Annotated in this window: 56 protein-coding genes and 2 pseudogenes (1 of these 58 cut by a window edge); 25 read left to right on the top strand and 33 right to left on the bottom strand. The window is 61.0% G+C overall.

Going from position 1 to position 56344, the window contains the following annotated elements; all coding sequences use genetic code 11:
- From QZ648_RS09950 to xrtB, 8 genes are all read right to left on the bottom strand, one after another.
- Positions 1-272 carry the beginning of an O-antigen ligase family protein gene (locus QZ648_RS09950; protein ID WP_291996892.1) on the bottom strand. It extends 1303 nt beyond the left edge of the window, so 272 of the gene's 1575 nt are visible here — the first part of the coding sequence; the start codon lies at positions 270-272; its stop codon lies off the left edge, out of view.
- A 12-nt stretch (positions 273-284) separates the two neighbouring features.
- Positions 285-2573 carry a hypothetical protein gene (locus QZ648_RS09945; RefSeq protein WP_291996891.1) on the bottom strand — a complete coding sequence of 763 codons (2289 nt, stop codon included), beginning with the start codon at positions 2571-2573 and terminating at the stop codon, positions 285-287.
- Between the two features lie 248 nt (positions 2574-2821).
- Positions 2822-4096, bottom strand: coding sequence for a glycosyltransferase family 4 protein (locus tag QZ648_RS09940; protein ID WP_291996890.1), 1275 nt, complete (start codon positions 4094-4096; stop codon positions 2822-2824).
- Positions 4093-5472: a hypothetical protein gene (locus QZ648_RS09935; RefSeq protein WP_291996889.1), complete on the bottom strand. Its 1380-nt coding sequence runs from the start codon at positions 5470-5472 to the stop codon at positions 4093-4095. Before QZ648_RS09935 ends, QZ648_RS09940 begins: the two co-directional genes overlap by 4 nt.
- A gap of 14 nt (positions 5473-5486) precedes the next feature.
- Positions 5487-6467, bottom strand: a complete 981-nt coding sequence (locus tag QZ648_RS09930; RefSeq protein WP_169065825.1) for a GDP-L-fucose synthase — start codon at positions 6465-6467, stop codon at positions 5487-5489.
- 12 nt (positions 6468-6479) lie between these two features.
- On the bottom strand, positions 6480-7565 hold the full coding sequence (gmd, locus tag QZ648_RS09925; protein WP_291996888.1) for a GDP-mannose 4,6-dehydratase: 1086 nt from the start codon (positions 7563-7565) through the stop codon (positions 6480-6482).
- A 20-nt stretch (positions 7566-7585) separates the two neighbouring features.
- On the bottom strand, positions 7586-8272 hold the full coding sequence (gene epsI, locus QZ648_RS09920; protein WP_291996887.1) for an exosortase-associated protein EpsI, B-type: 687 nt from the start codon (positions 8270-8272) through the stop codon (positions 7586-7588).
- Positions 8269-9168: an exosortase B gene (gene xrtB / locus QZ648_RS09915; protein ID WP_291996886.1), complete on the bottom strand. Its 900-nt coding sequence runs from the start codon at positions 9166-9168 to the stop codon at positions 8269-8271. Before xrtB ends, epsI begins: the two co-directional genes overlap by 4 nt.
- Positions 9169-9172: 4 nt before the next feature.
- Here xrtB and QZ648_RS09910 point away from each other — a divergent pair, with 4 nt between their 5' ends.
- Entirely contained in the window at positions 9173-9568 is a 396-nt protein-coding gene (locus tag QZ648_RS09910; protein WP_291996885.1) for a VanZ family protein, read from the top strand.
- Between the two features lie 116 nt (positions 9569-9684).
- Here QZ648_RS09910 and epsG read toward each other — a convergent pair whose 3' ends face one another.
- From epsG to clpS, 9 genes and pseudogenes are all read right to left on the bottom strand, one after another.
- On the bottom strand, positions 9685-10557 hold the full coding sequence (gene epsG, locus QZ648_RS09905; protein WP_291996884.1) for a chain length determinant protein tyrosine kinase EpsG: 873 nt from the start codon (positions 10555-10557) through the stop codon (positions 9685-9687).
- Between the two features lie 6 nt (positions 10558-10563).
- Positions 10564-11994 (bottom strand): chain length determinant protein EpsF, encoded by a 1431-nt coding sequence (gene epsF, locus QZ648_RS09900; protein ID WP_291996883.1) that lies wholly within the window; start codon positions 11992-11994, stop codon positions 10564-10566.
- 25 nt (positions 11995-12019) lie between these two features.
- Positions 12020-12826 carry a polysaccharide export protein EpsE gene (gene epsE / locus QZ648_RS09895; RefSeq protein ID WP_169065821.1) on the bottom strand — a complete coding sequence of 269 codons (807 nt, stop codon included), beginning with the start codon at positions 12824-12826 and terminating at the stop codon, positions 12020-12022.
- An 18-nt stretch (positions 12827-12844) separates the two neighbouring features.
- Entirely contained in the window at positions 12845-13783 is a 939-nt protein-coding gene (locus tag QZ648_RS09890; RefSeq protein WP_291996882.1) for an EpsD family peptidyl-prolyl cis-trans isomerase, read from the bottom strand.
- 18 nt (positions 13784-13801) lie between these two features.
- On the bottom strand, positions 13802-15034 hold the full coding sequence (epsL, locus tag QZ648_RS09885) for an XrtB/PEP-CTERM-associated polysaccharide biosynthesis outer membrane protein EpsL (RefSeq protein ID WP_291996881.1): 1233 nt from the start codon (positions 15032-15034) through the stop codon (positions 13802-13804).
- A gap of 832 nt (positions 15035-15866) precedes the next feature.
- Complete coding sequence (locus tag QZ648_RS09880) at positions 15867-16373, bottom strand: ankyrin repeat domain-containing protein (RefSeq protein WP_291996880.1); 507 nt, start codon at positions 16371-16373, stop codon at positions 15867-15869.
- Positions 16374-16613: 240 nt separating this feature from the next.
- A complete protein-coding gene (gene rraA / locus QZ648_RS09875) occupies positions 16614-17108 on the bottom strand; it encodes a ribonuclease E activity regulator RraA (protein ID WP_169065817.1) in 495 nt (164 codons plus the stop codon).
- A 79-nt stretch (positions 17109-17187) separates the two neighbouring features.
- The gene (gene clpA / locus QZ648_RS09870) at positions 17188-19446 is read right to left on the bottom strand and encodes an ATP-dependent Clp protease ATP-binding subunit ClpA (RefSeq protein ID WP_291996879.1); all 2259 of its coding nucleotides are present in this window, start codon (positions 19444-19446) and stop codon (positions 17188-17190) included.
- Positions 19447-19756, bottom strand: a pseudogene (gene clpS, locus QZ648_RS09865) (ATP-dependent Clp protease adapter ClpS). It abuts the gene before it with no gap.
- 260 nt (positions 19757-20016) lie between these two features.
- On the opposite strand from clpS, the gene QZ648_RS09860 reads away from it, so the two are divergent.
- Complete coding sequence (locus tag QZ648_RS09860) at positions 20017-20220, top strand: cold-shock protein (RefSeq protein WP_042335273.1); 204 nt, start codon at positions 20017-20019, stop codon at positions 20218-20220.
- An 83-nt stretch (positions 20221-20303) separates the two neighbouring features.
- Here QZ648_RS09860 and moaC read toward each other — a convergent pair whose 3' ends face one another.
- Positions 20304-20786, bottom strand: coding sequence for a cyclic pyranopterin monophosphate synthase MoaC (gene moaC, locus QZ648_RS09855; protein WP_169065816.1), 483 nt, complete (start codon positions 20784-20786; stop codon positions 20304-20306).
- A 177-nt stretch (positions 20787-20963) separates the two neighbouring features.
- On the opposite strand from moaC, the gene QZ648_RS09850 reads away from it, so the two are divergent.
- The 3 genes from QZ648_RS09850 to pabB all read left to right on the top strand — a co-directional run bounded on the left by QZ648_RS09850 (position 20964) and on the right by pabB (position 24560).
- Positions 20964-22418: a M48 family metalloprotease gene (locus QZ648_RS09850; protein WP_169065882.1), complete on the top strand. Its 1455-nt coding sequence runs from the start codon at positions 20964-20966 to the stop codon at positions 22416-22418.
- A gap of 50 nt (positions 22419-22468) precedes the next feature.
- The gene (locus QZ648_RS09845) at positions 22469-22696 is read left to right on the top strand and encodes a sulfurtransferase TusA family protein (RefSeq protein ID WP_169065815.1); all 228 of its coding nucleotides are present in this window, start codon (positions 22469-22471) and stop codon (positions 22694-22696) included.
- A 76-nt stretch (positions 22697-22772) separates the two neighbouring features.
- The gene (pabB, locus tag QZ648_RS09840) at positions 22773-24560 is read left to right on the top strand and encodes an aminodeoxychorismate synthase component I (RefSeq protein ID WP_291996878.1); all 1788 of its coding nucleotides are present in this window, start codon (positions 22773-22775) and stop codon (positions 24558-24560) included.
- Here the strand turns inward: pabB and QZ648_RS09835 are convergent.
- The 4 genes from QZ648_RS09835 to QZ648_RS09820 form a co-directional block, all read right to left on the bottom strand.
- Positions 24557-27379 carry a valine--tRNA ligase gene (locus QZ648_RS09835; protein ID WP_291996877.1) on the bottom strand — a complete coding sequence of 941 codons (2823 nt, stop codon included), beginning with the start codon at positions 27377-27379 and terminating at the stop codon, positions 24557-24559. The genes pabB and QZ648_RS09835 overlap by 4 nt on opposite strands.
- Before the next feature lie 85 nt (positions 27380-27464).
- Positions 27465-27959, bottom strand: a complete 495-nt coding sequence (locus QZ648_RS09830; protein WP_169065812.1) for a hypothetical protein — start codon at positions 27957-27959, stop codon at positions 27465-27467.
- Positions 27959-28384 (bottom strand): DNA polymerase III subunit chi, encoded by a 426-nt coding sequence (locus QZ648_RS09825; RefSeq protein WP_169065811.1) that lies wholly within the window; start codon positions 28382-28384, stop codon positions 27959-27961. The genes QZ648_RS09830 and QZ648_RS09825 overlap by 1 nt, the downstream gene beginning before the upstream one ends.
- Positions 28381-29877, bottom strand: coding sequence for a leucyl aminopeptidase (locus tag QZ648_RS09820; RefSeq protein ID WP_291996876.1), 1497 nt, complete (start codon positions 29875-29877; stop codon positions 28381-28383). The genes QZ648_RS09825 and QZ648_RS09820 overlap by 4 nt, the downstream gene beginning before the upstream one ends.
- A gap of 73 nt (positions 29878-29950) precedes the next feature.
- Between QZ648_RS09820 and lptF the strand changes: the two genes are divergently transcribed.
- Entirely contained in the window at positions 29951-31030 is a 1080-nt protein-coding gene (lptF, locus tag QZ648_RS09815; protein ID WP_169065809.1) for an LPS export ABC transporter permease LptF, read from the top strand.
- Positions 31027-32100 carry an LPS export ABC transporter permease LptG gene (lptG, locus tag QZ648_RS09810; RefSeq protein ID WP_291996875.1) on the top strand — a complete coding sequence of 358 codons (1074 nt, stop codon included), beginning with the start codon at positions 31027-31029 and terminating at the stop codon, positions 32098-32100. Before lptF ends, lptG begins: the two co-directional genes overlap by 4 nt.
- 117 nt (positions 32101-32217) lie before the next feature.
- Here the strand turns inward: lptG and QZ648_RS09805 are convergent, their stop codons facing one another.
- The 4 genes from QZ648_RS09805 to QZ648_RS09790 are packed head-to-tail and all read right to left on the bottom strand — an operon-like array spanning position 32218 to position 34182.
- Entirely contained in the window at positions 32218-32679 is a 462-nt protein-coding gene (locus QZ648_RS09805) for an RDD family protein (protein ID WP_291996874.1), read from the bottom strand.
- Complete coding sequence (locus QZ648_RS09800) at positions 32676-33272, bottom strand: DUF3106 domain-containing protein (RefSeq protein ID WP_169065807.1); 597 nt, start codon at positions 33270-33272, stop codon at positions 32676-32678. Before QZ648_RS09800 ends, QZ648_RS09805 begins: the two co-directional genes overlap by 4 nt.
- The gene (locus QZ648_RS09795; protein WP_169065806.1) at positions 33245-33622 is read right to left on the bottom strand and encodes a DUF3619 family protein; all 378 of its coding nucleotides are present in this window, start codon (positions 33620-33622) and stop codon (positions 33245-33247) included. The genes QZ648_RS09800 and QZ648_RS09795 overlap by 28 nt, the downstream gene beginning before the upstream one ends.
- Entirely contained in the window at positions 33619-34182 is a 564-nt protein-coding gene (locus QZ648_RS09790) for an RNA polymerase sigma factor (RefSeq protein ID WP_169065880.1), read from the bottom strand. Before QZ648_RS09790 ends, QZ648_RS09795 begins: the two co-directional genes overlap by 4 nt.
- 335 nt (positions 34183-34517) lie before the next feature.
- On the opposite strand from QZ648_RS09790, the gene QZ648_RS09785 reads away from it, so the two are divergent.
- The 5 genes from QZ648_RS09785 to QZ648_RS09765 all read left to right on the top strand — a co-directional run bounded on the left by QZ648_RS09785 (position 34518) and on the right by QZ648_RS09765 (position 40377).
- Entirely contained in the window at positions 34518-36230 is a 1713-nt protein-coding gene (locus QZ648_RS09785) for an acetolactate synthase 3 catalytic subunit (RefSeq protein WP_291996873.1), read from the top strand.
- A gap of 12 nt (positions 36231-36242) precedes the next feature.
- Positions 36243-36734, top strand: a complete 492-nt coding sequence (gene ilvN, locus QZ648_RS09780; RefSeq protein ID WP_291996872.1) for an acetolactate synthase small subunit — start codon at positions 36243-36245, stop codon at positions 36732-36734.
- A gap of 29 nt (positions 36735-36763) precedes the next feature.
- Positions 36764-37780 carry a ketol-acid reductoisomerase gene (gene ilvC / locus QZ648_RS09775; protein WP_169065804.1) on the top strand — a complete coding sequence of 339 codons (1017 nt, stop codon included), beginning with the start codon at positions 36764-36766 and terminating at the stop codon, positions 37778-37780.
- Between the two features lie 199 nt (positions 37781-37979).
- Positions 37980-38756: a CDP-diacylglycerol--serine O-phosphatidyltransferase gene (gene pssA / locus QZ648_RS09770; protein WP_291996871.1), complete on the top strand. Its 777-nt coding sequence runs from the start codon at positions 37980-37982 to the stop codon at positions 38754-38756.
- Positions 38757-38838: 82 nt separating this feature from the next.
- A complete protein-coding gene (locus QZ648_RS09765) occupies positions 38839-40377 on the top strand; it encodes a 2-isopropylmalate synthase (protein ID WP_291996870.1) in 1539 nt (512 codons plus the stop codon).
- A gap of 32 nt (positions 40378-40409) precedes the next feature.
- Here QZ648_RS09765 and QZ648_RS09760 read toward each other — a convergent pair whose 3' ends face one another.
- The 3 genes from QZ648_RS09760 to QZ648_RS09750 all read right to left on the bottom strand — a co-directional run bounded on the left by QZ648_RS09760 (position 40410) and on the right by QZ648_RS09750 (position 43001).
- Entirely contained in the window at positions 40410-40778 is a 369-nt protein-coding gene (locus tag QZ648_RS09760; RefSeq protein ID WP_169065803.1) for a DUF2069 domain-containing protein, read from the bottom strand.
- Positions 40778-41371, bottom strand: coding sequence for an NAD(P)H:quinone oxidoreductase (wrbA, locus tag QZ648_RS09755; RefSeq protein ID WP_169065802.1), 594 nt, complete (start codon positions 41369-41371; stop codon positions 40778-40780). Before wrbA ends, QZ648_RS09760 begins: the two co-directional genes overlap by 1 nt.
- A 103-nt stretch (positions 41372-41474) precedes the next feature.
- The gene (locus QZ648_RS09750) at positions 41475-43001 is read right to left on the bottom strand and encodes a hypothetical protein (RefSeq protein WP_291996869.1); all 1527 of its coding nucleotides are present in this window, start codon (positions 42999-43001) and stop codon (positions 41475-41477) included.
- Between the two features lie 303 nt (positions 43002-43304).
- Here QZ648_RS09750 and rpsP point away from each other — a divergent pair, with 303 nt between their 5' ends.
- The 4 genes from rpsP to rplS are packed head-to-tail and all read left to right on the top strand — an operon-like array spanning position 43305 to position 45371.
- Entirely contained in the window at positions 43305-43559 is a 255-nt protein-coding gene (gene rpsP, locus QZ648_RS09745; RefSeq protein WP_169065800.1) for a 30S ribosomal protein S16, read from the top strand.
- A gap of 3 nt (positions 43560-43562) precedes the next feature.
- The gene (gene rimM, locus QZ648_RS09740; protein ID WP_291996868.1) at positions 43563-44171 is read left to right on the top strand and encodes a ribosome maturation factor RimM; all 609 of its coding nucleotides are present in this window, start codon (positions 43563-43565) and stop codon (positions 44169-44171) included.
- Positions 44172-44175: 4 nt separating this feature from the next.
- Positions 44176-44982 (top strand): tRNA (guanosine(37)-N1)-methyltransferase TrmD, encoded by an 807-nt coding sequence (gene trmD / locus QZ648_RS09735; RefSeq protein WP_291996867.1) that lies wholly within the window; start codon positions 44176-44178, stop codon positions 44980-44982.
- Between the two features lie 23 nt (positions 44983-45005).
- On the top strand, positions 45006-45371 hold the full coding sequence (rplS, locus tag QZ648_RS09730) for a 50S ribosomal protein L19 (RefSeq protein WP_043563996.1): 366 nt from the start codon (positions 45006-45008) through the stop codon (positions 45369-45371).
- 92 nt (positions 45372-45463) lie between these two features.
- Here rplS and folE2 read toward each other — a convergent pair whose 3' ends face one another.
- From folE2 to QZ648_RS09710, 4 genes are read right to left on the bottom strand one after another with little or no spacing between them, the layout of a single operon-like run.
- Complete coding sequence (gene folE2 / locus QZ648_RS09725; protein ID WP_211203657.1) at positions 45464-46282, bottom strand: GTP cyclohydrolase FolE2; 819 nt, start codon at positions 46280-46282, stop codon at positions 45464-45466.
- Between the two features lie 20 nt (positions 46283-46302).
- Complete coding sequence (dxs, locus tag QZ648_RS09720; protein WP_169065798.1) at positions 46303-48195, bottom strand: 1-deoxy-D-xylulose-5-phosphate synthase; 1893 nt, start codon at positions 48193-48195, stop codon at positions 46303-46305.
- A 56-nt stretch (positions 48196-48251) separates the two neighbouring features.
- Entirely contained in the window at positions 48252-49181 is a 930-nt protein-coding gene (locus tag QZ648_RS09715; protein WP_291996866.1) for a polyprenyl synthetase family protein, read from the bottom strand.
- Entirely contained in the window at positions 49178-49465 is a 288-nt protein-coding gene (locus tag QZ648_RS09710) for an exodeoxyribonuclease VII small subunit (protein ID WP_291996598.1), read from the bottom strand. The genes QZ648_RS09715 and QZ648_RS09710 overlap by 4 nt, the downstream gene beginning before the upstream one ends.
- 159 nt (positions 49466-49624) lie before the next feature.
- On the opposite strand from QZ648_RS09710, the gene QZ648_RS09705 reads away from it, so the two are divergent.
- The 9 genes and pseudogenes from QZ648_RS09705 to QZ648_RS09670 all read left to right on the top strand — a co-directional run.
- Complete coding sequence (locus QZ648_RS09705; RefSeq protein ID WP_169065797.1) at positions 49625-49990, top strand: STAS/SEC14 domain-containing protein; 366 nt, start codon at positions 49625-49627, stop codon at positions 49988-49990.
- The gene (locus QZ648_RS09700; protein ID WP_291996597.1) at positions 49987-50835 is read left to right on the top strand and encodes a sulfurtransferase; all 849 of its coding nucleotides are present in this window, start codon (positions 49987-49989) and stop codon (positions 50833-50835) included. Before QZ648_RS09705 ends, QZ648_RS09700 begins: the two co-directional genes overlap by 4 nt.
- Before the next feature lie 155 nt (positions 50836-50990).
- The gene (locus QZ648_RS09695) at positions 50991-51623 is read left to right on the top strand and encodes a hypothetical protein (protein WP_291996596.1); all 633 of its coding nucleotides are present in this window, start codon (positions 50991-50993) and stop codon (positions 51621-51623) included.
- Between the two features lie 135 nt (positions 51624-51758).
- Positions 51759-52367, top strand: a complete 609-nt coding sequence (locus tag QZ648_RS09690) for a lytic transglycosylase domain-containing protein (protein ID WP_291996595.1) — start codon at positions 51759-51761, stop codon at positions 52365-52367.
- Entirely contained in the window at positions 52364-52801 is a 438-nt protein-coding gene (gspG, locus tag QZ648_RS09685; protein ID WP_291996594.1) for a type II secretion system major pseudopilin GspG, read from the top strand. Before QZ648_RS09690 ends, gspG begins: the two co-directional genes overlap by 4 nt.
- Before the next feature lie 18 nt (positions 52802-52819).
- A complete protein-coding gene (locus QZ648_RS09680) occupies positions 52820-54022 on the top strand; it encodes a type II secretion system F family protein (RefSeq protein ID WP_169065792.1) in 1203 nt (400 codons plus the stop codon).
- Positions 54019-55530 (top strand): GspE/PulE family protein, encoded by a 1512-nt coding sequence (locus QZ648_RS09675; RefSeq protein WP_366144113.1) that lies wholly within the window; start codon positions 54019-54021, stop codon positions 55528-55530. The genes QZ648_RS09680 and QZ648_RS09675 overlap by 4 nt, the downstream gene beginning before the upstream one ends.
- Positions 55531-55591: 61 nt before the next feature.
- Positions 55592-55738 (top strand): hypothetical protein, encoded by a 147-nt coding sequence (locus tag QZ648_RS24930; RefSeq protein ID WP_366144112.1) that lies wholly within the window; start codon positions 55592-55594, stop codon positions 55736-55738.
- Positions 55719-56344 (top strand): annotated as a pseudogene (locus QZ648_RS09670) (hypothetical protein); the annotation flags it as partial. The gene QZ648_RS24930 and the pseudogene QZ648_RS09670, both read left to right, overlap by 20 nt.

Genomic DNA, 56344 nt, shown 5'->3' with positions numbered 1-56344 from the left:
CTGAAGCCGTAATTGAGGACGAAATTACCCAGGACCACCAGGAACAGAACGCGTATCCAGAGCGGCGCTTGCGGCGACGCCAGGCGAAAAACTAGAACGACCACTAGTGCGAGCAGCACGTACAAAAAAATATAAAGCCCCAGTTCAGGCGCCAGCACAATAAAAAACACGGTCACAGCCTGAATGAACAGAAACGCCAGGACGCTGAGAATCCAGGCCGAGGGCGTCATCCTGAAAAGGGATCGACCAACTTCAAGAGCAGTGTTTTTCATGGCGTGTGGAGTTCAAGCCATCGAAAGTTCGAGTACTTCGCAACGCGCAACTTGATCCCGCGAAGTGGGCGAGCATCCATCAGCCGCACCTACAACCAGCATTCTTAGAAAATAGATCATGATGAAACGGTTTTGCAGAACTTTCGTTCCAACGGCATTCGCGGCGTACTCCGTTGTGACTGGCAAGACAAATAATTGTCGGAGTGCTCTAAGCACTGCCGCTGGTTTTTTTCGGCGTACCAGTGTCTCCATCTGGTAAACGAAGTGCAAGGCATCCAGCCACGGGAGCCCCCTGGCGCGCGAGTGTTCCCAGTCCAGCACAAACAGATCTCCCGATGTGCTTGCGCGGATGTTCCATGGCGTAAAATCTCCGTGCTCAATACAAACCTTCAGGTCAGGCCCCGTCGTTTTTCGCAGGACAGTCAGTGACTTCGCGATCAGCGTGGCCAAACCAGGTTCGCGTAGCAGGTGCGAAACCTCTTTTTCCAACTGGTCGATAGCCGAGGACCAGGAAATGGTCTCACTTCCCAGCAAGAGAGTAAGGAATGCAAAATGCCGTTCGGCAAGCGTGGGTTCGGCCGACTGCTCGGGCCCGGCAGACTCGACAATGAAGAAAGCTTTCCGGTGGCTGTATTCTCCCTGCACAATTACGCGCGGAAAGCACGATTCCCGCTTGGCTGCTTCCGTCAGAACTCGCGCTTCGCGCTGCAAAACCGTTATCGCCCCCGGCGAATCCGCAATTCGCGCGTAGGCGAGGCTATTGCCAGCACCATCCATTATCTTGAGCGTCAGCTTTGCGCGCGGGCCGGGCGCGCCCTTGAGCAGGCCGATGCATGCAGGGTTTGATTCCGGTACGGCATTTAATATGGGCGTGAGATCAGGGCATAGATCTGCCAATGTTTCCACGGTTTCGACCCAGCCCAACCATATCCGCAGCGGCAAGGTAGCCGCCAGAGCCCGTCGATACAGGCGTCCTGTCCAACGGGAGGGGTAGTACATGCGCAAGGCCGACTTCAAGACCTGCTTATTGAAAAAAGGCAGCACCAGATGGACACTCCCATCGCGCCGCCGATGTACCACATAAGCGGGTTTGCCCGCGCTGTCCGCGCGAGCGGCCGACGCAGCGAATCTGTCGCGCCAGGACCATGCCAGGTAGACCAGCGCTGCCACCTCTCCGCAAACCAGTGCAAGCATGATGCCGCGTTCACCGAACTCGCGCACAGTCAGCAGAGCCAGTGCAACGGAAAGTACCGCCCAGCAGGTGCTCGCATGTGCCAGAATCCGGGTTTCCCCCATGGCGCGGTGATAATAAGCCGCCATGCGATAGCCGTAGCCAAAGAAATAGTAGAGCGCCTGAAAGACCACCAGAATTGCGAACGGACGATATTCCTCGCCGTACAATAATGTCATCAGCCACTCATCTATGGGCAGCAGGAGCAGGACGAATACGCCGAGGGCGACGCCGCCTACGAGCCCCAGTCGTCCCAGATAGGCGATCAGCGAATGTCGTCCAGTATCCCGGAGATGCAGTGCTGCACGCACCGGCACGATGTTGTCCATCCACTGGAAGGCGACGTTGACCGGGCCCAGCAGATTCTGGGCGGCTCGGATGGCTCCTGCGGCTTGCTGGCCAATCATGCCCGCTCCGAGAAGGATGACGCCTTGCGAAGCCAACCATTGCAACTGCCATGTCAGGAGGAAATCCCTGCTCGCTGACCAGTGCTGCTTAATCACGATGACCGCCTCGGCATAAGCCGGACGTAAGCCATGGCTTACGGCGGTCACTAGGGCTGAACCCGAAAAAGCAAGGGCAAGGGCGAGCAGAGCGGCGTTGGGAGTCAAGTCATCCGAGTAGATCAACCAGGCCAAGATGGCCAACTGGCCACCATATGCGAGCAAATCACTGAAAAAGACGGCGCGATTCGCTACTTTCACGTACAGTGCGCGCCGCAGCCAGTCCTGCAACTGGTATCCGGCCATGGCAAAGGCCAACGGCCAGATCATCGGCCCGAGACTAAGGTGCTCGGACCACAGCCCCATCAACCATGCGATGCATTGCACTCCGACGAGGGTCACACACAACACTAGCAAGGTGTATCCAAAAAAACCACGTAGCTGCTTGCGCTGAATCACCTCGTCGGATTCCGCAGGGACTGCCGTCATCATGGGTGCGACGACGAGCGAAGCCTGGAAGGTGTTGGCGTAGAGAAGGTAGGCTTGCGCCACAACGTACGCACCAAACGCTTCAAGTCCCATCACGCGGGCGAGCAACACCCCGGTGATGAAATTGCTGCCGCTCACCAGAGCCTGGTCGCCTAGAGACCATAGGTGGGAGTGCGAGGGGGGAAAGAGTTTGGTCATGCTGCCACTACACTTGCCGATCGATTCGACTTTGTTCTGGATGGCACTCATAATTCCGTCAATTCATAACATTTGTGGCGAAGAACCACCTTCATTACGCAGGGCGGCTGAAATGCCAGCGACGGGTGGACATGGTACTGCTCATCAGCGTTGAGAAAGCATGAATGGGAAAATAGCTGAGCCTCGCGTCATCCCTTTTCAGGAACGTTGATGGCCGGACTATGAATTAATTCTAGCGGTACATAGATATTTTCCACCGCGGCATCCCAAGTATGTTCAAGTGCCCTAGCGCGGGCCCCTAAAGACAACTGCTCTAATTTCGAACGGGATCCAACTAACTCGACTAGCTTGTCAGCCATCGATTCAACAAGGCGTTGAACCGAAAGGCCAGTCGTCTCTAGGGCGATGCCGGACGTGTCATCTACCAAAACGCCCGGTCCACCCAAATTCAGGCAGAGCACGGGCAGTCCCTGCGAAAACGCCTCCAGAATGACGTTGCCGCTCGAGTCGTGGAGGCTTGGAAAAACTAGCAAGTCGTGATTTCTGTATTGCTCATGCAACTCGGCTTGAGTGAGCCAGTCGATACAGGTCACGTGTTCCGAGATACCCAGCGCGTTAGCTGACACTTGCAGGGATGACTTCATTGGACCACGTCCAACCAGCGTTATGGCTACATCCGCATCTCGCTGTCGTGCTTTGGCGACGGCACGTACTGCTAAATGAATACCTTTCCAGCCAATCAGACGACCTGCATATAGGCATTTAAGGGGCCTTTGGCCAGTGCGATGAGCCGCAGGCGGCGGGGTATTGATGCCAATTTCCAGCGATGTGGTGCTTGTATAGCCTGCACGTGTAATCCACGCAGCGGTCTCGGGAGTCTTGGCCACGATATATTGTGATCTTTTCATACAACGGTGCAAGGCGGGATTTGCCAACGAAATCCAATTGACTGTGTACCGTACGATCTCGGCGATTTGCGCCTTCAATGGCAAAGCCCGTATCAGATACCCAGGAGCGCCTTCACCCCCCCCTACCGGGCCGAAGATTAGCGGTATGCCCAATTTGTACAGAAAACTTGGCTGGCGCCACACACCAAAAGTAATGTGATGCGCCGCGTCGAATGCGTGCTGCTGATGGGCAGCCCTAGCTAGCGGAACAATGCTGCGTTGCCACAATGCGTAATACAAGTGCACCCCTCGTCCACCTTTTTTCCACCAACTCGTCCAGCGTGGCAAATCATAATAAATGAAGTGCAAGCGTTTACGAATAGCAGGCTCTAGCTGTTCATATTCGGGCTCGATGGCCTCCTGGTTGTTGCGCCGGGTGAGCACCCATACATCATGCCCACGCCGCGCCAATGCCAGCGCCCAGTTCCAGCCAACGCCGGGCTCGGAGCCTTTGCCGGGCTCGCAGGCATAGGCAGAGAGCAGGATACGCAACGATTTGCGGGGAGAGTCGCTCATCGTGCGGCTCCGATGCGGGCCGAGGTACGCGTAGCGAGGTACTCGAGCGGTGCGGCAACTGCTGCCGCGAGGGTCTCTTTCAGTCCACAGCCGGTATCAATCGAGATGGCGTGTAGTTGAACGGCAAGATGGGCGTAATCTTTGGAAAGAACTTGGGCGGCCGCCAGGGTGATTTCGCCTTTCCTTGCCACCAGCAGATCGGGAGGTGCGTGCAGAATCAGCCAGATATCCGGCTTGGGCACCAGGTCGACGAGCAGACGCTGGAGAAAGCTGCCGCGCGGCAAGCGGTATCTGGCCGGGTCAACCAGCATGTCATGGTAGTAGCGATCAAACACCACCAGTGTCGAGCGCAGTTTGGCCGGATACACCCAGCGCAGCCATCCCATCCAGTAGTCGATGATGAACAGGCCAACTTTCGCGGCACTGGCCAGGTGGCCACGCGGTTCTTTGCCATGCGGATCCGTGACAACAGTACCGTCAAGAGCGGCGCCGAAATGCGGGCGGAGATGGAAGCGGCGCAGCCGTCGAAAGGCCGGTGCGAGTTCACGTTCGAGATGCTCGATGACGGTGGTTTTACCGCTGCCATCCGGCCCGAGCACGGCGATGACGAGGCCAGTTGGCTTAAGGATACGGCGCGCGCGGCGCAGCCACTCGCTGGCTCTGCTGAGCAGCCGCCCGACGAAGGGTTCGCGGGACATGCTGTCGCTCAAGGCGAGCTGTAATTGCTCGCGGTGTTGCTCGAACCACGCCACGTCGCCCCGTCTAATTGCGGACTCCAGCTCGTCTGGCAGGGTTAGCGGCGCAAGCCGCGCCAGCACGGCGCGACAGCCCGCCGGGTCTTCCGTCAGGAGGGCGGCAAGGGTGTCGATGTGACGTGCTTCGACCAAACCTTTGTCGCATCGCTTGACGAAGTAATACTCGAATTCGGCCGCCGCCGCAGGAATCCAGAAGCCGGTGGGCACCTTGCGGCGGTTGGCGAGGACCGCTTGGCTGCAAAGCCAGAGCCGCCCATTGCGACGATAGCTGGCTGAGGAATCGGGATGCAGGTAGGCAATACGATGACCTACCTGGCGAGCGAGGACATAGTAACAAGCGGAAGTTTCGTGCTGAAGTAGCTGTACCAGCCGCGCGCCAGGCACGCTGCTGGCGTCATTGAAAAGCGCCGGCAGGCGCAGGAAATCGGCTTCGGAGACCATGAAATCAATGTCCGAATCGATTCTGTCCGGATAGCCGCTGTAGCCAGATAAAATCACATAAGGCATGGCATGCGCATCGAGCGCGGCGCAGAAGTCGAGAAACATCTGTTTGCGCACCGCTTCCACAGCAACCGTAGACGCATCGTCTGGGGAGGGCTGTGCCGACGCCGCGACGTTCATTTGGTCTGCTTGATTCACGGCAAACCCGCTTGAAAATCGTGACAGGCCTTGGCCAGACCCGCTTGCAGGCTCGTTTTCGCTTGCCATCCCAGAGAACGCAACCTGGAAACATCCATCAGCTTGCGCGGCGTGCCATCCGGCTTGCTATCATCAAACTCGGTATTCCCTTCGTAGCCGACCACGCTCTTGACCGTTTCGGCCAGTTCCTTGATGGTCAGGTCGTCACCGACGCCGATATTTACGACCGGTGGCATGAAGATTCCCGTCGCTGCTTCCTCACTGCCGAGCAGCGTGTTGAAGGTGTCATCGGGGAGGGTCATGAGGTAAATGCAGGCATCGGCCATGTCTTCGCTGTACATGAATTCGCGGCGTGGTGTGCCGGTGCCCCAGACGCTTACCGTGGGTGCCTTGGCTTGCTTGGCTTCATGAAACTTGCGAATTAGTGCTGGGATGACATGGGAGTCATCTGGGTGGTAGTTGTCGCCGGGGCCGTAGAGATTGGTGGGCATCGCGGCGACAAAGCGGGTGCCATATTGCCGGTTGTAGCTCCAGCACATTTCGATGCCGGCGATCTTGGCCAGCGCATAGGGCCGGTTGGTGGCTTCGAGCGGGCCGGTGAGCAGTGATTCTTCCTTGAGCGGCTGCGGGGCGAGCTTGGGGTAGATGCAGCTGGAACCGAGAAACAGCAGGCGCTTGACCCTGTTGCGGTAGGCAGCGTTGATGACGTTGCTCTGGATGGCCAGGTTGGACGCAATGAAGTCGGCCGGGTAGGCATTGTTGGCGTGGATGCCGCCCACTTTTGCAGCGGCGAGGAAAACGTAATCGGGCTTTTCCTTGGCGAACAGGGCTTCAGTCGCTTCCTGCCGGGTGAGGTCGAGCTCGGCATGGGTGCGGGTGATGAGCTGGTTGTAGCCATGCGCCTGGAGGTTGCGCACGATGGCGGAACCAACCAGGCCGCGGTGGCCGGCGATGTAGATTTTTGCGTTCTTGTCCATACCCGGCCTGCTTTACTCGTGGTGATCGAAGGCGGCGTAGCCGTGTTTCTTGACCAGTTCGTCACGTTCGGCACTCTTCAGGTCTTCACGAACCATTTCGGCAACCAGTTCGGCGAAGGTGGTTTTCGGTGTCCAGCCAAGCTTTTCCCGGGCCTTGGTCGGGTCGCCAAGCAGGGTTTCGACTTCGGTGGGGCGGAAGTAACGCGGATCGACCCTGACGATGATGTTGCCGTTCTGGTCGGTCCCTGTTTCTTCAACGCCTCGCCCTTGCCAGGTGATCTCGATGCCGAGTTCGCGCGCGGCGGTATCGACGAACTGGCGCACGCTGTATTGGACGCCGGTGGCAATGACGAAGTCGTCGGGCTGGTCCTGCTGCAGCATCAGCCATTGCATTTCGACGTAGTCCTTGGCATGGCCCCAGTCGCGGAGGGAGTCCATGTTGCCAAGGTAGAGGCAGTCCTGCAGCTTGAGCTTGATTCGTGCCAGCGCACGGGTGATTTTGCGGGTGACAAAGGTTTCGCCGCGCAGCGGTGATTCGTGATTGAACAGAATGCCGTTACAGGCATAGAGGCCGTAGGCTTCCCGGTAATTGACCGTGATCCAGTAGGCGTACATTTTGGCGACGGCGTAAGGGCTGCGCGGGTAGAAGGGGGTGGTTTCCTTCTGCGGGGTTTCCTGGACGCGGCCATAGAGTTCGGAAGTGCTGGCCTGGTAGAAGCGGGCCTTCTTTTCGAGACCGAGAATGCGGATGGCTTCGAGGATGCGCAGGGTGCCGATACCGTCGGCGTTGGCCGTGTATTCGGGGGTTTCGAAGCTGACGGCCACGTGGCTCATCGCGGCGAGGTTGTAGATTTCGTCGGGCTGGACGTGCTGGATGATGCGAATCAGGTTGGTCGAGTCGGTAAGGTCACCGTGATGCAGGATGAAGTTGCGGTTGTTGACATGTGGGTCCTGGTACAGGTGGTCGATGCGGTCGGTGTTGAAGAGCGAGGCGCGGCGCTTGATGCCGTGCACGATGTAGCCCTTGTTGAGCAGGAATTCGGCGAGGTAGGCGCCGTCCTGGCCGGTGACGCCGGTAATCAGTGCTGTTTTTGTCATGACTTTGCCTGTTCAGGGAGTTACGGAATCAAACGACCGGCGACGCGAATGCGATCTTGCGCATTGATGGCGGCAAGCATGTCGCGAACGAAGTGGTCTTGCAGTTGGTAGGCCTTGCTAACGTCCTGATCGATCGACGACACGCGCACCAGCATGCCGTCGGGTACTTTTCCGGTGAGTCCGTAGCGCAGCTGGATCAACTTGCGGCCCAGACCGGGCAGCGTCACCTCGTCACCGATGGTGATCCAGTAGGTGATCGGTTCATTCCGGCTGCCTTGAACCGCTTCAAGGCGTCGCACCGGCAGGACGCCGCTCTCGGTCGTGATCTGGCTTTCGCGGTTATTGCTCAACTGAAAGCCCTGCGCCGCATAACAGAACTCCGGCCGATGTACCTGTGTCTTGTCGCCACTCTGGTCGCCGCCGTAGGCGATGGAGAGCATGATGCGTTGCCCGTCGTCGTTGACGTAGGTGCGGGAAAGCGTTTGGTCATAGAGGGCGTCGAGCTTTTCCTTGACGTCGGGGCTGACCAGGGCCGGCACGATGCCGGGAGCGACTCGCCAGTCGGCAAACTGCTCAGGAAATATTCGCGCGATATCCATACGCGCACCCTGGTCGGCAATCTTTTCAGTTGGCCGCAAGGCCATCGCCAGGCCAGATGCGGCGAGCATGAGTGCAAGCAGGAGGACGTTTCTCAGCCAGAGCTTCACGGTCTTGCCCCCCGCGCAGCGCGACGATGCCGCCACCTGACGGCATATTGCAGCAGCGAATCGACGGCAATGATCAGCAGCAGCGCACTCAGGAACAGGACCATGCCGGCAAAGGCATGCAGGAAGCCTTGCCCCGCTTCGTCCCCGAAGTGGTAGGTAATCAGCGTCAGCACCATCACGCGGATGACGTTGGCGGTGAAGGAGATCGGCACGATCAGGATGGCCAGCGTGACGTTGCGCAGCAGTGAGTCGCTGCGGATGATGTTGAGGTAAAGCAGACCCAGCGCTTCCAGGGTGAACAGGGTGTGCAGACCGGCGCAGGCATCGGCCACCAGCAGCTTGTACTGGCCGATCTGCAGGACTACGCCGCTGCGGGCGATGGGGTAGCCCGCCGAGAAGAGAATGTGTTCGGCGACGAAGGAGACGGCCGTCTTCATCGGCATGGTCAGCGCATCGACAAGCGCACCGGGTAACGGGATCATGAACAGCATGAAGAACAGTGCAAACCACTGCGCCTTCAGTGCCGCCGTTCCGCGTGTGAGCAACAGAATGGCGACCAGCAGCCAGATGATGGAACCGACTTCGAAGAGGAGGATGTCCTGCGAGCGCCCGATGATGTAGAGCAGCAGCCCGACGATGAAGATCGGCCAGCCCCAGGTACTGGTCTGCTGGCCGTGACTGGTCAGCCACATGTTTGGCCAATTTCGCCAGGCCAGCCAGCAGGCGACGGACAGAACGATCGGGCCGTGCTTTTGCTCGTCGGTTGCCCAAATGGTTCGAAACAGGTCAAGAAAGCTTGGCAGGTAAAGGACCATCAGTCCTGCGATAATCGGCAGCCATGCCAACCACTGCGCAAGCGCCTGCCGCGACGCGCGCGGAATTGCTGGAGCGCCCATTCCCATGCCGTGTCTACTCCCCGCCCGATTGCAGCAGCTGCGTATTGCTTCGCTGGTGCTGTTGCTGGTTCTGGTGCCGGGTGTGTTTGTGCTTGGCGCGCAGCCAATTGCTGTCGGCCTTGTTCCAGTGCCGTGGGACAAGCTGGCACACCTTGCGTTGTGCATGCTGCTGGCGATTCTGATCGGGCTGTCTGCCGGACTGCTGCGTCTGCATGGCGTTGCCCTGCTGCTGCTGGCCTTTGTCCTCACGACCTTGGTGGGCATGCTGGACGAAGCGCATCAAGCCTTCCTGCCCGGTCGTTCCGCCGGATGGGACGATTTTCTTGCTGACGCGTTCGGTGCGCTGCTTGGCGTTTTCGCCCTCGCCCGGCTGGGTCTTGCCGGGCGTGCCGGCAGTTGAGCGGCGGGAAGTCAGCTGGCTGTCGTCGATTGCCTGCTCGCTGCCGGAATGCGCGTTGTGTGTTGCCGACGCGATGGCGGCTGGGTCGACAGGGAATGCGCAGACCGGCATCAGTTCTACCCCTGGTTGAGCACGGAACCAACGACAGTGGCGCCGCAATCGTGCACGGAATGGACAAGCGCTTGCAGGCGTGGCGCGAAGCTGACGTTTCGGCGTGCGACAATGAGGCTCCCACGGGCGCGAACGGCGATTGTCTGATGGTCGGCAGTCTCGGTCGCGGCAGGCGTATCGACGATGATCACGTCGTATCGACCCGGCAGGGTCTCCATCAGATTTGCAAAAGCTTCTCGGCTGAGCAGCTCCTGCGGATTGGGGGGCACGGCACCCGCGGGCAGGATGCAAAGGCCATTGAGGCCAGGAATGCAGCCGATGGCTTCGGTCAGCACTGCCCGGCCGGCGAGAATGCTGGACAGGCCCAGCTTGTTTGGCCGCCTGAAAAGTTCGTGCTGGCGGGGCTTGCGCAGATCGGCGTCGATCAGCAGGGTGCGCTGACCCAACTGGGAAAAAACGACGGCCAGGTTCGCAGCGATGAAGCTGCGGCCTTCGCCGGAATCCGGGCTGAGCACGGCCAGAGCCTTGCCGCCGCCCGTATCGGCATCGAACCAGCGCAGCATCAGTTGGCTGCGCAGGGCGCGCAGTTGTTCGACAAACGGAGTGAAGGGCTTGAATGCGGCGACGACTTCCTCGCTGACGCACTCGTCGCCCGCCATGAGGTACGGGTAGTCGTACTGATGCGAAAGGGCCTGTTGAACGTCCTCGTTGCTGAGCAGCCCGAGCTGGACGGCGGCGGCGCCGAAACGCATTCCCTGAGCACTCTGCAGCCTGAGGATGGTTTCGGCGTCCGCGGGTGCCAGGCGACCGCTGTCGATCAGCATGGCGCCAATTGACGGACCTGGGCCGAGATGGAGTTTTTCAGTCATTACGTTCATTACGGGTCAGGCCTCCGAAATCTTTAGCTGTGTTCCTGGATTGTTGCGATCGACGCGGGAGGTGGGCGAGAAACGCCTGCCTTTGCCCCGACCCGGTGTGAGCGCCGAGCCAAGCGCGGCGAGTACCGGCAAGTCCAGCATCTGCGCGAGATCATCGGCCGAGCGCACGCGTCGTTGCGCGAGTTCGAGCAACAGCGCCGCACCGATCCCGAGCAGTGTGCCGAGGAAGACCGAGACGAGCAGGTTGAGAAGGAGCTTCGGCTTCGAGGGCTCAAGTGGCTGCGAGGCTGGCGTGAGAATCGCGATGTTGGTCTGCAGCGATTGCGACTCGAACTTGCTCTGTGTCATGCGCTGCCCGATTGCGTCGAAGCCCCGTTGTGCAGTTTCCACTTCACGCGCCAGCACATCGATCTCGTCACGCTGGATCTTGAGATCAAGCACTTTTTTCCGTTGCGCTTCGATCGCAGCCTGGATCTCGATTTCCTTGGCCTCGCTGACCAGTCCGGCCGTGCCAATGGCTCTGGTCACCTTGGCCGTCTCGCTGCGCATGCGTGTCCTGAGTTCGTTAATTTCCGCCAGCATGCGCTGGTACTGCGGGTGGTTTTCGCCGAGGTTGCCCGAGAGTTCCTTGAGTCTGGATTCCAGGCGTGCGAGATCGGCTTTGAGCTGGTTGATCAGCGGGTTCTGCATGACTTCCTGCAAGGTGTCCGAGCGGTCGATCTTCTGCTTGCTGGTGGAATCAGCACCCTGCGACTCGGCCTGGGTGAGCAGCGCTGACAGCTCGTTGTATTTCTGCATCTCGTAGTCAAGGCTCTTGTCAGCGGCGATGATGCCGGTCTTCTGCTGGAAATCCGACAGTGCCTTTTGCGCCACCTCGAGGCGTTCGCGCTGGGCCTTGACCTGCTGATCAAACCAGTCGGCGTACTGGCGAGCCGGCTCGACGCGCAACTCGATGTTGGTAGCGATGTAGGCCTGGGCGAAGGCATTGGCGATCGCTGCTGCGAAGACCGGGTCGTGTCCTGTGAAGCCGATATGGATGACGTTGCTTTCGCGCGAGGGCTGGACGTCAAGCTTCTTTTGCAGCAACTGCGCCAGCCAGGCAGTGAGCTGGCCCTTGCCGTCGGTCGCTTCCTGCCATTGTTCCTTGATCTGCGGGTTTTCGTCCATGCGCAACAACTTGACGACGAGCTGCGCCGTGCGGTCGCTGTTGATGATGTCGATCTGGGTGGCCATGTAGCCGGGTGCCATCATGCCAGGCAACACCATGCCGACGATCGGGTCGGGCGATTTGACGTCGACGACTACCGAGGTTGCTGCCGTATATTGCTTCGGCAGCAGCAGACTGACCGTCAGCGTGGTCAGAACGGTCAACCCGAGCACGGCCAGCGCCACCGTTCGGCGTGCCCAGAGGATCAGGAGAAACTGGTTGAGAGTCATGGGGATCTTTCGGTTGGCGCGGCGATCAGAAGAAGCTTTCCTCGACGTGAAGTACGTCGTCGGGCTGGATAACATCGAACTTCTCGGGGGCAATCACGGCCAGGTTGCCATCTGCTGTGCGGCGATGAATGCGCAGGCTCCGCTCGGTGCCGCGCATCGTGAGGCCGCCGCCCCGGACCAGCGCCTGCAGCACGGTCATCCCCCTTTCGATCCGGTAGGGGCCGGGGCGCTGGACTTCACCATAGACATAGAAGACGGGCGCCCGGTGCACGTAGATGACGTCACCACCCGCGACGACGATGTCCTCATCGCTGTTTCCCGACACGAACAAGGCAGGCACGTCGACCTCCTTGCGGAAAGGCTTCCCGTCCCGGATGCCGGTGACGATGACGACGTCTGAACCATCGGGAATCGCTCCACCAGCCGTCGCCAGCATGTCGGTCAGCCGGGTGTTGCCGGTTTCGATCGGGTAGCGGCCAGGGCGATTGACCAGCCCGAGCACGGATACCTGGTTTCCCCTGACCTGCGTCAGCAGAATATTGACCTGCGGTTTCTGGACGAAACCTCCTTCTCGAAGCTTGTCGGCGATGGCTTTTTCGGCATCGCGGAGGGTGAGATCTCCCAACTGTACGGCGCCGATCAAGGGATAGGTGATGATCCCGCTGTCAGCGACACGTGATTCCACGGTCAGGTCGGGGTTCTGGAAGACGCTTATCCTGATCGCATCGCCAGCCCCGAGGCGGTAATCTGCCGATTTGTCCTCAGCCTGCGCAAGGGACGCGAAGCTCAGTGGGAGCAGGATGAAGAGAAGGAGTGTCTTGAAATAGCTCATGGTTAGCGCTCGCTTTGCTTACTTGAGTCCGGCAACGCCTTTGTTGATCGCTGCGTCGCCGGGGGTCGTCGCGATTTTTTCGGCGGGTGCTGCGGACGCACTGCCCGAGAAGTCACCGAGATACTCGATCTTGGCCTTGCCACGCAGTTGCTTGACCGCGTCGCTCACGCGCTCGGCCTTTTGCTTGTTGGTCAGGTAGCTTTCGATGAGCGGTAATGCTTTCGCCTCGTCGAGTGGCTCGGGCTTGGTGCCCAGAACGGTGACGATGGCGGCGCGGCCGGCGTCTTCATAGACCTGCGGCTGCCCTTCCTTGGCCCGGGCAATCCTGGGTAGCAGATCGAGCGAAATCTGTTCGGCGGATTTGATCGCGGGACCGCCACTCACGGCAACGCCGCTGGCCTTGAGGCTGTCGGCGATCGCTGCCACCGGCTGGCCTTTGGCGAGCTGGTCCTTGACCTTGGCGAGAGTTTCCGGGGTGCTCATAAAGGCAAGCTCCTCCAGACGATAAACCTTGCGATTGGCGAAGTTGTCGGGATGGTCGGCGTAGTACGTTCTCAGCTCCGTGGTTGTCGGTTTGGCAACACCGCTGCCCGCCTGCTCCAGGTAGGCTCGCGCCAGCACTTCGCGACGCGTGGCTTCGAGCAACTGCATGACATTCGGCGTTCGATCCAGCTTCGCCTCCAGCGCCTGCTGTACAGCCAGTTCCTGGTCAATCAGCCCTTCCAGAACCTGTCGTCTGGCGGCGTCGGCTTGCTCCGCCTGGATGGACGGCCCTCGCTGAAGAACGAAATTGATCTGATGTACGGAGATCTCGCCATCATTGACCTTCGCCGCCGCTTGTGTCGCGACTTTCTTTTCCGAGGCAGATTCGCCGCAGGCACTGACTGCGAGTGCTGAAACGAGTGCGGCGATAATTGTCGTCGAGGTTTTCATGTGTTTCCTTCCTGAGCTGAGCATGGCAGTTTGCAGAGGCTTTCAATATTTTGCGGTGGCGGAGATGAACACGATGCGGTCGCGGTAATCGAACGCATCGTAGTTGGAGTTGCGATCAGTCAGTGTGACGCCGGCATTTAGTTGCAGCCAGCGCGCTGGCGTGTAGGCCACATCGAGGCCTAGGCTGGAAGTGTCGTCCTGGCGCTGTTCAAGACCTGCCGGGAGCGGAATGATGGCCCCTCGATACGCTTGGAGCCCATAAGCGACCCGCCCATTTACGGTGATCTGGCTGGTCGCTGCCCACTGCGCGGCCAGCGTGATTTGGTCGAGGACGTAGTAGCTGGAGGTGAGTTGCTGGTATGCTTCCAGCTTTCGGTTGTAGCCAACGCTGAAAACACTCTTGCCGCTGTAGGCATAAAGGTACTGCAGGTTGCCGACCCAGCCGGCATAGTCGCGCTGCGAAAAGTGCTGATGCTGACGGTCCAGGTAGTCGAGCCGGCCTCGTAACTGACTGTGCCCGGTGAGGCGCCAATCAAGCTCGACGCCGTAGTTGTCCTGTGTGAATCCGTTGTCGTACTGGAATACGCTGTTCAGCAGGCGATTCGAGTAGTTTCCATCGAGGTGAACAGCGCGGGCCGTCGCGGTATTTCCGGACGCGGGGCGAAAACGCAAACCGAGCTCGTATCCGTTTGCGTCATAGTCGCCATCCGTGCGCGTGGGAACTTGGTTGGTGAGGCTGGTGGACACGAGGCCGGCTACGGCAGCCCAGCTGGAATGAAACCAGTAGTTGGCCTCGAAACGCTCGACTTCCGTCGTCTGCACGTTTCGTCGACCGGCGCTGCGGTTGTCGGCGTAGTCGTTGGGCAATTCGCTACGCAGAAAGGACAGCGTTCCGGTCAGGCGCTTGCCCGCAGACCACAACCATTTGGCATCGTAGTTGACAGCGACAAAGTCGAGGTAGTCGTTGGTTTGATAGCGGTAGTCGACCATATTCACGTTGGCAATCAGACGCTGAACGCCAATGGTCTTGTCAAGATTGGCGCCGATGGTGGTGGTCGTGATGGTGTCCGCTTGCGGATCGGCGTCAGGCGGCCGGCGGAAAAGGTTGTCATCCCACTGCGCAGACACCGTCGCGGTCAAGTTGAACACATCGGCCTCATCCGCCGACAGCGGTGACGAGGATAGAAGGGCGCAACAGGAAATCATGGTCAGAGGCTTCGCACAGAAATTCATGAGTGGAAAACACCACCTGGTTTTGGCGCGCTTTTCGCGCACACCTTCGCGATCCAAAGCAAGAGGGTAGCTACGCCTATGCAAGGCGTCGGAAGTCTGTCTTGCCAAGGCATTGTCAAAACGATGCTGCCGGTGAAACAACTGAGGTTCATTTTGCATTACTGCTCTCCGTAAGGCGCGTGTGGTTTCTCACACATTGATGCAGATGGCTCCAGCACACCCGGCCAGCATCTCCGTCCTGAGTTCCGTTACATCATTGACTGCTGCTGCAAAGCGATGGCTTGTCGTACCAGGCAGCCATCTCCCTTGCACTACACCACCAGAACAGTTTCGCGTGACCCAATGACGGGCAGCTGACTCTGGCGGCGTATGACCGGGAGTGCCTTGCAAAAGTATCCCGGGCAAGCTGACGACGATTGGCGCTTGCGCTCTGTTGCTGTCGACGCTGCATTGCTCGCTATTGTGGCGCGCCGTGCTGGTCGTTGGCGGATCACTTGTCAGGGGGGAGGCCGATCAAGTGATACAGCTCGCTGTGCTGGTTGACGCAAACGAACCCCCCGGTACGAAGATCAGGGGGGCGCGTTGGCCGCTTGCAGCGAGTGACTCTGGTATTTCGTCCAGGGATCGGCCGGAGGGAGCGTCACGTGATCCGCGGCGAGCAGTCCTTGCAGGCCGCAGAGCGATGCGCGCGAAATATTCCGCCCGGTCTTGCGATAGGAAAAGGGAAAAAGCAAGGGAAAGGGAAAGGGAAAGGGCTACCGGTTGACCGAAGGGAGAGCCAATGCACGCGCCACCACACGGCGACAGGCAGCAGACAGGACAGTGTTCACGACCGACCTCGCTGGGCACCGCTTGATCAGTCAGCGGTGAGCGGCTATTTCTTGTCCATGTCGCGCGCAGCACGGATCAGGTCGGCATCGAGGACGGAGGTGTCCGTTCCGTAGCAGCGGACCATCTCGATCTCCTCGAACACCGGGTGCTCGTCGTCAGTCGGTTCAGGTTTTCCCGTGCTGGCTTCGTAGTGCCGCCCTCGCCAGCGTGCGATCAGCATTTCTTGGTTGGTCAGCCCCGTCGCCATGCCCTTCGGGACTTCGGCGCCCATTTCGATCAGCGCCTTGATGACCTCAGTCCGGCGGCCGCGAACGGCCATCGACAAAGGCGAGGTGATCTGTGCGTTGTCGGCAGTATTGACTTTGGCGCCACGGCCGACCAGTTCGCGGACGATATCGACATGGCCCATGAAACAGGCAACACCAAGCGGCAAGCCCGGATCTCCCCGGCCATCTTCTATTTCTACTGGGGTCCCGGCGTCCAGGAGGGTCTTGACCTCTTGAAGGCGGCCTGTCCGGATGGCTTTGAGCAGGTCAATGGCAGCGGTCACAACTCATCTCCGATTTCTTGGCAACTCCACGGTAGCTAACCGGCGCAGTATCTTCTCTGTCAGTACTCTGGTCAACGCTTGCCGGGTTGGTTTTGAGGTGGTTTGAGAGCATCTTGTGAAGCCATCGTGCGCGATCTCACGATGCAAAGCAGTCACCGCCGCGCCGGAAAAAACGCCAGCGGCGATATCCACCGCAAGTGACCACCAGAGCTCCTCTTGAGTCGCCGGCGTCGGCGTCTGTCAAGCCAGCGGCTCGTCGCTGACGACCAGCCCGTCGCCATCGACATAGATCCATTCACCGGGTCGAAAAGTGACTCCGCCGAAGCTTACAGGCAGATCGCGTTCGCCGATACCTTTCTTGATACTCTTCAGCGGGTGCGTGTCGAGCGCGCGAACGCCAAGTTCAATTTCCTCAATGTCATCCGCGTCGCGGATACAGCCGTAAACGACGATTCCCTGCCAGCGGTTCCGCTGCCCCAGGATGGCCAGCTGATCGCCCACCAGTGCGCAGCGCATCGAGCCGCCACCATCGATGACCAGCACCCTGCCTTCGCCGCCTTCACCGAGTGCTTCACGAACCAGGGAGTTGTCCTCGAATACCTTCAGCGTGGCAATCTGGCCACTGAACGCGGGTCGTCCTCCGTAGCGCTTGAACATGGGCGCGACGACGCGGACGCTACCGTCGTGCGCCTTGCTTTCATTGTCGTCGAGGAGGTCGGCGGTTTTGAAACTCATGTGGTGTACCTCGTATGCTCGGTTCGTGTGCGGCCAAGCAGCGGCCGTATTTGCCCGTGACCAGTGCGGCTTGCCATCGTCAGGCGATGACCGCTGACGCTTCTTCGAAGACCAGTTTGACTTTCTTCTCTTCATCCAGGTCGACCGTGACGTGGCCGCCGTGTGCCAGGCGGCCGAACAGCAACTCGTCAGCCAGCGAGGCGCGGATGGTGTCCTGAATCAGCCGCGCCATCGGCCGTGCGCCCATCATCGGGTCAAAGCCGTGCGTCGCCAGGTGGTCTTTGATGGCCGTGGTGAACACGGCTTCGACTTTCTTCTCGTGCAGTTGCGCTTCGAGCTGCATCAGGAACTTGTCCACCACCCTCAGGATGACTTCGTGATCAAGAGACTTGAACGAGATCGTGGCGTCGAGCCGGTTACGAAACTCGGGTGTAAAGATGCGCTTGATCTCGACCATTTCATCGCCAGCCTGGCGTGTGGGGGTGAAGCCCATTGTTGCTTTCTGGATCGCTTCTTGCCCGGCGTTGGTGGTCATGATAATGATCACGTTGCGAAAGTCCGCCTTGCGGCCGTTGTTGTCAGTCAATGTCCCGTGATCCATCACCTGTAGCAGGATGTTGTAGATATCGGGATGCGCCTTTTCGATCTCGTCGAGCAGCAGAACGCTATACGGCTTCTTGGTAACGGCTTCGGTCAGCAGGCCGCCCTGATCGAAGCCGACGTAGCCGGGTGGTGCGCCGATCAGCCGCGACACCGCGTGCCGCTCCATGTACTCGGACATGTCGAAGCGTAACAGCTCGTTACCGAGGCAGTACGCCAGTTGCTTGGCGACTTCCGTCTTGCCGACGCCGGTGGGGCCCGAAAAGAGGAAGCTGCCGATGGGCTTGGCAGGGTTGCCAAGACCCGAACGAGCCATCTTGATTGCCCGGGCGAGGGCGTCGATGGCCGCATTCTGGCCAAAAACGATTGCTTTCAGATCGCGGTCGAGGTTGCGCAGGTTGTTGCGGTCGTCTGAGGAGACGTGCGTCGAAGGAATGCGCGCGATTTTGGCCACGATTTCCTCGATGTCTATCTTGCCAATCACTTTTTTCTGCCGGGACTTGGGCAGGATCCGCTGTGCCGCTCCCGCTTCGTCGATGACGTCGATCGCCTTGTCCGGCAGGTGGCGGTCGGTAATGAAGCGCACCGACAGCTCGACCGCCGAACTCAGTGCGGCGGCGGAGTATTTGATGCCGTGGTGGGCTTCGAAGCGCGATTTCAAGCCCTTGAGAATGTCTACTGCTTCGGCACTCGAAGGCTCGTTGACGTCGATCTTCTGGAAGCGCCGCGACAGCGCATGGTCTTTCTCGAAAATGCCACGGTATTCGTTGTAGGTGGTTGCGCCGATGCACTTCAGCTGCCCTGACGAGAGCGCGGGCTTGAGAAGGTTGGACGCGTCGAGCGTGCCGCCCGAGGCCGAGCCGGCACCAATCAAGGTGTGGATCTCGTCAATGAACAGGATCGCCTCCGGGTTCTCGCTGAGCTGCTTGAGAACCGCCTTCAGGCGTTGTTCGAAGTCGCCACGATACTTGGTGCCGGCGAGCAGGGACCCCATGTCGAGGCAGTAGACGTTCGCCTTGCCGAGAATTTCGGGGATGTCGCACTCGACGATTCGCCGCGCCAGCCCTTCGGCAATCGCCGTCTTGCCGACCCCGGCTTCGCCGACCAGCAAGGGGTTGTTCTTGCGCCTTCGGCACAGGGTCTGGATGACTCGTTCGAGTTCCCGGTCGCGACCGATCAGCGGGTCGATCTTACCCTGGAGAGCAAGGGCATTGAGGTTGATGGTGTAGCTTTCGAGCGGTCCGGCGGCACTCTGTTGTTCGCCTTCGGGTTCGACTTCCGGCTCGCCGCGTGGTGTGCTCTGCGGAATTCTGCTGATGCCGTGCGAGATAAAGTTGACCACATCGAGACGCGTCACGCCCTGCTTCTGCAGGTAATAGACCGCGTGTGAGTCTTTTTCGCCAAAGATCGCCACAAGAACATTGGCACCGTTGACCTCCTTGCGGCCTGATGACTGGACGTGCAGGATCGCACGCTGAATGACCCGCTGGAAGCCGAGCGTCGGCTGCGTATCGATGTCGTCTTCGCCCGCGACGGTTGGCGTGTGTTCGCTGATGAAGCGCGTCAGGTCCTTGCGCAGTTGCTCGATGCTGGCGCCGCAGGCGCGCATTGCTTCGGCTGCCGACGGGTTGTCGAGCAGTGCGAGCAAGAGGTGCTCGACAGTGATGAATTCATGACGTTTCTGTCGTGCCTCGACGAAGGCCATGTGCAAACTTACTTCAAGTTCCTGCGCAATCATTCAGTTTTCCTCCATGACGCACGCCAGGGGGTGCTGGTTGCTTCGTGCGAAGGCTGTGACCTGTTCAACTTTCGTGGCCGCGACATCGCGCGGATAGATTCCACACACGCCTCGTCCATCGGTGTGAACTTTGAGCATGATTCGCGTCGCGTGTTCTCGATCCATCTGAAAAAAACCGTTGCAGAACGACAATCACGAAATCCATCGGTGTGAAATCGTCGTTCAGCAACAGGACCTTGTAAAGACGTGGTGGCTTGAGCTGTGTGCGCTGCGCTTGGAGTAGGGAGTTGTCCTGATGCTGTGTCGCCATGGGTGAATTCTAACCAGTCTTTCCGGATGCGCAATACCGCCCTTCGCCAATTCTCGGTCGCGCTGGACGGCTTGGCAGGCGCCTGACGATAAAAACGCTTGACGCACCCGCCTGACTTCGCGTAAAAAGGTGCCATGTTTTTGTTCAAGACCCTGTTTGAGCGGTCTCGGTTTCTGAATATCCGTCAGAACAGTGCTTGAGTCAGAAGCATGCAAGTCGGGCTCCGCCCGGATTTAGTCTTTTTTCAAGGAAGTGGCAATATGGCAACTGGTACAGTTAAGTGGTTCAATGACGCCAAGGGTTTCGGCTTCATTACTCCGGATGATGGTAGTGAAGATCTCTTCGCCCATTTCTCCGCGATCACCATGGGTGGTTTCAAGACCCTCAAAGAGGGCGAGAAAGTTTCCTTCGACGTGACGCAGGGCCCGAAGGGCAAGCAAGCATCGAATATCGCGCGCGCCTGATTTTTTTGGGTGTGCAATAAGGGACCCGCCTCCGGCGGGTTTTTTTTCGCGGTCTTTTCGGGTTCGTGGTCTGATGGCCGGCGTCAGCTCGCAGTCCAGTGCCCTGATTTGCCGCCGACTTTTTCAAGAAGCCTGATGTTTTCGATACGCATGCCGCGATCGACCGCCTTGCACATGTCGTAGATGGTCAGCAAGCCGATGCTGGCGGCGCAAAGGGCTTCCATCTCGACGCCGGTGCGACCTACACACTCCGCCCGCGTCAGGCAATGCACCGCGTTGGCCTTGCCGTCGATCTCGAAGTCGACGGAAACCTTGCTCAGCGCGAGTGGATGACACAGGGGAATCAACTCGGAGGTGCGCTTGGCGCCTTGAATGGCGGCAATTCGTGCGACACCGAGAACATCGCCCTTCTGCGCCGATCCGGCAACGATCAGCGCCAGCGTTTCGGGGCGCATCAGGATACTGCCGGCGGCTCTTGCCTGCCGGGCCGTCTCGGCCTTGTCGCCGACGTCGACCATTTGCGCCTGGCCTTCGGAATTGAAATGGGTGAGTGGACTGACTGACATAGGGGTATGGGAGACCTGGGAGTCGCTGCTGCTGGTGATGCCTGCCAAGGGAATCAATTGGCAAGCAGCAGAGGGCGGGTGGTAACGCTTGGTAACAATCTACCAGAGCACTATTGGGTATGATAGCAAATCTTGCTCGGCGGACGCCGAGGCCGGCCGGGAGCTCTCGTGATCAGAATGATTTGTGCCGCAGTGTCCTTGACCGTTGCGGTTTTTTTGGGCAGTTCTTCGCCGCTCCGGGCGGAGGGACTTCCAGAGCTTGGCGACGCGTCGCGAGTCGACTTTTCGCCGCAACTTGAACGCAAGATCGGTGAGCAGATCTTCAATCAGATACGTGCGCATGAACCGAGTTATGTTGATGACCCCGAAGTCAGTGACTACCTGAATTCCCTTGGCGGCCGGCTGGTTGCGGCGAGTTCTAACGCGGCAGGCAATTACTATTTCTTTGCGATTCGCGACAACACGGTGAACGCTTTCGCGATGTTTGGCGGGTTCATCGGGGTCAACACCGGCACGCTCCTTACCGCACAATCGGAGTCCGAGCTGGCCGGCGTGATCGCTCACGAGATCTCGCACGTCAGCCAGGGTCACCTTGCCCGGCAGATCGCCAGGGAGAAGCAGAGCTCTATCGCCACCATGGTCGCCATGGCCGTTGGTGTTCTCGCTGCGCGCTCTAACTCGCAGGTGGCGACGGCGGCGATCGCTTCGGCGCAGGCGGCGTCGATACAGTCGCAATTGGCCTACAGTCGCGACTTCGAGCGTGAGGCCGATCGGCTGGGCTATCAGACGCTGGCCAAGGCCGGCTACGACGTGCGCGGCATGGGCGACTTCTTTGGCCGCATGCAGTTGGCCGGGCGGGTGTACGAGAACAACGCGCCGGTTTATCTGCGCTCGCATCCGCTGACTGTAGAACGTATCTCCGACATGCAGAACCGGTCGCAGAATGCCTCCTATCGACAGGTTGCCGACGGCGCTGATTTCTACCTGGTGCGCGCCAAGCTGCGGGCGCAAGCGGTGCCGCCTGGCGAGGCTGTCAGCGAATTCAGCAAGCAGTTGCGCGAAAAGAAATATGCTTCGGAGATGGCCACCCGCTACGGTCTCACGTATTCGCTGCTGCAGGCCAAGAACGTCGCCGCGGCGCAGAAAGAGCTTGGCGCGCTGCTGGCGCTCAAAGTGTCGTCGCCGCTGATCGCCGGGCTGGCGGCACGAACGGAAATTGCCGCTGGAAATCAGGCCGGCGCCGCGAAGATCTATCGCGACGCCCTGCAACGTTATCCACAGTCCAAGGCTTTGGTTTACGGGTACGCTGAAGCTCTGCTGGCGGGGCGGCAATACGAAAAGAGCTTGCAGTTCCTGGAATCGCAGCTGCAGCTCTACAGCTCGGACTACAAACTCTACGGCTTGCAGGCGAAAACTTACGCGGCGCTAGGCAAGCGCCTGCAGCAACACCGTGCACAGGCAGAGTTCTACCTGCTGCAGGGGCAGTTGGGTGCGGCGGTTGAACAGTTGCAGTTCGCGCAACAGGCGGGCGACGGCGACTTCTACGAGAAGTCCGCGGTCGACGCGCGTCTGCGCGACCTGCGCGTGCTGCTGGCCGAAGAGGCGAAAGAGAAGAAGCTTAATGGCGGATAGAGTGCTTCGAACGCTTAGAATACGCCCTCAATTCTGTTCTGGACCTGACCATGCATTGCGATCGAGAGCTCGACGTCAAGGGGTTGAAGTGCCCACTGCCGATTCTGCGGACGAAGAAGGCGCTATCCGAGATGGCGCCGGGTGAAGTGCTGCACGTACTGGCGACTGATCCGGGTTCGGTCAAGGACTTCCAGGCTTTCGCCAAGCAGACCGGCAATGAGCTGCTGTCGAACGGCGAAAGCAATCAGATCTTCGAGTTCTACCTCAAACGCAAATAGAGCCAGGTGTCTGCGGAGTAGCGCTTCAGTCGGCTCAGCGGCGCGCGCATTGCACGCACGGTCGATGCGCTGACTGATGCTTGCCGGCCCTCCGTTCGCGCTGTTTGACGGCGACGCCGGCAGCGCCGTTCTGCTGACGGGTTTGCAGCGCTCCTTCGCTGTTGATGCTGGCGCCGATCCTCGGGCCGCGTTCGGCGCGATTGAAGCGGCGCTCGCGCTTGGTCAGTGGGTCGCTCTGGCGGCCGACTACGCGCTGGGCGCATGCTTCGAGGCGACGGTTCCGCCAGCGCCCTGCGGCCGGCCGGTGTTGCGGGTCTGGCTGTTCGCCGACGCTCGCCTGCTCGATGCGCAGGGGGTCGCCGTTTTTCTTGCCGAGCAGTTGGCGGCCTTGCCCGAGTACCAACAGACGGCCGGGGTGGCCGACGTGTCTGCGGCGGTCGATGCCGAAAAGTACGCTGCGCAGGTCAGCCAGATTCGTCGCTGGATTGGCGACGGCGATTGCTACCAGATCAACCTCACTTTTCCGCTGACTTTCGCGCTTTACGGACACCCGCTGGCGCTCTATGCGCGCCTGCGCGAACGTCAGCCGGTTCGCTACGGTGGCTTTCTCGGCTGCGGCGAGGAAACCCTCCTTTCCTTTTCGCCGGAGTTGTTTTTCGAGCGTGTCGGCGAGCGGGTCGTGACCCGGCCGATGAAAGGAACGGCACCGCGCGGCCGGACAGCGCTCGACGATCAGGCGAATCGGGCGGCTCTGCTGGCGTCGGCCAAGGAGCGGGCAGAAAACGTCATGATCGTCGATCTGCTGCGTAACGACCTGGGACGCCTGGCGCAGCCCGGCAAGGTGCAAGTCGAAGCCTTGTGTGAAGCTGAGGCCTACCCGACCCTGTGGCAGATGGTGTCTACGGTCGCCGCGGACCTGCCAGGCGTCGGCATCGCCGACCTTTTTGCGGCCCTGTTTCCCTGCGGTTCGATCACCGGCGCACCGAAAATCAGGGCCATGCAGCGCATCGCAGAGCTCGAAGCGTCAGCGCGCGGGCTGTACACCGGCAGCCTGGGTTGGCTGGCGCCAAATGGCGACGCTCGCTTCAATGTCGCCATTCGTACCGTCGCAGTCGCTGCCGACAGCCAGGCCCGACTCGGTGTCGGCAGTGGTATCGTGATCGATGCCGATGCGGCGCGCGAGTACGCGGAATGCCTGTTGAAAGCGAGCTTTCTGACGGCTTTCGATCCGGGTTTCGAGCTCGTCGAAACGCTGCGCCTGGAAGGCGGCGTGTATCCACTGCTGGACCTGCATCTCGAGCGCCTGCAGGCGTCCGCCCGTAGCCTCGGTTTTGTCTGCCGGTTGGTGGAGGTTTCCGCGGCGCTGGCCGCCGCCGCGGCGGCGCGACCGCAAGCCTTGTTTCGCGTTCGTCTGAGCCTGGCACACGATGGCGGCTGCCGTGTCCTGGTCGCCGCATTGCACGAAGATAGCGCGAAGCGGTGGCGCGTCTGTCTGGCTGCCGAAGCCCTGCCTGTCGACGACTACCTGCTGCGTCACAAGACCACGGCGCGCGCCCGCTACGACCGTACGCTGGCGGCACTGGCGGCACGGCCAGTGTTCTTCGACGCCATTTTTCTGAATACTCGCGGCGAGGTGTGTGAAGGTGCGCGCAGCAATGTTTTTGTCGAGCGCGACGGCGTGCTGCTGACGCCGCCGCTGGCCTGCGGACTACTGCCCGGCGTCATGCGGCGCACGCTGCTCGAGTCTGGACGCGCGGTCGAGCAGGTGTTGCGCCGCGAGGATCTGCTGACAGCGCCGGCCTTGTACGTCGGCAACGCCTTGCGTGGGCTGTTGCCGGTGGTGCTTGACGATGAACCGGGTTAGCGGCGCAAGCGTTCGCGTTGTGGCGTGAGTTTCTCCAGCGTTGCCAGGTAGTCGTCGAGGCGCTTCTTTTCCTGTTCAACCACGGCCGCCGGTGCGCGCGCGACGAAGCTTTCGTTGGCGAGTTTGGCTCTGGCCTTGCTGATCTCGCCGCCGAGGCGGGCGATTTCCTTGTCGAGTCGCTCGCCTTCGACGGCGGCGTCGATTTCGACCTGCAGCATGAGCCTGGTCTGGCCGACAATGGCGGTCGGTGCGCTGGCGTCGGTGGGCAGGTCGTCGACGATCTGCATATCGGAAAGCTTGCAGAGCGGCTTCAGGTAAGGCGCAAAAGCGGCCAGTGCAGCGCTGTCGCCACTGGCGAGCAGCGGCACTTTTTGCGCTGGCGAGAGATTCATCTCGCCGCGCAGGTTGCGGCAGGCGTAGGCCAGATCCTTCAACTGCTGGACGCTCGCTTCGCTGGCCAGATCGATCTTCTCCGGTTGTGCCTGCGGATAGGCGGCGAGCATCACCGAGTCGTGCGTCTTGCGGCCGGCAATCGGCGCCAGGGCCTGCCAGAGTTCTTCGGTAATGAAGGGCAGCAGCGGATGCGCCAGGCGCAGGACGGTTTCCAGCACCCGTGCCAGGGTCCGCCGTGTGGCGCGGATTTCCTGTTCGCTGCCCTGCTGCAACTGGACCTTGGAGAGCTCGACGTACCAGTCGCAGAACTCGTCCCAGACGAACTCGTACACCGAGCGCGCCAGGAGGTCGAAGCGATAGTCGGCAAAGTGCTGCGCGACCTCGGCTTCGGTGCGCTGCAGCTTGCTGACGATCCAGCGGTCGGCGAAGGAGAAGCTCAGCGCCGGCGAGCAGCTCTCCGCGGTGCAGGCAGCCAGGCCCAGGTCATGCTCGGCGGTGTGCATCAGCACGTAGCGTGTCGCGTTCCACAGCTTGTTGCAGAAATTGCGGTAGCCTTCGCAGCGGCTGAGGTCGAACTTGATGTCGCGACCGGGGCTGGCCAGCGACAGGAAGGTGAAACGCAGGGCGTCGGTGCCGAAAGCCTGAATGCCGTCGGGGAACTCCTTGCGCGTGCGCTTCTCTATCTGCGCCGCCTGCTTGGGGTTCATCAAGCCGCTGGTGCGCTTGCCAATCAGGGTGTCGAGATCGATACCGTCAATGAGGTCGATGGGGTCGAGGACATTGCCTTTCGACTTGCTCATCTTCTGGCCTTCGGCATCGCGGATCAGGCCGTGCACGTAGACGTGCTTGAAGGGGATTTTTCCGGTGATATGGCGGGTCATCATCACCATCCGTGCGACCCAGAAGAAGATGATGTCGAAACCGGTGACCAGCACCGTAGACGGCAAATACAGATCGAGCGCGGTATTCGTCTCGGCTGGCCATTGCGGCGTCCAGTCAAGCGTCGAGAAGGGCCACAGCGCCGACGAGTACCAGGTGTCGAGGACGTCGGGGTCGCGCGTCAGAGGGCCGCTGTAGCCCTGTTCGTCGGCCTGCGCCCTGGCTTCCCCTTCGTCATGGGCAACGAAGATGCGCCCATCCTCTCCGTACCAGGCGGGGATTTGGTGGCCCCACCACAACTGCCGCGAGATGCACCAGTCCTGGATGTTGTTCAGCCACTGGTTGTAGGTGTTGACCCAGTTTTCCGGGAAGAAGCTGATTTCACCCGCGGCCACGCATTCAAGGGCCTTGCCGGCGATGCTGCTGCCGTCGACTCCGGCCTTGCTCATGGCCACGAACCATTGGTCGGTGAGCATCGGTTCGATGACCACGCCGGTGCGGTCGCCGCGCGGTACTTTCAGGGTATGCGGCTCGATCTTGTCGAGGAAGCCCTGCTTTTCGAGGTCGGCAACGATCTGCTGGCGCGCGGCAAAGCGATCCATACCCTGGTAGCAGGCCGGCGCATTCTCGTTGATGCGCGCGTCGAGCGTCAGGATCGGGATGATCGGCAGCTGGTGACGCTGGCCGACCGCGTAGTCGTTGAAGTCGTGGGCCGGCGTGACCTTGACACAGCCAGTGCCAAACGCGAGATCCACGTAGGCGTCGGCAATGATCGGAATCTCGCGCTCGCAAAGTGGCAGTTTGACCATCTTGCCGAGCAGGTGCCGGTAACGCTCGTCTTCCGGATGGACCATCAGGGCGGTATCACCGAGCATCGTTTCCGGTCGCGTCGTGGCCACGGTCAAGGTCGCGCTGCCGTCGCTCAGCGGATAACGGATGTGCCAGAGATAGCCCTGTTCTTCCTCCTGCGCGACTTCGAGGTCGGAGACCGCGGTCTGCAGCACGGGATCCCAGTTGACCAGGCGTTTGCCGCGGTAGATCAGGCCTTCCTGGTAGAGGCGGACGAAAGTTTCGGTGACCGTCGTGGACAGGCCGGCATCCATCGTGAAGCGTTCGCGGCTCCAGTCAGGAGACGTACCAAGGCGACGCATCTGCCGGGTAATGGTGTTGCCTGAAAACTCTTTCCACTGCCAGACTTTTTCGAGGAACTTCTCGCGGCCGAGGTCGTGTCGGGAGATTCCCTGTGCGTCGAGCTGACGTTCGACGACGATCTGGGTGGCGATGCCCGCATGATCCGTCCCCGGCTGCCACAGCGTGTTGTCACCGCGCATGCGATGGTAACGGGTGAGCGCGTCCATGATCGCCTGGTTGAAGCCGTGCCCCATGTGCAGGGTGCCGGTGACGTTTGGCGGCGGCAGCAGAATACAGAAGGCGTCTGCGGGTTTTTTGTCGGTATCAAGGCCGGCGCCGAAGTAGCCTCTGGCTTCCCATTCGGGGTACCAGCGACGCTCGATATCAGCCGGTTCAAAGCTCTTGGCGAGTTCCATGGAGGAGGGTGCGGGTGGATTTCAGGAGCGCGCATTATAGCGGATCGCGCTGAGGCTCCGGGCCGTGATGCGGACCCTGTCCGAGCTACTCCGGATCGGCTGCGCCCGCTTTGGCGCCGGCTGGCTCGTCCAGCGGCAGTTGCAGTTGCCCGCGCTGGCCGACGAAGTCACGTGCGGCCATGGCGATGCTTGCTTCGATACCCTGGCGCAAGTGCTCGGCAGCCTCGGCTGCTGCAGCCTCGACCAGTGCCGGCAAGGCCGCAGTCAGATGGCGGTCGATGAGTTGCGCAAGCTCGGTGGCAAGGGTCGGGCGCAGGTCCGCCGCGAGATCATCGACGCTTGGCTCGAGCTCGGGTTCCGTGGTCACGACGACGTCGGTCAATAGCGGCAGGTCGTCGTCTGCGCTGCTCCCGAAGGGTAAGCGCTGACCGCCGTCTGCGTGATCGCTATCCGGCGAGGCCAGGAAGCTGCGCCTACGGCGCATCGGGCGCGGGCTGCTCGGGCGTCCGCCGCGCCCCGCCCCGTTGTCCGCGTTGATCAGCGAGTTGGCCCGGCTGAGCAGGTCTTCGTCATTGGCCATCAGTTTTTTCCTGAGCAATCGAGATATCTGACAGCATAGCCACGATTCTTGTAGAAGCGGGCACGCTGGCGGCCGTCGGCACGTTCTTCCTCGCCCTGGCCAACTATCTCGATCAGGCTCGCAAAGCGCGAAAAGCCTGGCGGTACGTCGTTGGAGAGGTTGAAAAGCCGTTCGTCGTGTGGCACGGACTCCAGGCTGCTGGCGATCAGCACCGGCGTTTCCTCGGCCAGCGGCGAGTCGGCAGCCACGTGCGGGATGAAGCTCGTCGGCGCTTGCGCCCACAACTGCCGGTCGAGCGCGGCAGCGATGTCAGCGTCTGGCGCATAGACCAGCAAGGCCTTTTTCTGGGCGCAGGCTTTGCCGATCAGGGCGGCGGTCGCGCCGATGCGGTTCGCGGCGTTGTGGTAGAAGAACACTTGCGTCACTGGAGTTTTCCGGCACGCTTCAGCAAATAGTGAATCAGTAGCGGCACCGGTCGTCCGGTGGCTCCTTTGTCGGCGCCTGAGGTCCACGCGGTGCCGGCGATGTCGAGGTGCGCCCAGGCGTATTTTTTTGTGAAACGGGCCAGAAAACAGGCGGCGGTGATGCTGCCGCCCCAACGGCCGCCGATGTTGGCCATGTCGGCGAAGGGACTCTTGAGCAGTTCCTGGTAGTCGTTCCAGAGCGGCATTTGCCAGGCGCGGTCATGGGCTTCATCACCGGCATGTTCCAGTTCCCGGGCCAGTGTATCGTTGTTGGCGAACAGGCCGGTGGCGACGTGACCGAGCGCGACGACGCAGGCGCCGGTGAGGGTGGCAACATCGATCACCGTATCCGGTTCGAAGCGCGCGGCGTAGGTCAGCGCATCACAGAGAAGCAGCCGCCCTTCAGCGTCGGTGTTGAGAATTTCGATGGTTTGTCCGGACATCGAGGTGACGATGTCGCCCGGTCGGCTGGCGCCGCCGCCAGGCATGTTTTCCGTGCTCGGCACGATCACTGTCAGGTTGAGCGGTAGTTTCATCAGAGCCGCGGCTTTGATCGTGCCGAGTACGCTGGCAGCGCCGCACATATCGTATTTCATCTCGTCCATGTCGGCCGCGGGCTTGAGCGAGATGCCGCCGCTATCGAAGGTGACGCCCTTGCCGACCAGTACCACCGGCTTCTCGTCGCTCTTGCCACCCTTGTACTGCAGGATGATGAGCTTCGGCGCCTGGTGTGAGCTCTTCGCTACCGAGAGTAGTGCGTGCATGCCCAGCGCAGCCATCTCTTCGCGTTCGAGAATCTGGCACTCGATTTTGTGCTTGTCAGCCAGCTGTTGCGCGATTTCCGCGAGATAGCTAGGGGTGCATACATTACCGGGCAGGTTGGCCAGATCCTTGGCCAGCGACATACCTTCGGCGATGGCTTGTCCCTCGCACAGCGCTTCTTCTGCGGTGGCCAGTTCGTTGCGGCGATCGACTATGAAGGTCAGTTTGCGCAGCGGGCGACGCACTTTGTCCTTCTTGCTCTTGAACTGGTCAAAGCGATAGACGGTCTGCTCGGCGACAAGCGCTGCCTGGCGTACGCGCCAGGCAGCGCTGCGTTTGCGGACGCTGGTTTCGGTCAGGAAGAGCGTGCCGTCGAAGGAGCCGGTTTCGTTGAGGGTTCTCACTGCGCTGCGAATCGCGTCGCAGTATTCCCGATCGCCAAACTCCTTTTCCTTGCCGAGGCCGACCAGCAGCACGCGGTCGCAGAGCGTCCCGGGAACGTTGTGCAGCAGCAAGGTTGTGCCCGCCTTGCCCTCCATGTCGCCGCGGCGAATGATGTCCGAAAGGTGACTGCGCGCTGCGTTGTCGATGAGCTCGGCGGCCAGCGTCAGCTTGCGAGGTTCGAAAACGCCGACTACCACGCAGGCGCTGCGCTGCTTCTCCGGGTTACCGCTTTTTATGCTAAATTCCACTCGCCCTCCCGAGGACCCGCGTGTTTCGTTGAAAACGCCGATTATCACTGCAGTTTTTCACCAAAGTCAAAAAATGATCTTTCAGCGCGCTGTCCGACGTGAGTTCGCCCACTCGACGGCCGGTGTCTTCATTGCGCTTTTTGCGATCATGGTGACCACGCAGCTGATTCGCTTGCTGAACGAGGCGGCACAGGGCGACGTCGACCCGGGTGCCGTGGTCGCCCTGCTTGGTTTCGCTTCGCTCAATTATCTCCCGCCACTCTTGTCGCTGTCCTTGTTCGTGGCCATTCTGCTGTCCATTTCCCGTAGCTATCGTGACTCAGAGATGGTGGTCTGGTTCTCTGCCGGGCTGTCGCTGAGAGCCTGGGTACGCCCGGTACTTACCTTCGCCCTGCCCCTGGTGTTCACCATCGGTGCGCTGTCGCTGCTTCTCTCACCCTGGGCCTTGTCGCAAAGCGCCGAATACCGGGGCAAGTTGAGCAACCGTAAGGATGCCGGGCAGATCTCGCCGGGCACCTTCCAGGAGTCGTCGGCGGGGGACCGGGTGGTCTTTGTCGAGGCCGTGGCCGAGGATACGAGCCACGTTCGCAACGTGTTTGTCAGCGAAACTGAGCCCGAGCGCCTGCGGGTAACGATGGCCAGAACCGGTCACCAGGAGACAGCAGCCAACGGCGATCGCTTCATCGTCCTGGAGAATGGGCGTCGTTACGAGCTTGAGCCCGGCGTGGTGGGTTTTCGAATTCTGGAATATGCGCGCTATGCCGTTCGTTTGGAGACCAGAGAAGCGGATGGCATAAAGCAGACGCCAAAGAGCATGCCTACGCTGGAGCTGTTGGCTCTCAACTTGCCTCGCTATCGGGCGGAGTTGCTATGGCGTGTCGGTATGCCGCTCTCGGCGGCAGTGCTGGCTCTGCTGGCAATTCCATTGTCCTTCGTCAATCCGCGTGCGGGGCGTTCGGCCAACATGCTCCTGGCCATTCTGGTTTATGTGATCTACAACAATCTGCTGAGCATCAGCCAGGGCTGGGTGGCCAATGACCAGGTGTCTTTTGCCGTCGGCGTGCTGGTGGTCCATCTGATGATGCTGTTTCTCTTGCCGTTCCTCTTCTATCACCGTATCGCGGTCTCATCTTTCATGCGTCTCGGGCGATGAAGATCTATCGTCGCTACCTGATGCGCGAGGTGTCTGGCGCCATTTTCCTGGTGTTACTGGCGTTCTTGGCATTGTTTGCCTTCTTTGACCTGCTTGGCGAGGTCCAGGATATTGGGCGGGGAGGCTACCAACTCCGCCATGCATTTGCTTTCGTTCTGCTGCGGCTGCCAGGGCGTGTCTACGAGTTGATGCCGATTGCCGTCCTGATCGGGACGCTCTACGCATTGTCGTCGCTGGCTCGTCATTCCGAGATCACCGTGCTGCGGGTTTCCGGCCTGTCTTCGGGAGCCTTGTTGCGGGCGCTGTTTCTGGTCGCGGGCCTGTTTGCCGTCGCCACTTTCCTGATCGGCGAGTACGTGGTACCGACCGCCGAAAGAGAGGCCAATCAATTGCGCTTGAAAGCCAGGGGGCGAATGATCGGGCAGGACTTGCGTTCAGGATTGTGGGTCAAGGACGAGCGCAGTTTCATCAACGTGCGCGTGGTGTTGCCGGATACGCGCTTGCGGGGGATCCGTATTTACGAGTTTGACGAGGACGCAAAGTTACACTCGCTTATCGAGGCCAGTGAGGGCGAGTACGTCGCGCCTGATCGTTGGCGCTTGAGCGATGTGCTGCAGACGGTCCTGAACGCCGAGCGGGCCGATGTTCAGAAGCTACCCGAGTTGGTCTGGCCGTCGGCGCTGAACCCGGACATCCTGGCGGTGCTGATGGTTTCTCCGGATCGCATGTCGCTGCACCATTTGGCCACGTATACCAAGCATTTGGCGGACAATCGCCAGACGACCAACCGTTATGACATTGCCTTCTGGAAAAAAGTGGTCTACCCACTGGCGGCATTTGTGATGGTCGCTCTGGCGCTGCCGTTCGGAGGTGCGCACTACCGCTCCGACGCCGTAGGCCTGAAGGTCTTCTCCGGGGTAATGATCGGCATCTTGTTCCACATGCTCAACGGCCTGTTTGCCAACCTTGGGGCGATCAACAGTTGGTCGCCGGTACTCAGCGCGGTCACGCCGTCGGCGCTTTTCCTGCTGGCAGCGATCACCATGATCTGGTCGGTCGAGCGACGCTGATTGGCGGCGTCATGCCTTGATCAGCATTGTGCGCAAGTCCGCTTGACCAGGCTGGGAAAACCATCGAGGCGGTGGTCAGCGCCCAGGTCTACGCCCGTCCGTTCTTGAAGCGTTTTCCTAGCCGCTTGTCGGTAGCCGCTTCGCCAATTCTCCACTCAGTACGAGTTGCGTGCCGGCGAGGCGGTCATGCAGAAACAAGCGTTCGCGGTCCACCAGCGCCCAGAGGATGCCAACACCACCCAGGATGATGCTCGGCCAGCACAGGAGATAGCGCAGTAGCGCCTGCGCCGGCCGGACCGGTTGTCCGTCACGGGTGAGCAGGCGGATGCGCCAGGTCTTCATGGCCAGCGTTTGCCGCCCGTTGCTCCAGAACCAGAGGCAATAGACCAGCAGCACGATAAAGGCATGCGCCTGCACGATGATCGGCGTCACCAGGCGATGCGCCAGCGCGCCGAGCAGGAAATGTGGCAAGACCAGCAGTGCAGCAAGAATGCCGAACAACAGCAAGCACTCGTACAGCATGCTGGCCAGGCGGCGCGTGATGCTCGGTCGCCTGACGGGAGCCGCGGTCGGCGTCAATCCCTGTTATCCGCTGCAGTTGCCGGCGCAGCAGCTTTGCTGCTGGGGGCAGGCGCAGGATGATGGCTGCCGAGCGGCAAAATTCCGGATGCGGGCGGTGAGATCAGGCTGGCCGCTGCGCCGCTACTGCCTGGCTGTCCGGGTGTGCTCAGTGCCGCCCGGTTGGCCGCTTGCTGTTTGAGCCTTTCTTTTTCTTCGTCCGGCAGACTGGAGTACTCCTGCCACTTCAGTCTGAGTTCCTGTTTCTTTTCGATCGGGAGCTTGTTGGCGGTGATGAAATTCTCGCGTGCGAGTCGTCGTTGCTGGGGCGTCAGCTTTCCCCAGTCCTGCATCTGAACCTGGACTCTGCGCTGCTCGTCAGCGGTCATCCTGTAGAAACGTCGCGTGATGCCCAGCCATTTCTTCTGGCGCGCATAGTCCATTCCGTCCCAGTCGTAACTGAGCGGCGCGAGGATGGTTTTCTGCTCCACCGTGAGCTCGCTCCACTGCGGCTGCGCCGGCGTGGCAATGGCCGACGGGCTGAGCACATCGGCCCAGCTCGTGACGGCTACGAAGCTGCTGAGAATCAGTGCGACGCGGAGCTTTGCAGCCATGCATCAAAGCCCCGGTCGGTGAAGGCCGCGATCGGCAAGTCGTCGGCGAGCAGGGCACTATCAATGACCTCGAGTTCGGCGATGCTTCGGTCGGCCTGCCAGTAAGCGTAGGAAGTGACGCCGACAACCAGGGCCAGTGCCACGAGAATCTGCCGCAAGCGCAGGCCTTCAGTGTGCTCTTGAACGAAGCTCCCCGCCGTCGCCAGTATCGACTGGTGGGCGGCTACTTTTTGACGAGCCAGCGCGCGCGCGCGCGCCGCTTGCAGACGCGAGTGCGTTGACGGTGGTAGTTCATGCAGTTCCCTGTTCAGGTACTGCCTGACCTTGAAGACAAAATGCATTTCGTTCATAGGGTAATTCCTTTTGCTTTCAGTGCAGCCGCAAGAGCGTGATTGGCACGTGAGCAGTGTGTCTTGACGCTCCCTTCCGAGCAGCCCATGATCGATGCCGTTTCGGCAACGTCCATATCCTCCCAGTAACGCAGAAGAAACGCTTCCCGTTGACGCCCAGGCAGAGATTCTATCTCTTTCTCGATCATCCCCATCACCTGTGCCTGTTCGAACTGGCCGTGTGGCGTCTTCGGGCCATTGGCGTCAGATTCGCTGCTGATGGTTTCGAGGGGGTCGTGATCCTCGTCGTCGTTCGGCGAAAACGCGGAGAGCAGGGTCGTCCATAGCGAGCGTACCTTGCTGCGCCGATAGTAGTCGCGAATCGTGTTTTGCAGAATGCGCTGGAAGAGCATCGGCAGCTCTGTGGGTGGACGGTCTCCGTATTTCTCGGCGAGCTTCATCATCGCATCCTGGACGATGTCGAGCGCGGACTCTTCGTTGCGCACTGCGAACATCGCTTGCTTGAAAGCGCGGCGTTCGACTGCCGTAAGAAAGTCTGACAGTTCGCGTTGGCTGGCCAGGGCGGAAATCCTTGCGGTTGTAGGGCGGGAAGCCTTCTTTCCCAGGCGCCAGTTTACCGTGAAAGTCGCGTCCGCGACTCACGAATCTCCCTTCTTTCCTCGGCGCGAGAAGTGTCGGGGAGTTAGACGAGGAATTCAGGGGGCATGCTCCCTGCCCGTCGAACAATTCCGGCGTGCCAGCCGGAATGCCCTCCTAAGTGAGGGCGCGGTCATGGCATTCATCACCAGGGGGCCTCGACAGGCCATGATCGTTTGGTGAATGCCTTGACCAAACTCCGTCTAAGCTTTAACGTTGCAGACTTTTTTCGAGCAATTTGCTTGCTGGGGCGACGGTAATGACAATGATGACCGGTGCGGAAATTGTAATCAGGTGCCTGCAGGAAGAAAAGGTCGACTACGTGTTTGGCTACCCTGGCGGGGCTGTCCTTCATTTGTACGACGCGCTGTTCAAGCAGGATCAGGTCAAGCACATTCTTGTTCGCCACGAGCAGGCGGCCGTGCATGCTGCTGATGGGTTGGCGCGTTCGACCCACAAGGTCGGCGTGGCATTGGTGACTTCGGGCCCTGGTGCGACCAATGCCGTGACCGGCATCGCGACGGCCTACATGGACTCGATTCCCCTGGTGGTCATCTCCGGGCAGGTGCCGACCGAGTACATCGGTCAGGATGCCTTTCAGGAATGCGATACCGTCGGCATCACGCGGCCCTGTGTGAAGCACAACTTCCTGGTCAAGGACGTGCACGATCTGGCAGTGACGATAAAGAAGGCCTTCTTCATCGCCAACAGCGGTCGTCCGGGTCCGGTGGTCATCGACATCCCCAAGGACATCACCGCCGCCAAGTGCAAGTTCGAGTATCCGGAAACGATTCAGCTGCGCTCTTACAACCCCGTCGTCAAGGGGCATCTGGGACAGATCAAGAAGGCGTTACACCTCTTGCTCGAGGCCAGGCGGCCGATGGTTTATACCGGTGGCGGGGTCATTCTGTCCAACGGTGCCGAACAGTTGACCAAGCTGGTGCGCCGGCTGGGCTTTCCGATTACCAATACCTTGATGGGTCTCGGTGCGTATCCGGCAAGCGACCAGCAGTTTCTCGGCATGCCGGGTATGCACGGTACCGTTGAAGCCAACCTGGCGATGCAGAACTGTGACGTCCTGCTGGCTATCGGCGCGCGTTTCGACGACCGGGTAATTGGCAATCCAGAGAACTTTTCGTCCATTCCGCGCAAGATCATCCACATCGACATTGATCCGTCGTCGATTTCCAAGCGCGTCAAGGTTGATGTGCCGATCGTTGGCAACGTCCCGGACGTCCTCGACGAATTGCTCAAGCTGCTCGATGCCGGTAATGCCGGCCCGGATGCGGAGGTGCTGGCCGACTGGTGGAAGCAGATCGATGAGTGGCGCGCCAAGCAGTGCATGAAATACCGCAAGAAGAAGAGCATCATCATGCCGCAATACGTCATCGAAAAGCTCTATGAAGTGACGGAGGGCAAGGCGATCGTGACTTCTGATGTTGGTCAGCATCAAATGTGGGCCGCGCAGTACTACAAGTTTGATCAACCGCGCCGCTGGCTCAACTCCGGTGGCCTCGGGACGATGGGTGTCGGTCTGCCGTACGCCATGGGTGCGGCGCTGGCCAACCCGGGAACGCAGATTGCCTGCGTCACCGGCGAAGGATCAATCCAGATGTGTATCCAGGAACTATCAACCGCAAAGCAGTTCCGTTTGCCGATCAAGATCATCAACCTCAACAATCGCTACCTGGGCATGGTTCGCCAGTGGCAGGAAATGTTCTATGGCAGCCGTTATTCGGAGTCGTACATGGACTCCCTGCCCGACTTCGTCAAGCTCGCCGAGGCGTATGGTCACGTCGGCATTCGCGTCGAACGGCCCGAAGACGTCGAAGACGCGCTGAAGAAGGCCTTCGTCGACCACAAGGACGATCTGGTATTCATCGATTTCATCACCGATCAGAAGGCGAATGTCTTTCCGATGGTGGCGGCCGGCAAAGGCCTGGCGGACATGCTACTGACCGAAGATCTGTAAGGGAAAGACAAGATGCGACACATTATTTCAATCCTGCTGGAGAACGAGGCGGGAGCTCTGTCGCGGGTGGCCGGTCTGTTCTCGGCGCGCGGCTACAACATTGAGACCCTCACCGTGGCTCCGACGGAGGACGTCTCGCTGTCTCGCCTGACCATCGTCACCTCGGGTAGCGACGCCGTGGTCGAGCAGATCACCAAACAGTTGAATAAACTGATCGACGTCATCAAGGTCGTCGATCTGTCCGAGGCTGCGCATGTCGAGCGCGAACTGATGCTGCTCAAGGTTCGCGCCACCGGCAAGGACCGCGAGGAACTCAAGCGTTTGGCCGACATCTTTCGTGGCCACATCATCGACGTCACCGAATCGACCTACGTCATCGAACTCACCGCCAGTGGCGCAAAACTCGACTCCTTCATCCAGGCCATCGACGCCGGACTGATTCTCGAAACCGTTCGTACCGGCGTGTGCGGCATCGGCCGCGGCGAGCGCATCCTAAAAATCTAATCAGACCGACCAGTAAAAAAGGAAATTCAATGAAAGTTTTCTACGACAAGGACGCCGATCTTTCCTTGATCAAGGGCAAGAAAGTGACCATCGTTGGTTACGGCTCGCAGGGCCACGCGCACGCGCAAAACCTCAGTGATTCCGGTGTCAAGGTGACGGTTGGTTTGCGCAAGGATGGCGTTTCTTGGAGCAAGGCCGAGCAGGCCGGCCTGTACGTCGCCGAGGTTGCCGAGGCCGTCAAGGATGCCGACGTGGTGATGATGCTGCTGCCCGACGAGACCATTCCGCAGGTCTACAACACCGACGTCGCGCCGAACATGAAAAAGGGCGCGGCGCTAGCTTTTGCGCACGGCTTCAACGTCCATTACAACCAGGTTGTCGCGCGTGACGATGTCGACGTGATCATGGTTGCGCCGAAGGGTCCCGGGCATACGGTACGTTCCGAGTATCTCAAGGGTGGCGGCGTACCGTCGCTGATCGCTGTCCATCAGGATCATTCTGGAAAAGCCCGAGACATTGCCCTTTCCTATGCCGCTGCCAACGGCGGCACCAAGGGCGGGGTGATTGAAACCAACTTCCGTGAAGAGACCGAGACCGATCTTTTCGGCGAGCAGGCGGTTCTCTGCGGTGGCGCTGTCGAACTGGTGAAGATGGGTTTCGAGACCCTGGTCGAGGGCGGATACGCGCCCGAGATGGCCTACTTCGAGTGTCTCCACGAACTCAAGCTGATCGTCGACCTGATGTACGAAGGCGGTATCGCCAACATGAATTACTCGATCTCGAACAACGCCGAGTATGGCGAATACGTGACCGGGCCAGAGGTCATCAACGAGCAGTCCCGGGTCGCCATGCGTGCGGCGCTGAAGCGAATCCAGAACGGCGACTACGCGAAGATGTTCATTCTCGAGGGGCGTACCAACTACCCCGAGATGACCGCACGTCGTCGCCTGATGGCTGAACACGAGGTCGAGATTGTCGGCGCCAAACTGCGCGACATGATGCCGTGGATCAAGAAAAACAGGCTGGTTGATCAGAGCAAAAACTGATCGGCGCAGTCACCAGCCACCAGTCACTTGCCTGGCGGTGGGGCGACCACGGTCGCTCGACCGACGGGCAAGAAGACCGAGACCTTGATTCACTCATGACTTGTCCCTCTCTGTATCGGATTTCAGTCGGGGTAGCTGCTTTCCCGGCTTTCCTTCGCTCTGAACCGGCCTGAGTCCGCGGCCAAACGACAACAGCGCAATGCCAGAAATAAAACCTCGCAAGACCCTCTTCAACCCGGAGTTGCGGCGCCGAGGGATCTACCTGTTGCCGAACCTGTTTACCACCGCGGCGCTGTTTTGCGGTTTCTTTGCCATTGTCCAGGCGATGAAGGGCGGCTTCGAGGCAGCGGCCGTGGCCATCTTCGTGGCCATGGTCCTCGACGGCCTCGATGGGCGAGTGGCGCGAATGACGCGTACCCAGAGCGCTTTCGGTGCCGAGTACGATTCGCTGTCGGATATGGTTTCCTTTGGCGTCGCGCCGGCTCTGGTCAGCTACGCCTGGGCACTTAAAGACCTTGGGCGACTCGGCTGGATTGCAGCCTTCATCTATTGTGCCGGTGCGGCCCTGCGCCTGGCGCGCTTCAATACCACGCTGGAAGTCATTGACAAGCGTTACTTCCAGGGCCTGCCGAGTCCGGCGGCTGCGGCACTGGTGACGGCTTTCCTGTGGGTGATGATCGACAAGGATGTTGCCGCAGCTGACGTGCGCTGGGGCGCCTGCTCGCTGGTTATTTTTGCCGGTATCTCGATGGTCACCAACGTCCAGTTTTACAGCTTCAAAGACGTCAATCTGCGGCGCAGCGTGCCCTTCATTTTCATCGTCGCCATTGCCCTTGGCTTCGCCTTTGTGTCCTACGACACGCCGGTCGCCCTGTTTGGCCTTTTCGTGGCCTATGCCCTCTCCGGTTATGTCCTCGCGCTAAGCCGCCGATTTCGGCACAAGGCATCATCACCGCCGCCGCCACCAATCGCTTAACGTAAAAGTCGCGTACGCTACTTTTACGTTAACGTAGGGCACCCACAGCGTGCATTGACATCCTCACCTTCGGAGTCGGGACATGAAAGATCACCTGGTAATTTTCGATACCACCTTGCGCGACGGCGAACAGAGCCCGGGCGCGTCGATGACCAAGGAAGAAAAGCTGCGCGTGGCACGCCAGCTCGAGCGCATGCAGGTCGATGTGATCGAGGCGGGGTTTGCCGCCGCCTCACCCGGCGACTTCGACGCCATCAAGTCGATTGCTACGATCATCAGGGAGTCCACAGTGTGCTCCCTGGCACGTTCCAACGAGAACGACATTCGTCGCGCGGGCGAAGCCATCAAGCCGGCGGTGAGCGGCCGTATTCATACGTTCATCGCGACCAGCCCGATCCATATGGAGAAGAAGCTGCGCATGACGCCCGACCAGGTGGTCGAGTCGGCTGTGCGCGCGGTGCATTGGGCGCGTGAATATACCGATGACGTCGAGTTTTCGGCGGAAGACGCGGTGCGCTCCGATGTTGACTTCCTGTGCCGGGTTTTCGAGGAAGTTATCAAAGCCGGCGCGCGGACGATCAACGTTCCCGATACGGTTGGCTACAGTGTTCCGTCGGTGTGGGGCGAACTGATGCGTACGCTGATCAAACGGGTGCCAGGTGCCGAGCAGGTGGTGTGGTCTACGCACTGCCACAACGACCTGGGAATGGCGGTGGCCAATTCGCTGTCGGCGGTACTCGCTGGCGCCCGCCAGGTCGAATGCACGATCAACGGCCTTGGCGAACGTGCCGGTAATGCATCGCTCGAAGAGGTGGTGATGGCGGTCAGAACGCGCAGCGACCTTTTCCCCGTGCAGACGCGTATCGACACCACCCAGATTGTCCCGGCGTCCAAGCTGGTGTCGCAGATCACCGGCTATCCGGTGCAGCCCAACAAGGCTGTCGTTGGGGCCAACGCCTTTGCGCACGAGTCCGGGATTCATCAGGACGGCGTCCTCAAACACCGTGAAACCTACGAGATCATGCGCGCCGAGGACGTTGGTTGGGCACAGAACAAGTTGGTCCTGGGCAAGCACTCGGGACGCAACGCCTTCAAGTCGCGTTTGGCGGCTCTGGCTATCGTGTTCGATAGCGAAGAGGCGCTGAATGCCGCGTTCGCCCGTTTCAAGGAACTGGCGGACAAGAAGCACGAGATTTTTGACGAAGACCTGCAGGCACTGGTGTCCGACGAGGAACTCACGCAGGAGGGCGAGTACTACAAGCTGGTTTATTCGCGCGTCTGCTCGGAAACTGGTGAAACGCCGGCTGCGAATGTGACGCTGAGCGTCGATGGCGCGGAGAAAAAAGCGGCGGGGATCGGTAGCGGGCCGGTCGACGCGACTTTCAAGGCGATCGAGTCGGTTGCCAGCAGCGGCGCACAGTTGTTGCTTTACTCTGTCAATGCGATCACCACCGGCACTGACGCGCAGGGCGAAGTGACCGTGCGCCTCGGGAAAGGCAGTCGTATCGTGAACGGCAATGGTGCGGATACCGATATCGTCATTGCGTCAGCGAAAGCGTATCTCAACGCTTTGAACAAGCTGCAGATTCCCGATCGCGTCGACCCGCAGGCGGACGTTTGATCTCCGCCGCGACTTGACGGAGAGAGCAAAGGCTACGGACGCGCCGACGCGTCTGATTGATGCGCTGATGGGCGAGTGAGCCTGGCGTAGGCGACGCTGGCGCAGAAGAAGGTCAACGCGAGGATGGTTTCGGCAATGGCCAGCGCCTGTCCTGTCCCCGTCTCGGTGGTGGCGCGCACGATGCCCTCGGTAAAGTAGAGCAGAATCAGCATGCTCGCCCACTGGTACGAGTAGCGGCGGCCGTTGAGGATGCCGAACAAGGGCGCCAGCAGCGGCAGGCACTTCAGCGCCAGCCACGAGCCGCCAGGCAGGACCGGTGCCAGACGTAACTCCCAGGCGAGGCACAGGAAAATCAGCGCAATCAGGCTGCTGCATGCCGTCAGGTAGAGGGCGCGGATCATCAGCAGCTGAGCTTCATGGCAATGGCGGCGAGCCTTCGCCCTTGCGCGAAAGCGAGTTGGCGCTCTTCTTCGCTAAGCGTCGGTGTGCCGGCGGTACCTGCGAGATGGCTGGCACCGTACGGTGTGCCACCGCTGCGAGTGCTGGACAAGGCGGCTTCGCTATAGGGCAAGCCGATCAGCAGCATGCCGTGGTGCAGCAGCGGCAGCATCATCGACAACAGGGTGCTCTCCTGTCCGCCATGAGCGCTGGCCGTCGATGTGAAGACGCAGGCAGGCTTACCGACCAGGGTTGCGGACGACCATTGCGCGGCGGTGCTATCCCAGAAGTATTTCATCGGCGCCGCCATATTGCCGAAACGTGTCGGGCTGCCGAGTGCCAGGCCGATGCATTCGTCAAGGTCGGTTGCTTCGACGTAAGGGGCGCCGCCGGCTGGAATTTCCGGGGCGCTTGCCACGCAAACGGGCGACACCTTGGGAACCGTCCGCAGACGTGCTGTTACGCCGTCCCTTGACTCGATACCGCGCGCGATCTGCTGGGCGAGGGCCCGTACCGACCCTCGGTGGCTATAGTAGAGAACGAGTATTTCTGACATCGCGCCATTATCAGGGAAACTGCGTCCGATGGCTCTTTTCCGCCGGCAAAGACGAGCGCCAGCTGAGTGGCTGTGCGTTTTCGGCAGCACCGGTCGTGGGCTGCTAGAAGTGCTTCGGGTCAGCTTGTATCGTCAGGATGTCAACGCTGCCGGTTTGCTCGTCAATGCCGATGCTCTGTACTTCACGAACCGCCAGGTTCTCGCCTTCGATAACCAGCAGCAGCTTCTCGTTGTTCTGGGTGAGTGCGCCCGACGCCACGACCAGCAGTTGGCTGCTGCGCTGCGAGGGAATTTCTGGCAGTACCAGAACTCGCAGATGCTCCGTTCCTTCGCCGTCCGCAGGCCGGGCGAGAGTCGCCGGGACAGCCTTTGGCGAAAGGATTTGCAGGCCAAGCTCAAGATGTTCAGGGTTCTCCGAGACCGCCCAACGCACTATGCAGATCTGCCAGTCTTTCTCGTCACCCGTGCGCACTGCGGCGACATTGCCGACCGAAAGGGTGCCAATCTTCCCGGAGACATGCATGATGGCATAGCCGTCCGGACTTTCGTTGGTGATCATCCAGCGGGAAAGCTCGACCGTGGCCGTGTCGTCCTGCTTGCAAAGTTGCCAGAGTCCATCGAGTCCGCTACCCAGGACCGTTCGATAGTTCTGTCTGCGGCGATGAAAGCGGCGCTTGCCGAAGTCATTCCAGCGTCCCGCCAGGCGGCGCAGGACGCCGACGCCGGCGGGCGTGCTGGCCAGCTCGGGCAAGCCGATCTCTTCGGCTGGCGTGCCGGCGTTGAGCTGGGCGATCTGCGTCTTCAGCAGAAGGCCCAGGCCGGCGCAGGAAAAGTACTCGAGTGGCGCAGTCGACGGCGCCAGCTTGCGCGAAAAGGGCAGGGCAGGTGCGTCGCGTGTTGGATCGACCCAGAAGGTTGCCGGGGCCGCGGTTGCAGCGGTTTCTGCTGAAATGGTCTCGATCTGGCCGGCAAAGCGCTCGAAGTAAGCGGCCAGGAAGACCACCTCACGTGCAGTCAATGACGCCGGCTGGGCGCAGCCGAGCAGAATCGCTGCGTGGTAGATGTGCTGCAGTTTCCGTGACTGCCCGCGTGGGGCAGTCGCTTCAAGATGCCGGGATCTCGCCATGGCATAGGTCTGATGCAGTTGCTGCCAGGCGCCAGTCGGGGCCGGAGAGGCGATCAGATGAGCGATCATGAGTTGCTGTGCGAGGGCATGCAGGCTACGCCACAGCGCGAGATCGGGTGCTTGATAACGGTCGCTGGTGTCTTGGGACGCGACCCCTTCAACCATCTCCAGCGTGTCATCAGCAAGCATTTGCAGCAGATCGAGGACGCTGCGCACCAGGCGCCGTGATTTGCGTGGGATCGGCAACATCAGCTCGGTCAGTTCCGGAAGCAGTGCCGCTACAACGCTGGAGCTGCGCTCGTACAAGCCGTTCAGAGCCAGGGCGCGCTCTTTTGACGAACCGCCAACCTCGTGCCAGGCTTTGACCTGCGCACGCAGTGCGGGGAGTTCCTCCGCCGGGTGGGGTGCCATCGGCGACGTAAGCCATTGCAGAATGGTGCGTATGCCGGAGTGTGCAGTCACGGCTCCCGCCGCATCCTGCTCATCGAAAGCGGTGTTGGTCATCTGGCCACCTGCCAAACAAGTTTGCGTCGTCACGCCGTCCGTTGGACTGGTAGCTGGTCTCTTTCGGCGCATGGGCAACTACGGCTCGGTCGACCAGAAATTACAGAATCAACATCTTGGCTGTCGACCTTCGCCCTTTTGATTATAACCTGCAAGTTTCAACTGCTGGCCAGCGGCAAGCGTGTGCGTTCCTGTCCTCCCGCGCTCGCCAGCGGACGTCGAGTCAGGGTGCAGCAAGATCATGTTGAAAGGGCGCTTTTTTGCTATAATCCGCCTCTTTTTCTGATTTCGGAAGAGCTGATCATGGTTGTCATTCGTCTCGCTCGTGGGGGCTCCAAGAAGCGCCCCTTCTACAATATGGTGGTTGCTGATTCACGCCAACGCCGCGATGGTCGCTTTATCGAGCGCGTCGGCTTCTACAATCCGCTGGCCTCGGAGAAGGAAGAGAGCCTGCGCATCGCCACCGACCGCATCAGCTACTGGCAGGGGCAGGGAGCACAACTGTCGATGACCTGTGCCCGCCTGGTCAAGCAGTCGGCCGCCAAGCTAGCAGCCTGAGCTTTGCCTGCCGGTTCGCTGTCTGCAGGGACTGGCGCTGGCGCGGGACTCGACGTTCCGCCGGCTGATGGTGAAGGCTGCGAAGGTGGCCAGGTCAGCGGCGAAATCGTTGTCCTCGGCAAGATCGCTGGTCCGCACGGCTTGCAGGGCGTGGTGCGCGTATATCCGTTTGCCGATGATCCGCTGGCTTGGGCGCGACTGCCGCAATGGTGGCTGGGCCGCGAGGGTGAAGCGGCCGAATTGTGGCGTCCGACGCGGCTGATCAAGTGCGATCTGCGTAACGAGATGCTGCTGGCGCAACTCGAGTGTGTTGCCGATCGGTCTGCTGCCGAGGCGGCCGCCGGCTTGCTGGTTGGTGTTCCGCACCAGGCCTTGCCGCCGACCGCAGCTGACGAATACTACTGGGCCGATCTGATCGGCCTTGAGGTCGTCAATACGCATGGCCAGTCGCTGGGCAGGATTCTCGGTCTGATCGAAACGCCGGCCAGCGCGGTTTTGCGCGTCGGCGATGGCCAGGACGCCGAGCGACTGCTGCCCTTTGTCGCCGCTGTGGTGCTGGAAGTTGAGCTGGCGCAGGCGCGTGTTCGCGTGGCTTGGGAGCTCGACTGGTGACTTGGTGACTTCGCCAGAAGGCGTGCCCGTGCGCGAGAACGCGTTTGTCGTTGATGTGCTGAGCTTGTTTCCCGAAATGTTTGCCGCAGTGAGCCATTCGGGGGTGACCCGTCGGGCGCTGGAAGACGGGCGCTGGACTCTGCAGCTGTGGAATCCGCGTGATTTCACCGTCGACCGGCATCGCACCGTCGATGACCGGCCCTACGGCGGTGGCCCGGGAATGGTGATGATGGCGCCGCCGCTGGCGGCGGCGATCACTGCGGCCAAGGCACGACAGCTGGCCGCTGGCTTGGCGGCCAGCCGCGTCATCTGTCTCTCGCCGCAGGGCTCGTTGCTGACGCACCAGCGGGTGATCGAGCTGGCACAGGGCAAGGAAGCGCTGGTTCTAGTGTGCGGGCGTTACGAAGGGATCGACGAGCGGCTGATCGATGCCGGCGTCGACGAAGAGATTTCTATTGGCGATTTCGTCCTTTCGGGTGGCGAAATTCCGGCGATGGCGCTGATCGATGCCGTCGTCAGGCAGTTGCCGGGCGTGCTGAATGACGCCGAATCGGCACAACAGGATTCGTTTGTCGCGGGCTTGCTGGATTGCCCGCACTATACGCGGCCCGAGGAGTACAACGGGCGGCGGGTGCCGGATGTTCTTTTGTCCGGTCATCACGAGGAAATACGACGCTGGCGTTTGCAGCAGGCGCTGGGTCGAACGTGGCAGCGGCGTCCCGAGTTGTTGGCGGGGCGTTCATTGTCGAAAACGGAAACGCAACTCCTGGTGCAGTTTCAGGAGCAATGCGGTCAGGACAAGAATGCGTAGTTCGCATACATGGAGTCAAGAATATGAATCTGATCGAGCAGCTTGAACAAGAAGAAATTGCCCGTCTGGGCAAGGTCATTCCCGTCTTCGCCCCGGGCGACACCGTCGTTGTCCAGGTCAAGGTGCGGGAAGGAACGCGCGAGCGTTTGCAGGCCTATGAAGGCGTCGTGATTGCCAAGCGCAATCGCGGTCTCAACTCCAGCTTCATCGTGCGCAAGGTTTCGTCGGGCGAGGGCGTCGAGCGTACCTTCCAGACCTATTCGCCGCTGGTCGCGGCGATCGAGGTCAAGCGTCGTGGCGACGTCCGTCGTGCCAAGCTGTACTACCTGCGCCAGCGTTCGGGCAAGTCGGCGCGGATCAAGGAAAAGCTGGTCCGCAAGCAACGCTGAACCGCGGCGCTGGCGCGGTAAACGAAAAAGTGGCGAAGTCGGGAGACTTCGCCACTTTTGCTTTCCGGGTCGCCCGGTCGCGGGCGAGCGGCTCAGGAAGCGGCAGCCTGCTTGTCCTTCTCGATCAGCGCGTACGCCGAATGATTGTGGATCGACTCGAAGTTCTCGGATTCGACCACATAGGCATCGATGCGCTGCTCGGTGTTGAGGCGCGCAGCCACATCGCGCACCATGTCTTCGACGAACTTCGGATTGTCGTAGGCACGTTCGGTGACGTATTTCTCGTCAGGGCGCTTGAGCAGGCCGTAGAGTTCGCAGGACGCCTGCCCTTCGACGAATTGCACCAGTTCTTCGATCCACAGGTGATCGTTGATTCTGACGGTGACGGTCACGTGCGAGCGCTGATTGTGCGCGCCGCGCTCGGAAATCTCCTTGGAACACGGGCACAGGCTGGTGACCGGAACGGCGACCTTGATCGTCGACGCGATACCGCCACGGCCGATCTCGCCAATCAGGGTGACGTCGTAATCCATCAGGCTCTGCACCCCCGACACCGGTGCGGTCTTGTTGATGAAATACGGAAAGCTCATTTCGATGTGCCCGGTCTCGGCTTCAAGCCGGTCCACCATGTCCCGCAGCATGGCGGGAAAGTTCTCGACGGAAATCTCGCGTTCGTGGCTGTTGAGGATTTCCACGAAGCGCGACATGTGCGTGCCTTTGAAGTTGTGCGGCAGGCTGACGTACATGTTGAACACGGCGATCGTGTGCTGTACGCCGCCGGATTTGTCGAGCACCTTGACCGGGTGTCGTATCGCCTTGATGCCGACCTTGTTGATGGCGATGCGGCGGGTATCGGCTGAGCCCTGGACGTCCACCATCGTGGTCGGTTGCGGGTTTTCTGGTGCGTTCATTACTGCTCCTGATGGGTGTTCTATATGCTGCCCGCAACGATTTCCTCGGGCTCGCCCGCGCTGCAGCCTTGCCGGGCGCGCACTGCGGCGACGATTCCGTCGCGGTCGAGGCCGATCTCGGCCAGCAGTAGCGCCTGGTCGCCATGATCGATGAAGCGGTCGGGAATTCCCAGGCGCAAGAATCGCGTGGTGCCGGCAACTTCCTCGAGGACGCGCGCGACCTCGGAACCGGCACCACCGATCAAGGCATTCTCTTCGACACTGACCAGCAGGGAATGTTCTGCTGCCAGGGCGAGGACCAACTCGCGGTCGATCGGTTTGACGAAGCGCATATTGGCTACCGTGGCGTTGAGTTCTTCAGCCGCTTCGAGCGCCGGCGTCAGCATGCTGCCGAAAGCGAGCAGCGCGACCTCGGCCCCCCGGCGGCGAATTTCACCTTTGCCGAGCGGCAAACCGAGCAGCGTCTTGTCGATCGGCGCGCCGGTGCCGCTGCCCCGCGGGTAGCGCACGGCGCTCGGTCCGTCCAGCTGATAGGCGGTGGTCAGCATCTTGCGGCACTCGTCTTCGTCGGTCGGCGTCATCAGCACCATGTTCGGGATGCAGGTCAGGAAGGAAATATCGAAGGCACCGTGGTGTGTCGGGCCGTCGGCACCAACCAGGCCGCCACGGTCGAGCGCGAAGACTACCGGCAGGTTTTGCAAAGCCACGTCGTGTATCAGCTGATCGTAGCCACGCTGCAGGAAGGTAGAGTAGATCGCCAGCACCGGCCGCATGCCTTCGCAGGCCAGGCCGGCGGCAAAGGTGACGGCGTGCTGCTCGGCGATGCCGACATCGTAATAGCGATCCGGGTAACATTCGCTGAAGCGCAGCAGGCCGGAGCCTTCGCGCATCGCCGGCGTGATTCCGACCAGTCTCGGATCCGCGGCCGCCATGTCGCACAGCCAGTCGCCAAAAACCTGCGTGTAGCTCGGTTTTGCGCCCGGTTTGCCGCCGGCGATACCGACTTCCGGCTTGAATTTCGAGACCCCGTGGTAGAGGATCGGATCGACCTCGGCCAGTTTGTAACCCTGGCCCTTCTTGGTGATCACGTGCAGGAACTGCGGACCCTTGAGGTTCTTCAGGTTGAGCAGCGTCGGTACCAGCGATTCGAGATCGTGGCCGTCGATCGGGCCAATGTAGTTGAGGCCGAGTTCCTCGAACAGTGTCCCCGGGGTCAGCATGCCCTTGACGTGCTCCTCGGCGCGCTTGGCGAATTCGAGCAAGGACGGCGAAAAGTCGAGAATCTTCTCGCCTGCCTTGCGCGCGGCGTTGAAGGTGTTACCGGAAAAGAGTCGTGCCAGGTAGCGGTTGAGCGCTCCCACCGGCGGTGAGATCGACATGTCGTTATCGTTGAGAACGACGAGCATGTCGGCGTCGGCGACGCCGGCATTGTTGAGGGCTTCAAAGGCCTGCCCAGCCGACATCGCGCCATCGCCGATGATGGCCACCACTTTGCGGGTTTCGTGCTTGATCTTGGCGGCCAGCGCCATACCCAGGGCCGCCGAGATCGATGTCGACGAGTGACCGACGCCGAAAGTGTCGTACGGGCTTTCGCCGCGTTTCGGAAAGCCCGAGATGCCGCCGTGCATGCGCAGCTTGGCCATGCCCTCGCGGCGGCCGCTGAGCGTCTTGTGCGCATAGGTCTGGTGGCCGACGTCCCACACCAGGCGGTCGTGCGGCGTATCGAAGACATAATGCAGGGCGACCGTTAGCTCAACCGTGCCGAGGTTCGACGAGAGGTGACCACCGGTCCGGGAAACCGAGTCGACCAGAAAGGCACGCAACTCGTCAGCCAGTTGTGGTAACTGGCGGCGGTCGAGCTTGCGCACTTGCGCCGGATCGCTGATGGTGTCGAGCAGAGGGTAAAGGGTCATAGTCTCGTTTGGGTCCTGCAGAAGCGCTCGCTGGTGGCGGTGAGCGGAAGCGGCGCCTAGAATTTGCGCTGGGTAATGAAGTCGGTGAGTTCGAGCAGGCGCTGGCGGCGTGCGCCGAAAGGTGTGAGCGCTTCGAGCGCCTGTTTTCTCAGATCGTCGGCAAACTCGCGGGCGCGTTCGAGGCCCATCAGGCTGACGTAGGTCGGCTTTTCGGCGGCCGCATCCTTGCCGGCTGTCTTGCCGAGGGTCGCGGTACTGGCCGTGCAATCGAGGATGTCGTCGACGACCTGAAAAAGCAGGCCGGCACGTTTGGCGAAGCGGTCGAGCGACGTGCTTTCGTCGACGCTCAAGGCGGCACCGCAAAGGGCGCCGAGCAGCACTGCCGCGCGGATCAAGGCACCGGTCTTGAGCGCGTGCATCAGTTCAAGCTCAGGCTGGTTGAGGCTCTTGCCGACCGCTTCGAGGTCGATCGACTGGCCGCCCGCCATGCCACACGAGCCGCTGGCGCGGGCCAGCAGGCGCAGCATTTCCAGTTGCCGGCCCGGCTCGCCGAAATCCTTGCGCGCCAGCAGTTCGAAGGCCAGCGCCTGCAGGCTGTCACCAACCAGCAAGGCCGTCGCTTCATCGAACTCCACGTGGCAGGTCGGCCGGCCCCGTCGCAGCACGTCGTTATCCATTGACGGCAGGTCGTCGTGGACCAGTGAATAGCTGTGGATCAGCTCGACTGCGCTGGCCACCACTTGCAGCCGTTCCGCCGGGGCCGCGGTCAGTTCGCCGGCCGCGTAAACGAGCAGCGGTCTTATCCGTTTGCCACCATTCAGGCTGGCATAGCGCATCGCCCGGTGCAGGCGAGCCGGAATCGCTTCAGCAGGCGGCAAGTTGCCGGCGATGGCCGCTTCGACCTGTACCTGGACGCGACGCATCCAGTCCGGGAAGGCTAGGGTCCCTGGCGCTGGTGCAGGGGCAAGTGCTGTCGGCACGCTCATCTGGCCTCACCGCCAGTGGGCTCGAAAGCGCGCAGCGCGCCGTTTTCAAGCACCTGGATTTGCGCTTCGGCGTTGCTGAGCTGCTGTTGGCAGTGCGTCAATAGTTCGCTGCCACGGCGATACGCCGCCAGTGACTCCTCGAGTGGCAGGCGGCCTCCCTCCATGTCCTGGACTAGCTGTTCAAGTTCGGCAAGAGCCGCCTCGAATTTCAGTTTGCCAATGGTCACCGCGTCCGAAGCGCGTGCGGCGCCGTCGACGGCTTTCTCGGAGTTTGGTCGTGGCATCGGAGAGGCTCGAATCAAACCGCCGAAAATAGCGTATTAGTGGCCCCGCGGTCAACAAATGGAAAGCATTCTCGCGCCCCCGCTTCTGGCCAGAGCGTGGCACAATCGCTGGCGATGGGACTGGTGCTACACTTGCGCAACCAAAAAAGGGAGGATGCCATGATAGTCATCGAAAACCGGCCCAGGCGGGTCGAGGTCACGGTTTATGCGGAATTCACGCTCGCCGATTATCAGGAGTTCGAAAACGCCGTCAATTACGTCATCCAGTTCGAGGGGCAGGTTGACCTGTTTTTCGACTTGCGCGAGATGGCCGATTTCACTCTCGACGTGGCCTGGGAAGATATCGTCTTTTCGCGTGCCCATGCCAAGGATTTCAGCCGCATTGCGGTGCTCACCGAAAGTCAGTGGGTGGCGTGGAGCGCCTGGTTGTCTCAGATTTTCGTCGAAGCCGAGATGCGCGTTTTCGACGAAGAAGTCGAAGCCCGCGCGTGGCTGGCCGAAGGGGACGGGGAGGGGCTGGCGTGAGCTACTCGACGGTCGTCAGTGCCGCTCGTCTGGCCCATCATCTCGACGATCCCGACTGGCGAATTTTTGATTGTCGCCATCAACTGAGCGATCCCGAAGCCGGTGCCCACGCCTACGCCGCCGGGCATCTGCCGGGGGCGAGTTTCCTGCATCTGGATCGCGACCTGTCGGGGCCGATGAATGGCAGCAACGGTCGTCATCCCTTGCCCGACCCACAGCTTCTCGCCGCCACGCTGGGCGCGGCCGGCGTTTCAGGCGAAACGCAGGTGGTCGCCTACGACGACGCAGGCGGGATGATGGCCAGTCGACTATGGTGGTTGCTGCGTTGGCTGGGCCACGATCGCGTCGCTGTTCTCGACGGCGGCATCGAGCGCTGGGTCGCCGAGGGCAGGCCGCTGTCGACGGCGTCACCAGAAGTTGCCGTAGCGCGTTTCGAGGGGTCGCCACGTGACTGGGTAGCCACGACCCAGGAGGTTCTGGCCGATGTTAGCAACGGCCAGTTCTGCCTGATTGACGCCCGCAGCCCGGATCGCTTCCGTGGCGAGAACGAAACGCTCGACCCGGTCGGTGGTCACATTCCGGGCGCGCGCAACCGCTTCTTCCGCGACAATCTCGATAGCGAAGGTTGTTTTCGCCCCGCCGCCGAACTGCGCCGGGAGCTGCTGGCGCTGCTCGCCGGGATCGATCCGAAGCAGGCAGTAATGAGCTGTGGCTCGGGCGTCACCGCCTGTCACAATCTCCTGGCCATGGAAATCGCCGGTCTGCATGACGCACGTCTGTATGCCGGTTCGTGGAGCGAATGGTGTAGTGACCCGGCGCGGCCGGTCGCCGGTCAGGCTAGCTGATGCCTCAAACGGCGAACAGGTCGACGGCGGATACTCTTGTCTTTCCAGTTCAATTGATGCGATTCTCTAAGACGTTTTTTTTTAGGGTTTTACTGGTCGGCGAGCCGGCCTGTGCTGGCGTTTCCTGTTTCTCAACATCAAGAGGGAAGAAAACCATGAAAAAACTTGCAGCTATGGTGGTGGGTGGTTTGTTGCTGGGCGCTGGTGTCGGTGTGGCGACGGCGGGTTCTCGTTGTGAACCGTTTCAAGGAACGCTGAAGTTGGCCTTCAATCCGTCGCCGACGCTGGGGGATTGCCAGGGCTTCGACGCGATAAAGGGCAAAGAGCGCTTTTTTGAGGGCGCTGTTTTCCACTACCAACAATTGCCACCAGGATACCCGTTGGCTGCTCCGCTGCCGCTACAGATGTGCTTCTCGGGGGAAATCAGTGGCGCCACGCTGGGAGGGCGTGCGGTTGAGGCGACGTCTGTGTCGGCGCTGACAGTCAATAGCTTCCCTCTTGCGGGGGCCACAAGTTGCGGCTCTGTTCCCTGCCCGCAGATGCTTACCGCGGCAACGGTGGTGACGGTTACTGCCACCGGTGAGCCCAGAAAAGATAAGGAATTGGGCCAGATATTCCTGCGTGATACCGGCGTCTTACTTCCCGCCACTGATCAGCGGGGGCCATTGGCTATTGAGCAACTGATTGGTGTTGGCGGTACCAAGAAATTCTCCAACGCCAGTGTTTCAATGGAGATCGTTGGCTACGAGTTTGCTGGTGCCCCGGTCAAAGGCACCATCTGCCGTTAAGCTGTGGGTCCGCGAGGTGCAGCAGGCCATCTGGCGAGCGGTGGTCTGCTCCAGCTGGGAGAGGGGTGTTCTGATGGGAGAATCGTGGCGAAAGTGACTTCTCCTCGTTATCGGATGATCTGCATGCGGCTTGCCGTGGCAACTGCGTTGTGCGCTGGTAGCCTGCTGCCGCCTGTGGCAACCGCAGCGACCGTCGGCCGCGTCTTCGTTTCTTACGCGGTCGATGGCAGCCCCCGTTACGCCAGCCAGCGTCTCGACGCCAGTTACCGCGTGTTCATTCGCGGTGAGACGGTGCGCACGAAGAGCGGCAAGGCGCCAAGCACACGTAGCCACGTCAGCCAGGAACAGGGTCGGCGGCAGTTGACGCCGTTGATCGCGCATTTCGCTCACCTCCATCAGGTGGAGCCGGAATTGGTCGCGGCAGTAGTTGCCGTCGAATCCGGCTTCAACACCGCCGCTGTTTCGCCGGCAGGGGCAGTGGGTGCGATGCAGCTGATGCCAGCGACCGCGGCACGCTACGGCGTGACCAACGCCGCCAATCCGGCGCAGAACATCGACGCCGGCGTGCGCCATCTCAAGGACCTGCTCCGCCTGCATGGTGGCAACGTCGCCCTGGCCCTGGCGGCCTACAACGCCGGCCAGGGGGCGGTGGCCAGGAACGGCGGCCGCATTCCGCCCTATCGCGAAACGATGCTTTATGTACCGGCGGTGCTGGCGGCAGCGGCAAGGGGGGGAGGGCTGTGAGCGGGACCCTGCACCGTACTTTCCAGGCGCGCACCGCCGCCGGCTTCACCCTGCTCGAACTGCTCGTGGTGGTGACCATCATCGGCCTGTTGGCGGCCTATGTTGGCCCGAAGTACTTCTCGCAGTTGGGCAGGTCCGAGCAGGGGGTGGCCAAGGCGCAGGTGGAGGCCTTCGCACGCGCACTCGACACCTATCGGCTGGAAGTCGGCCGCTATCCGAGCAGCGAAGAAGGGCTCGAGGCCTTGCTCAGCAAGCCGGCCAACGCCGCCCGCTGGAACGGCCCTTATCTGCAGAAGGCGGTGCCCGACGATCCCTGGGGTCACGCCTACCTCTACCGGTCGCCAGGGAGCACTGGCGACTTCGAGATCACCTCGTATGGCAAGGACGGCCAGCCCGGAGGGACCGGCGATGCCGCCGACGTCACCTATCAATGAGAATCTGGCGGAGCGAGGATGCGCTTTGAGGTTCGTGCCCTATCTTCCGACAACCTGATCGAGACGCACAGCATTGATGCCGCGGATGCCGGGGAGGTAGGCAGGTTGCTGCAACAACGGCGGCTGCAGCCGCTGTCGATCAAGGCGGCAGGTGGTGTCGGTGACGCGGCGGCGCGCTTGCCGGGGCGCGGCAGCCGAGCGTTTTCACTGCTCTTGTTCAGCGCCGAATTGTTGGCCTTGCTGGAAGCCGGCTTGAGCCTGGTCGAGACCTTCGACGCATTGCTCGAGAAAGAAAGCTCTCCGACCTCGCGGGCAGTGCTCGAACGACTGACCACTCACCTGCGCGAAGGCCTGCGTTTTTCGGCCGCCCTGGCCTTGCAACCCGGGGTCTTCCCACCCCTTTACGTCGGCATCGTCAAGGCTGCCGAAGGGACCGGCGACCTGCCGCACGCCCTGGCGCGCTATATCGACTATCAGACGCGGCTCGACGCCGTGCGCAGCAAGTTGCTCAGTGCGGCCATTTACCCGGCCATCCTGCTCGCCGTCGGCGCTGCGGTGACTGTTTTCCTGATGGCTTACGTCGTGCCGCGTTTTTCTGCCGTGTACCAGGGGAGCGGTCGTTCGCTGCCCTGGTTGTCACAGCGCCTGCTCGACTGGGGACAATTGCTCAGCGAGCATGCCGACGCCGTTTTTTGGGGGCTGCTGGTGCTGACCACGGCGGCTATCTTCTCGCTGCGGCACTTCATGCGCAGCGGTCGCTGGATCGTTTTCCTGACCCGCCTGCCGGGTGTCGGCGAGCGCATCCGGGTGATCGAGTTGTCGCGCCTGTACCTGACCACCGGCATGCTGCTCGAAGGGGGGATACCGATCCTGACGGCGCTTGATATCGTCGGCGACGCCGTTTCTCCGAAAACGCGCGACGCACTGCGTACTGCGCGCAGCTTCATCTCCGACGGCGGCGCCTTGTCGGAGGCTTTCGAGCGCAGCGGGCTGGCGACGCCGGTTGCCCTGCGCCTGCTGCGCGTCGGCGAAAAGTCCGGGCAGATGGGCGCCATGCTGACGCGCTCGGCCTTGTTCTACGAAGGTGAGAGTGCGCGCTGGATAGAGCGCTTCGCAAAAGTCTTCGAGCCGCTGCTGATGACTGCCATCGGCCTCCTGGTGGGGCTGATCGTGGTTCTGTTGTACATGCCAATTTTCGACCTCGCGGGTGCGCTGCAATGAACGCTGCCGGCGAGCCGAGCAGCGAAAGCATTGACGATGCCCTGCTGCAGAAAGCCAGGAATCTGGCGCGCGGCTCCGGGCGCTCGCTGGTCAGCGAACTCGAAGCGCTGACCGCCAATGAACCGCGCCAGCTGGTCGACGCTCTGGCGCGGCGCTTTCAGCTGCTGGTCATGGATACCACCGAGATGCTGGCTTGTGGTGCGGCCTTCGACCTGCTGCCGCTGCTCAAGGCGCAGCAGCGTGGCTGTGTGCTGCTGCGCTCGCTGCCCAGTGGCGGAGGCGGCGAGGGGGATGAAACGCGGCTCATTGCCGTCATCGGCGATCCCTTTGACAGCGACTGCATGGTCTGGCTGAGCAGCCTGGCCGCTGCACCGCTGCACTATTGCCTGGCTCTGACGGCTGACATCCAGGCCTATCTGTCGAAACATGAAGAATCGGTGCATGCCGTGCAGTCCCTGGTGCACGATAGCAGCAGCGCCGTCGATCCCTCGCGGAGCGCAGAAGTCCTCAGTTTTGCGTCGCTCAGTGAAGCCTCGAGCCCGGCTGTCAAACTGGTTAATTCCACCGTCTATGACGCCGTACGGGCGGCGGCGAGTGATGTGCATCTCGAGAGCACGCCGACTGGCATTACCATCAAGTATCGCCTCGACGGGGTACTCGACACGGTCGCGCAGATCAGTGGCGTGGCCCTCGCCGAGCAGGTGGTGTCGCGGCTGAAAGTGCTCGCCGAACTCGATATTGGCGAGCGGCGAACGCCGCAGGACGGCAGCTTTCGGGTCCAGGTGGCCGGTCGCGACATTGACCTGCGGGTATCGATCATGCCCAGCATTCATGGCGAGGATGCGGTCGTGCGCATTCTCGACAAGCGTGGCGTCATCGAGGCGCACGGCTCGCTGACGCTGGACCTGCTGGGCTTCGACGCTCTCTCGCTGAAAGCCCTGCGGCGCCTGGTCGAAGAACCCTACGGGATGTTGCTGGTGACCGGCCCGACCGGCTCGGGCAAGACCACCACCCTGTACGGCGCCATTTCCGAGATCAATAGCGGTCGCGACAAGATCATCACCATCGAAGACCCGGTCGAGTACCAGCTGCCCGGCGTCCTGCAGATTCCGGTCAATGACAAGAAAGGCCTGACCTTTGCGCGCGGCCTGCGCTCGATTCTGCGCCACGATCCCGACAAGATCATGATCGGCGAAATCCGTGACCGCGAAACGGCCGAGATCGCCGTGCAGTCGGCGTTGACCGGGCATCTGGTGTTGACCACCGTGCATGCCAACAACGTCTTCGATGTTTTCGGTCGTTTTACGCACATGGGCATCGATCCCTACGCTTTTGCCTCCGCGCTGAACGGTATCTGGGCGCAACGTCTGCTGCGCGTTAACTGTGCACGCTGCAGCGAAGCCTATACGCCCGGCGAAGCGGAGCTCGAACGCTTCGTCATCACCCGCCGATGCGCTGGCGGATTTCGACTTCCGCCGCGGCAGCGGCTGTGGCGATTGTCGAGGTAGCGGTTATCGTGGGCGCAAGGCGATCGCCGAGATTCTGAATCTGAACGATGAGTTGCGCGAGTTGATCATCGAAAAACGTCCGCTCAGGCAGCTCAAGGAAGTTGCCTACCGCAACGGTACGCGCAGCCTGACCGAAGCCGCGCTGCGTCTGGTCGCCAGCGGCGAGACCACCCTCGAGGAACTGCGCCGTGTCACGCTTTCGTGCTAGACGACTGCTGCTCGGCTGCAGCGCAAGCGACCTCGTCCTCCTGGCCGAGCCGGAAGCAACTACGGACACCCCGCAGCTTCTGGCGGCACTGGCTGTCGCCGCCCCCGCCGCGGCAACAGCCAGTGCCGCCACGGCAGCCCTGGGTGCGGCCCTGGCAGCGCTGCAGCCTGCGCCGCTGGCAGCCGCTGACCAGGCGCAGGCTGGCACGCACTCCGACGCGCAGTCCCCATCTTTGAGCGTTACGCTCGATGACGGCCTGGTCAGGAGTTTCGTCGTCACGCCGCCACGTGGCGCGCAAGGGCTGCGCGAATTGCGCGCCACGGCGGCAGCCCGCTTTGCGGCGCTCTATGGCGAGTCGGCCGAGCATTGGCTGTTGGTTGGCGACTGGCATGCGAGCTTCCCGTTCGTCGTCTGCGCGTTGCCGCGGGTACTTTATCGGGCGCTCGATCAGTGGGCGCAGGCGCAGCTGGCGCCTCGATTCGTACTCCGGGCAACTGGTCCGCGTTCTGCAATCCGCATGGCGCATCGATTCCGAGCGACGGATGCTTGCTGGTCGGTTCGGGCAGAGGAGAGCAGTTTGCTATATATTTTTCTGCAACGACCAGG

The sequence above is a fragment of the Candidatus Accumulibacter sp. ACC012 genome, from assembly GCF_907163155.1.
Taxonomy (GTDB): Bacteria; Pseudomonadota; Gammaproteobacteria; order Burkholderiales; family Rhodocyclaceae; genus Accumulibacter; species Accumulibacter delftensis.
This window is presented reverse-complemented; position numbering and strand designations above follow the sequence as displayed.

Bases quoted from the DNA above. Each gene is read 5' to 3' on its own strand.
- QZ648_RS09940 (WP_291996890.1), bottom strand. From the start codon at position 4,096: ATGAGCGACTCTCCCCGCAAATCGTTGCGTATCCTGCTCTCTGCCTAT.
- QZ648_RS09935 (WP_291996889.1), bottom strand. From the start codon at position 5,472: ATGAACGTCGCGGCGTCGGCACAGCCCTCCCCAGACGATGCGTCTACG.
- QZ648_RS09930 (WP_169065825.1), bottom strand. From the start codon at position 6,467: ATGGACAAGAACGCAAAAATCTACATCGCCGGCCACCGCGGCCTGGTT.
- gmd (WP_291996888.1), bottom strand. From the start codon at position 7,565: ATGACAAAAACAGCACTGATTACCGGCGTCACCGGCCAGGACGGCGCC.
- xrtB (WP_291996886.1), bottom strand. From the start codon at position 9,168: ATGGGCGCTCCAGCAATTCCGCGCGCGTCGCGGCAGGCGCTTGCGCAG.
- QZ648_RS09910 (WP_291996885.1), top strand. From the start codon at position 9,173: ATGCCGTGTCTACTCCCCGCCCGATTGCAGCAGCTGCGTATTGCTTCG.
- epsG (WP_291996884.1), bottom strand. From the start codon at position 10,557: ATGAACGTAATGACTGAAAAACTCCATCTCGGCCCAGGTCCGTCAATT.
- epsF (WP_291996883.1), bottom strand. From the start codon at position 11,994: ATGACTCTCAACCAGTTTCTCCTGATCCTCTGGGCACGCCGAACGGTG.
- epsE (WP_169065821.1), bottom strand. From the start codon at position 12,826: ATGAGCTATTTCAAGACACTCCTTCTCTTCATCCTGCTCCCACTGAGC.
- QZ648_RS09890 (WP_291996882.1), bottom strand. From the start codon at position 13,783: ATGCTCAGCTCAGGAAGGAAACACATGAAAACCTCGACGACAATTATC.
- rraA (WP_169065817.1), bottom strand. From the start codon at position 17,108: ATGAGTTTCAAAACCGCCGACCTCCTCGACGACAATGAAAGCAAGGCG.
- clpA (WP_291996879.1), bottom strand. From the start codon at position 19,446: ATGATTGCGCAGGAACTTGAAGTAAGTTTGCACATGGCCTTCGTCGAG.
- QZ648_RS09860 (WP_042335273.1), top strand. From the start codon at position 20,017: ATGGCAACTGGTACAGTTAAGTGGTTCAATGACGCCAAGGGTTTCGGC.
- moaC (WP_169065816.1), bottom strand. From the start codon at position 20,786: ATGTCAGTCAGTCCACTCACCCATTTCAATTCCGAAGGCCAGGCGCAA.
- QZ648_RS09850 (WP_169065882.1), top strand. From the start codon at position 20,964: ATGATTTGTGCCGCAGTGTCCTTGACCGTTGCGGTTTTTTTGGGCAGT.
- QZ648_RS09845 (WP_169065815.1), top strand. From the start codon at position 22,469: ATGCATTGCGATCGAGAGCTCGACGTCAAGGGGTTGAAGTGCCCACTG.
- pabB (WP_291996878.1), top strand. From the start codon at position 22,773: ATGCTTGCCGGCCCTCCGTTCGCGCTGTTTGACGGCGACGCCGGCAGC.
- QZ648_RS09835 (WP_291996877.1), bottom strand. From the start codon at position 27,379: ATGGAACTCGCCAAGAGCTTTGAACCGGCTGATATCGAGCGTCGCTGG.
- QZ648_RS09830 (WP_169065812.1), bottom strand. From the start codon at position 27,959: ATGGCCAATGACGAAGACCTGCTCAGCCGGGCCAACTCGCTGATCAAC.
- lptF (WP_169065809.1), top strand. From the start codon at position 29,951: ATGATCTTTCAGCGCGCTGTCCGACGTGAGTTCGCCCACTCGACGGCC.
- lptG (WP_291996875.1), top strand. From the start codon at position 31,027: ATGAAGATCTATCGTCGCTACCTGATGCGCGAGGTGTCTGGCGCCATT.
- QZ648_RS09800 (WP_169065807.1), bottom strand. From the start codon at position 33,272: ATGGCTGCAAAGCTCCGCGTCGCACTGATTCTCAGCAGCTTCGTAGCC.
- QZ648_RS09795 (WP_169065806.1), bottom strand. From the start codon at position 33,622: ATGAACGAAATGCATTTTGTCTTCAAGGTCAGGCAGTACCTGAACAGG.
- QZ648_RS09785 (WP_291996873.1), top strand. From the start codon at position 34,518: ATGACAATGATGACCGGTGCGGAAATTGTAATCAGGTGCCTGCAGGAA.
- ilvN (WP_291996872.1), top strand. From the start codon at position 36,243: ATGCGACACATTATTTCAATCCTGCTGGAGAACGAGGCGGGAGCTCTG.
- ilvC (WP_169065804.1), top strand. From the start codon at position 36,764: ATGAAAGTTTTCTACGACAAGGACGCCGATCTTTCCTTGATCAAGGGC.
- pssA (WP_291996871.1), top strand. From the start codon at position 37,980: ATGCCAGAAATAAAACCTCGCAAGACCCTCTTCAACCCGGAGTTGCGG.
- QZ648_RS09765 (WP_291996870.1), top strand. From the start codon at position 38,839: ATGAAAGATCACCTGGTAATTTTCGATACCACCTTGCGCGACGGCGAA.
- QZ648_RS09760 (WP_169065803.1), bottom strand. From the start codon at position 40,778: ATGATCCGCGCCCTCTACCTGACGGCATGCAGCAGCCTGATTGCGCTG.
- wrbA (WP_169065802.1), bottom strand. From the start codon at position 41,371: ATGTCAGAAATACTCGTTCTCTACTATAGCCACCGAGGGTCGGTACGG.
- QZ648_RS09750 (WP_291996869.1), bottom strand. From the start codon at position 43,001: ATGACCAACACCGCTTTCGATGAGCAGGATGCGGCGGGAGCCGTGACT.
- rpsP (WP_169065800.1), top strand. From the start codon at position 43,305: ATGGTTGTCATTCGTCTCGCTCGTGGGGGCTCCAAGAAGCGCCCCTTC.
- rplS (WP_043563996.1), top strand. From the start codon at position 45,006: ATGAATCTGATCGAGCAGCTTGAACAAGAAGAAATTGCCCGTCTGGGC.
- folE2 (WP_211203657.1), bottom strand. From the start codon at position 46,282: ATGAACGCACCAGAAAACCCGCAACCGACCACGATGGTGGACGTCCAG.
- dxs (WP_169065798.1), bottom strand. From the start codon at position 48,195: ATGACCCTTTACCCTCTGCTCGACACCATCAGCGATCCGGCGCAAGTG.
- QZ648_RS09715 (WP_291996866.1), bottom strand. From the start codon at position 49,181: ATGAGCGTGCCGACAGCACTTGCCCCTGCACCAGCGCCAGGGACCCTA.
- QZ648_RS09710 (WP_291996598.1), bottom strand. From the start codon at position 49,465: ATGCCACGACCAAACTCCGAGAAAGCCGTCGACGGCGCCGCACGCGCT.
- QZ648_RS09705 (WP_169065797.1), top strand. From the start codon at position 49,625: ATGATAGTCATCGAAAACCGGCCCAGGCGGGTCGAGGTCACGGTTTAT.
- QZ648_RS09695 (WP_291996596.1), top strand. From the start codon at position 50,991: ATGAAAAAACTTGCAGCTATGGTGGTGGGTGGTTTGTTGCTGGGCGCT.
- QZ648_RS09680 (WP_169065792.1), top strand. From the start codon at position 52,820: ATGCGCTTTGAGGTTCGTGCCCTATCTTCCGACAACCTGATCGAGACG.
- QZ648_RS09675 (WP_366144113.1), top strand. From the start codon at position 54,019: ATGAACGCTGCCGGCGAGCCGAGCAGCGAAAGCATTGACGATGCCCTG.